Here is a 57,671-nt window from a genome sequence, read left to right as displayed (position 1 = left end):
GCGTGCTTCGGTTGCAGATTATTCCCGGAGAGAAAACAAGTTTCCCATATAAACAGCTGAATTGCCCCTTCCACGTCTCTTCGATTTGCTGGCATACCAAACTGGCAAGCGCTTTGCATTCCTAAAGGGAAAGTAAATTTCCTGCTCAGAATATATTCTCGGCGGGTAGTGAAACAACGCTCCTTCCCTGAAACGTTTTGCCATGCCAGGAGACACGTCCCATGTTGCCACCCGAAACACAGCGCCTGATCGAACAGCACGGCATCAAGTACGTGCTGGCTCAGTTCGTGGATATTCATGGTTCGGCCAAGACCAAGTCGGTTCCTGTGACGGGCCTGGAAATGGTTGCAGAGGACGGTGCCGGGTTCGCCGGTTTCGCTATCTGCGGCATGGGCATGGAACCCCACGGCCCGGACTTCATGGCCAGGGGCGACCTGTCGTCGCTGACCCCGGTGCCCTGGCAGCCGGGGTATGGGCGGGTGGTGTGCATCGGTCATGTGGATGGCAAGCCGTGGCCCTATGACAGCCGTTATGTGTTGCAGCAGCAGGTCGAACGCCTCAGCCAGCGTGGCTGGACCCTCAATACCGGGCTGGAGCCCGAGTTCAGCCTGTTCAAGCGCGATGCTGCGGGCAGCCTGCAAATGGTCGATGCCAGCGATAACCTCGACAAGCCTTGCTATGACTACAAGGGGCTGTCGCGTTCACGTGAGTTTCTCGAGCGTTTGACCGAGGCGCTACAGCCGGTGGGCTTCGACATTTATCAGATCGATCACGAAGACGCCAACGGCCAGTTCGAGATCAATTACACCTACAGCGAGGCCATGGAGTCGGCGGACCGCTTCACTTTCTTCCGCATGGCGGCCGGGGAGATCGCCAACGACATGGGCATGATCTGCTCGTTCATGCCCAAACCCGATCCGAAGCGTGCGGGCAACGGCATGCACTTCCACCTGTCGATCGCCAGTGCCAGCAGCAAGAACCTGTTTCACGACGCCAGCGACCCCAGCGGCATGGGCCTGTCGAAGATGGCCTATCACTTTGCGGCTGGCCTGCTGGCTCACGGCCCCGCGCTGTGTGCCTTCGCGGCACCCACGGTCAACTCCTACAAACGCCTGGTGGTCGGCAACTCGCTGTCGGGGGCGACCTGGGCTCCAGCGTTCATCGCCTTCGGCGCCAACAACCGTTCGGCGATGGTGCGGGTGCCCTATGGCCGCCTCGAGTTTCGCCTGCCGGACGCCGGTTGCAACCCATATCTGGTCAGCGCCGCGATCATCGCCGCAGGGCTGGACGGTATCGACCGGCAGCTGGAGATCGATCACGTCTGCAACGAGAACCTTTACACATTGAGCCTGGAAGAAATCGCCGCACGGGGCATCAAGACCCTGCCGCAGTCGCTCAAGGAAGCCTGCGATGCACTCGAAGCCGACCCTTTGTTCGCCGAGGTGCTGGGCAACGAGATCGTTGGTGAGTTCCTCCGCCTCAAACGCATGGAATGGGTGGAGTACAGCCGCCACGTGAGTGACTGGGAAGTGAAGCGTTATATCGAGTTTTTCTAGCTGCACGTTTCAAGCTTCAGGCTGCAATAAGAAGCTGGATTGCGGCGTATTGAATTTTTCTGTCTATGCGGTTGGCTTGCAGCTTGTAGCTAAAAGCTTGCCGCTTCCGAACAAGGTGAGGCTTATGTGCGGAATCGTTGGTTTGTATCTGAAGAACCCGGCGCTGGAATCACAACTCGGCAGGTTGTTCGAACCGATGCTCGAGGCTATGACGGACCGCGGGCCGGACAGCGCCGGGTTTGCCATTTATGGCGATGAAGTGGCGCAGGGCTGGGTCAAGCTGACCTTGCAGGCCACCACCGAACAGTATGATTTCAAGGCGCTGATCGCGGCGCTGCAAAGCAGACTGGATGCACCACTGGACTGGTTTCAGAACGCCAGCGCCGTGGTATTGAAGATTCAGGCAGAAGAAGCCCCGGTGCGTGCTGCACTGGCGCAGCTGGCGCCCACCGTGCGCATCATGAGCGCCGGACAGAGTATCGAGATCCTCAAGGGCATGGGGTTGCCGAGGGAGATTTCCGAGCGCTTCGGTCTGGCGTCCATGAAGGGCAGCCACATCATCGGCCATACGCGCATGGCCACTGAAAGTGCGGTGACCATGGAAGGCAGTCATCCGTTTTCCACGGGTTCGGACCTGTGTCTGGTGCACAACGGTTCGCTGTCCAATCACTTTCGCCTGCGTCAGAACCTGCGGCGTGAAGGCATTCACTTCGAGACCGACAACGACACCGAGGTGGCCGCCGGTTATCTGGCCTGGCGCCTGCAACAGGGCGACAGCCTCAAGCAGGCGCTCGACAAATCGCTGGAGGACCTCGATGGCTTTTTTACCTTCGCCATCGGCACGCGCAATGGTTTTGCGGTGATTCGCGATCCGATTGCCTGCAAACCGGCCATTCTCGCCGAAACCGACGATTACGTCGCCATGGCCTCGGAATACCAGGCGCTGTCCAGCCTGCCGGGTATCGAAAACGCCAGGGTCTGGGAACCGGTCCCTGCCACTATGTACATCTGGGAACGCGAGCCAGCCGAGGGAGCACGCTCATGAAAACCGTCGATCTTTCCAGCGCCACCGTGCGTGATCTCAACCAGGCTCTGCACGATCAGGTCAAGGCATTGCAAGAGCGCGAATGGCTGGTCACCCATCCTGACGGCGCGCATAACCTGGCGGTCGGCGTCAACGAGGCCATCTCCATCGATATTCAGGGCCATGCCGGCTATTACTGCGCGGGTATGAACCAGAAAGCTTCGATCACCGTGCACGGCAATGTGGGTGTTGGTTGCGCCGAGAACATGATGTCCGGCGCAGTCCGGGTCAAGGGCAGCGCCTCGCAGGCGGCAGGTGCCACGGCGCACGGCGGTTTGCTGGTGATTGAAGGCGATGCCGGAGCGCGCTGTGGCATTTCCATGAAAGGCATCGACATTGTGGTCGGCGGCAGCATCGGCCACATGAGCTGCTTCATGGGCCAGGCCGGTCGGCTGGTGGTCTGCGGCGACGCGGGCGATGCGCTGGGTGACTCGTTGTACGAAACGCGGATCTACGTCAAAGGCAAGGTCGAGTCGCTGGGCTCTGACTGCATCGCCAAGGAGATGCGCGAAGAGCATCTGCAGGAGTTGCAGGAGCTGCTCAATCGCGCGGGCTTCAACGAGAAGGCCGCGGATTTCAAACGCTATGGCTCGGCCCGTCAGCTTTACAACTTCAAAGTCGATAACGCCTCCGCGTACTGATTCAGGAGCATTACCATGAGCGACCCTATCAGCAACAAACCTGCTCCAGTCCTGCGCGAGTCGGCCACCTTTGATCGCCTGACCATTCAGGAAATCCAGCGTGCTGCGGAAACCGGCATCTACGACATTCGCGGTGGCGGCACCAAGCGCAAGCTGCCGCACTTCGACGACCTGCTGCTGCTTGGCGCAAGCGTCTCGCGCTACCCGCTGGAAGGCTATCGCGAGAAGTGCGGCACCGACGTGGTGCTGGGTAATCGTTTCGCCAAAAAGCCGCTGTACCTGAAAATTCCGGTGACTATCGCAGGCATGAGCTTCGGCGCATTGTCGGCCAACGCCAAGGAAGCGCTGGGCCGCGGCGCAACCATTGCCGGCACCAGTACCACCACCGGCGATGGCGGCATGACCCCGGAAGAGCGCGGTCAGTCGCAGCATCTGGTCTACCAGTACCTGCCATCGCGTTACGGCATGAATCCCGACGATCTGCGCAAGGCCGATGCCATCGAAATCGTCCTGGGGCAGGGCGCCAAACCCGGTGGCGGCGGCATGTTGCTGGGCATGAAAGTGACCGAGCGCGTGGCTGGCATGCGCACCTTGCCGGTCGGCGTCGATCAGCGTTCTGCGTGCCGACACCCGGACTGGACCGGCCCCGACGATCTGGCAATCAAGATTGCCGAGATCCGCGAGATCACCGACTGGGAAAAGCCGATCTACGTGAAGATAGGTGCCAGCCGCCCGTACTACGACGTCAAGCTGGCGGTGAAGGCTGGTGCTGACGTGATTGTGCTCGACGGCATGCAGGGCGGTACTGCGGCCACTCAGGAAGTGTTCATCGAGCACGTCGGCATTCCGATTCTGCCTGCCATCCCGCAAGCCGTGCAGGCGCTGCAGGAGATGGGCATGCACCGCAAGGTGCAGTTGATCGTCTCCGGCGGCATCCGCAACGGCGCCGACGTGGCCAAGGCCATGGCTCTGGGCGCTGATGCAGTGGCAATTGGTACAGCCGCTTTGATAGCCCTGGGCGACAACCATCCGCGTCTCGACGAAGAACTGAGAAAGATCGGCTCGGCAGCGGGTTACTACGACGACTGGCAGAACGGCCGCGACCCTGCGGGCATCACCACCCAGGACCCGGAACTGTCCAAACGTCTCGACCCGGTCGAAGGCGGTCGGCGTCTGGCCAACTACCTGCGCGTGCTGGTGCTGGAGGCTCAGACCATGGCCCGCGCCTGCGGCAAGTCGCACCTGCACAACCTCGACCCGGAAGACCTGGTGGCGCTGACCGTCGAGTCTGCGGCGATGGCCCGAGTGCCCTTGGCCGGGACGTCGTGGATTCCGGGTTCTGGTTACTGATTCGATAACGTGCTTATCGACCGCGATGGCACAGACGACGCAGAGTGCGACGTTAGTGACGGCTGAGTCCTGGCGCTGATCCGGGGGTAGCCTGGCAGGACGCCAGGCTAGCCGCACCGGACCATGGATGGTCCGTTGCGGCGACCCCCGGATCAGTGACAGGGCGAAGGAACCCGACGAAGTCGGGCCGGAAACAGGAGCGAAGGGATTTGCCTACTTTGGCCCCATTAAAGTAGGTCGCCGAGGGGCGAAAAGGTGACTCAAGTCGAGCCTGAATCTCACTGAGTCGCAGAACTGTGTGACGCGGAGCGTCACGACTGCATTACCACGCGGAGCGTGGGAACGAGAACCTTGGTGGTTTAAGCCCCGCTTTCGGGCTCATCGGACTTATATAACGCCATTCGCGCCACGAGAACTTGACCCCCAAGAGGCCGAAGAGCCTCGCCTGTCTCGATGACCTTTCTTGCTGCCAGACACGCGGGAGCTTTGAACATGGTCAATCGTCTACACGGCAAATCCCTTACAGCTTTACTCGCGCCAGGCGCCTTCGCTCCGATTGCGCAGGCAGCTGACGCCCCCGTTTTGAACACCGGCAGCACGGCGTGGATGATCACCGCAGCAGTGCTGGTGCTGTTCATGTGCCTTCCGGGGCTGGCGCTGTTTTACGGCGGGCTGGTACGGGCCAAGAACATGTTGTCGCTGTTCACTCAGTGCTTCGGCATTGCCGGAGTGGTCGGCGTGCTGTGGGTCATCTACGGGTACAGCATGGTAGTGGATACCAGCAACATGGTCGAAGGGCAGGTGAGCTTCAACAGCTTTGTCGGCGGACTGAGCCGCGCGTTTCTGGCCGGCATGACCCCCGACAGTCTGGTCGGTGACATTCCGGAAGGCGTGTTTGTGACCTTCCAGATGACCTTCGCCATTATCACGCCTGCGCTGATTGCCGGAGCCTTTGCCGCACGCATGAAATTCTCGGCCGCGCTGCTGTTCATGGCGCTCTGGTTTACGCTGGTGTATGCGCCGGTCGCGCATATGGTCTGGGGCGGGGCAGGTGCACTGATGCATAACTGGGGCGTGCTGGACTTTGCTGGTGGCACCGCTGTGCACATCAATGCCGGTGTCGCGGCACTGGCGGCGTGTCTGGTGCTGGGCAAACGCAAGGGCTATCAGAATACCCCGATGCCTGCGCACAACCTGAGCCTGACCATGGCTGGCGCGGCGATGCTCTGGGTCGGCTGGTTTGGTTTCAATATCGGCTCTGGTGGCGGCCTGAACGGCACTTCCGGCATCGTCATGCTCAACACGCAAGTGGGGGCCTGCGCCGGGATACTCGGCTGGATGTTCACCGAGTGGTTCAAGGTCGGCAAACCCAGCGCGCTGGGTCTGGCAAGCGGCGCGCTGGCGGGGCTGGTCGGCATTACGCCTGCCTGTGCCTATGTCGGCGTCGGCGGGGCACTGGCGATTGGCGTGCTGTGCGGGGTGTTCTGCTACCTGAGCGTGACCGTGCTGAAAAAACGCCTGGGTTATGACGACAGCCTCGACGTGTTCGGCCTGCACGGCATCGGCGGCATGATCGGCGCAGTGCTGACCGGCGTGTTCTGCGTGCCCTCACTGGGCGGGCTGGTGCCGGATGTCAGCATGGGAGCTCAGGTAATTGCCCAGATCAAAGGCGTGCTGTTCACCACGGTATATTGCTTCGCAGTCAGCTGGATCATCCTCAAGGCCGTGCAGGCACTGATCGGCCTGCGTGCGCATGAATCAGTGGAAGAGATGGGGCTGGATCTGGCCGAGCATAACGAGCGGGCTTATAACCATTGAAGGTTGGCCTTAACTGAGTGGAGCGAGAGTAAAGTCCAGACACCTCTCGTTCCGCACGCTCCAGCGTGGGAATGCATTTCGCGACGCTCTGCGTCGCAAGGGGCGCGGAGCGTCCTGAACTGCACGCCAACGCGGAGTATTGGCAAGCGAGCTGTCGTTCTCGTTCAGCTCAACGAAACACCGGCACCACGTGCTTGATAAACAGCTCAAGTGATTTTTTCTTCTCCGCGTGCGGCAAGCTGTTGTCGCACCAGAAACTGAACTCGTCGACTCCCAGCTCCTGGTAATGGCGGATGCGCGGGATGATCTCTTCCGGCGTGCCGATCATGGTGTTCTTGCGGATATTCTCCAGCTCGAACTCCGGACGCTCCTTGAATTTCTCTTCCGGGCTGGGTGCCAGAAAACCATTCACCGGCGTCTGCTTGTTGCCGAACCAGGCGTCGAAGGTGCGGTAGAACTTCGCGATGGCGGCAGCACCGGTTTTCCAGCCCTCAGGATTGTCCGCAGCATGCACATGCGTGTGGCGCAAAACCATCAGTTGTGGACGAGGTACGTCGGGGTTATTGGCCAGCGCTGCTTCGAACTTGTTCTTCAGGTCGACGACTTCTTCGTCGCCTTTCATCAATGGCGTGACCATCACGTTGCAGCCGTTCTGCACGGCGAAGTTATGCGAATCAGGGTCGCGAGCAGCGATCCACATGGGTGGCGTGTTGATTGGCTTGGGTACGGAGGTCGAAGTCGGGAATTTCCAGATATCGCCGTCGTGGGCATAGTCACCCTGCCACAGCGCACGGACTACCGGCACCATTTCGCGCAACGCCTTGCCGCCTTCGGAGGCCGGCATGCCGCCCGCCATGCGGTCGAACTCCACTTGATAGGCACCGCGCGCCAGGCCGACTTCCATGCGCCCGTTGCTGATCACATCCAGCAGCGCGCATTCTCCTGCCACCCGCAACGGATGCCAGAACGGCGCAATGATGGTACCCGCCCCCAGATGAATGCGCGTTGTTCTGGCGGCCAGATACGCCAGCAGCGGCATGGGGCTCGGCGATATTGTGTATTCCATCGCATGGTGTTCGCCGATCCACACGGTGCTGAAACCGCCTTGCTCGGCCATCAGCGTCAGCTCGGTCAGGTCTTCAAAAAGCTGGCGATGACTGACACTTTCATCCCAGCGTTCCATGTGCACGAACAACGAAAACTTCATGACACTTACCTCGCTTAAATCCTGCTGCCTGCACGGGCATGGTGAGTTATTTCTGTCTGATGGTATACCGTAATACTTTGCATGCAAGCGTTTTTTGCGTCCGACGTGTTGGCTGAATGGCGAGGTAGCCGAAACGAAAAAAGCGCCTCATGAGAGGCGCTTTCGGGCGTAGTGAATTCAGCCGGGGAGGTGCTTGATCAGTGCGACATCAACTGCAGGCTTCGGACTCGATGTAGTCGGCTGTGGAATCGCGTATCACCGGACCCATGCCGCTGACGGCGCGAGCCTGTTGCATGATTTCCAGAGTAGAGCCGGTGCCCACCAGGTTCACTGTGTGATTGGCGCAGTTGTAGACGCGCTTGGAGTAGATCACGCCCAGCAGACCTTCACGTCGAGTGACGACGACGCGCGCTTGGGGACTGCCGCTTTTCTCCACCAGCGCGTGCTGCCCGGTCGGGTCATGAGGGACGTTTATGGTTTTGGCTTCGGCATGCGCCGACAGTGCGGGGATCATCAAGGCCAGTAAAAAGGCATGCAGTTTCATCGGTGCTCCTGCGGATGAACGCGGTTTCATTGGATCCAAAAATACCCTAGCCATTTGATTCTGGATAGCTGCGCGATCAGCCTTCCGTCGGTTTGTTTCCGCTAAATTAAACACTGCATGAATGCGCAACCCGGCCAGACGCTGTTGCCCTGGCAACAGTGTTTCGACAGCTTGCCGAAGTGCAAACAGTTGACGCTGTCCTCCAGGCATTGCAACTCTTTGATCTGTAATTCATTTAACTGTCTGGCACGGTTGCTGCTCTGTGGTTCTGCAAGCCCGTTCGACTAATGCGCTCGGGAAGCCTGCAGTCAGAGGAGTGCCGATATGAGCCAATCTTCCATAAAATTTGCGTACTGGGTGCCGAACGTCAGCGGTGGTCTGGTCGTCAGCAAGATCGAACAGCGTACCAGTTGGACCATCGACTACAACCGCAAGCTGGCGCAGATCGCCGAACAATCCGGTTTCGAATATGCGCTGACGCAAATTCGCTTCACTGCCGGTTACGGTGCGGAATTCCAGCATGAGTCCGTAGCGTTCAGCCATGCTCTGTTGGCGGCCACCGAAAAGCTCAAAGTCATTGCAGCAATATTGCCAGGTCCATGGACGCCCTCTGTTGCGGCCAAGCAACTGGCAACCATTGATCAGCTCACCGCCGGGCGCGTGGCGGTCAATATTGTCAGCGGCTGGTTCAAGGGCGAGTTTCAGGCCATTGGCGAACCCTGGTTGGAGCACGACGAGCGCTATCGCCGTTCCGAAGAGTTCATTAGGGCCCTCAAGGGTATCTGGACCACCGACAATTTTACCTTCAAGGGCGACTTCTATCGCTTCCACGATTACACCCTCAAACCCAAGCCGATCCAGCGTCCTCATCCCGAGATCTTTCAGGGCGGCAGCTCACGTGCTGCACGGGATATGGCGGCCCGGGTGTCAGACTGGTATTTCACCAACGGCAATACTATCGAAGGCATCAAGGCTCAGGTTGATGACATTCGAGCCAAGGCTGCCGCGAACGGCCATTCAGTGAAGATCGGCGTCAATGCCTTCATCATTGCCCGGGACACCGAAGAAGAGGCGCGAGCGGTGCTGGCTGAAATTGTCGACAAGGCAGATCCGGAAGCCGTCAATGCGTTTGGTGATGCCGCGAAACAGGCCGGCAAGGCCAGCCCGGAAGGCGAGGGCAATTGGGCCAAATCCACCTTTCAGGATCTGGTGCAGTACAACGATGGCTTCAAGACCAATTTGATCGGCACGCCGCGTCAGATTGCCGAGCGCATCGTCGAGCTCAAGTCCGTTGGTGTCGATCTGGTACTTTCCGCATTTCTGCATTTCCAGGAAGAAGTCGCCTATTTCGGCGAGCACGTGCTGCCTTTAGTGCGCGAGCTGGAAGCAGCGGCACTGCGCAGACCTGTCGCCGAAACAGCATGAAGCCCGGCAAATACGTGCGTCCTGCCTTGCCCCTGTAAGCGAGCTTCGCTTCCAGCCCCTTCAGAAAACAGCCCTCCAGAAAATCAGGCACCACTGTGATCCAGTGCGTGCCTGTCTGCGTATGTTGAACCCCGATCAACCAATAGACCGCTGTACGTGGCATTATGATGCCACTCTCTGGCATGCTTCATTAATGCCAGGCCTTCAGGTACGGCCGAACGCTTGCCGACAATGGCAGTTGATAGCGAAAGGATTGTCGATGGCCCCTGAGCAATCAGGTCCGGTTTTCAGAAAAACCAGATGCACTGGTTCTCACCTGTTGTGGAGGCAAGTTTTGAAACGCGACCTTCGGCTTGCGTCATGGCTGATCTTCGTAGTGTGCGCCTGCGTGGTGATGTTGATGGCCTGGCAAGCATGGACCGCGCGCCGCAACACGCTGGAGAACATCCAGACCAGCACGATTAATCTGGCTGGGGCGCTGAGCACTTACACCGATGGCATTTTCAAACAAAGCGAGCTGATGCTGATCGGCCTGACGGAGCGTGTCGAAAGAGACGGTGCCGGGCCCGAGCAGATGGAGCGTCTCAGATGGGTCATTGCCCGTGAAATGGGCGCGTTGCCGCAAATCGACACGGTTTCGCTGTACAACGCTGACGGCATTTGCACCTTTTCAACCAATCCCAAGGCCATTGGCGTCAACAGCGCCCAGCGCGAGTTCTTTCAGCACCACCTGCAGACGCCTGGCAAAGCACCTTTCATCGGCCCGACGATCCGCAGTCGTGCCTCCGGCGAATGGGTCATATCGGTCAGCAGGCGCATCAACCACCCTGACTCGAGTTTTGCCGGGCTGATGGTCGTGACCATTGGTGTCGATCATCTGTTGAAGTTCTATTCGGATATTCAGGTCGGCAAAACCGGCATCATCAGCCTCACGTCGGCGGCCGGGCAGTTGCGTGTGCGCTATCCGCACCTGGAAGTGGAAATCGGGCGTGACCTCTCATCGACGCCGATCTTTACTTCTGAGCGCAATCGACCCTCTGGCACCACTCAGTTTGTCTCCAGAATCGACGGTGTCGCGCGTTTTTATGCGTTCAAGCGCAGCGCCGTGTACCCGATTGTCACTGTGGTCGCGCTGGGCCAGAAAGAGGCCATGCTCGACTGGTTGGGCCAGACCAAGCAGTCGATTCTGGTCATGCTGGTGCTGCTCGGGCTGGTGGTCGGCCTTGGCATCCGCCTGATCGGGCACATTCACAGCCGCATCCGCGCGGAAGATCAGTTACTCGATTCTCAGGCAGCCCTCATCCAGTTGAATCAGCACCTGGAGTTCATAGCCTCGGAAGACAAGCTCACCGGGCTGGCCAATCGCAGACGGTTCGATCAGTTTCTGGAGGTTGAATTCAAGCGTGCCAGACGCGAGCGCAGCCTTCTGTCACTGATTCTGATAGATGCCGATCATTTCAAGCGCTACAACGATCACTACGGCCATCTGGCCGGTGACGAGTGCCTGGTGGCACTGGCCCGTGTGGTCGAACAATGCATCCGCCGCCCCGGTGATGTCGCTGCTCGTTATGGCGGTGAAGAGATCGCGGTGGTGCTGCCCGGCACTGACGAGTCGAGTGCTCGTCAGGTGGCCGAGAACATCCTGCAGGCTATTCGCGACGAGCAGATCGAGCATCCCGCCAGCCCGTTTGGCATCGTGACGGTCAGCCTCGGTGTCGCCACATTCGTCGGCACGGATCGGCAGCTCGACCAGCGCAGCCTGATCGAACTTGCCGACCGTGCGCTGTATGCTGCCAAGTCGCAAGGTCGCAACCGTGTGAATGTGGCGTCGGAAATCGCTACCAGCACACTGCCGGCCTGGACCCGCGTCAAGGCATCGGCGGACGCGCAAGCCGGCAGCAGACCAACGGCGGAGTGACGGGATTGAAGCCCGCCAGCCCGCTGGCCGCTTACTGTTTATTGTTTCTCGGGCAGGTGTTTATCGTCATCAACCTGCTGTACATGCGGCTTACGGCGCAACACTGACAGCACCCAGACAAAAAATATCGGCACCAGAATCACGCCCAGCAGTGTAGCGCTGAGCATGCCGCCTATGACGCCGGTGCCGATCGCGCGCTGGCTCGCAGCGCCTGCGCCGGTCGCCAGCGTGAGGGGCACGACGCCAAGGATGAAGGCCAGCGATGTCATGACAATCGGCCGCAAGCGCAGTCGCGCAGCCTGAAGTGCCGCGTCACGCAGCGAATGGCCTTGATCCCACAGCTCCTTGGCGAATTCGACGATGAGAATCGCGTTTTTTGCTGCCAGCCCGATGATGGTGATCAACCCGACCTTGAAATACACATCGTTAGGCATGCCGACCGCAGTCACTGCCAGCACGGAGCCCAGCGCACCGACGGGTACGATCAGCATGACCACCAGCGGAATCGCCCAGCTTTCATACAGCGCAACCAGCAGCAGGAACACCACCAGCAGCGCCAGGCCGAACAGGCTGGCTGCCTGGCCGCTGGCGACTCTTTCCTGATAGGAGAGGCCGGTCCATTCATAGCCGATGCCTTGCGGCAGCTCGGAAACGATCCGTTCGATTTCCGCCATCGCTTCACCTGTACTCACACCCGGTGCTGCATCGCCGGAAATCCTGAACGCGGGGTAGCCGTTGTAGCGGGCGATCTGCACCGGGCCTTGTTCCCATTGCGTCGAAACGAATGCGCCCAGCGGCACCAGCGTGCCGCTGCTGTTGGGCACGTAGAGCTTGAGTACGCTTTCCGGAGTCATTCGCGAACTTTGTTCTGCCTGCACGACCACACGCTGCTGACGTCCGGCATTGGCGAAATCGCTGATCACCGAGGAGCCGAAGGCGGTGGACAGCGCATTGCTGATCGATTCGAAACTCACGCCAAGCGCACGGGCTTTTTCGCGGTCGATATTCAGGCGCAATTGCGGCGCTTCGGCCAGACCTTCCATCATCGCGTAGAGAATCTTCGGGTTGCCGTTGGCCTCGCCGAGCAGCTTGTCGCGTGCCGCCAGCAGGGCTTCGCGGCCCAGGCCTGCACGGTCCTGCAGGCGCAGCGAGAAGCCGCCCGAGGTGCCCAGGCCGTCAATGGGCGGAGGCGTCACCGCCATCACCGTACCGTCGGCGAGCCCGGAAAAATGCTGGTTGAACGCCGCCGCTTCTTCAGCTGCCGACTGGCCCTTGCCGCGCTCCGACCAGTCCTTCAGGGTCGGGAACGCAAGACCGGCGTTTTCACCCATGCCCGAGAAGCTGAAGCCCAGCAGCATGGTCACCGCACCTGTGGCTTCGCGGGACAACATGTAGTTCTCGAGCAATTGCGCGGTGAGGTCGGTACGCGACCGGGTCGCGCCGGGCGGCAGTTGCACGTCGATGATCAGGTAGCCCTGATCTTCCACGGGCACAAAGGATTCCGGCAGACGCAGGTAGAAAAAACCCAGCAGACCGACGATACCGACGTACAACAGCATGTAGCGGCCAGCGCGTTTGATCATGCTGGAACTGACCCGCTCGTAACGGTCGGTGAATCTACCGAACAGCCGATTGAAGCCGCCGAAGAACCCGCGCTTCTCACTGTGCCCGGCCGGAATCGGCTTGAGCAACGTGGCACACAGTGCCGGGGTAAAGGTCAGGGCCAGGAAACCCGAGAACAGAATCGACACGGCCAGCGACAGCGAGAACTGCTGGTAGATGACCCCGACCGAACCCCCCATGAACGCCAGCGGCAGAAACACTGCGGCCAGTACCAGCGTGATACCGAAAATCGCGCCGGAGACCTGCTGCATCGCCTTGACTGTTGCGGCTGCCGGAGAAAGGCCTTCTTCGGCCATGATCCGCTCGACGTTTTCCACCACCACAATGGCGTCGTCGACCAGAATGCCGATGGCCAGCACCATGCCGAACATGGTCATCATGTTCACCGAGAAGCCCATCAGGTACATGATCGCCAGGGTCCCGGCCAGGCACACCGGCACCACGATGGTCGGGATAAGCGTGTAGCGAATGTTCTGCAGAAACAGAAACATCACCAGAAACACCAGCACCATGGCCTCGATCAGGGTGTAGATCACCTTGTCGATGGCCACGTCGACGAAGCGCGAGGTGTCGTACGGTATCGAAAACTCGACGCCTTCCGGGAAATTGACCGACAGCTCGGTGAGGCGCTGATTGACTGCCCGGGCAGTCTGGATCGCATTGGCACCTGGCGACAGTTGCACGGCACCAGCCACTGCACGTTGCCCGTTCAGGCGCGATTCAAAACTGTAATCCTGACTGCCGATGGCCACGCGTGCCACATCGGACAAATGCACCGTGGAGCCGTCTTCGTTGGCATGCAATACGATGCGGCCGAACTCCTCCGGGTTGTCCAGCGTGCCCTTGACCGCCAGTGTTGCGGTCAATTCCTGCAGTGATGAGCCCGGGCTGCTGCCGAAGCTGCCTGCGGGAACCTGCACGTTCTGCGCACGAATGGCCGCATTCACGTCGTCGATGGACAGCCCATAGCCCACCAGCTTCTGCGGGTCGATCCAGACCCGCATTGCGGCTTCGGCGGCGAAAAACTGCAACCTGCCGACACCGTTCACCCGACTGATTTCGTTATTGACGTTGCGGGCCGCGTAGTCGGCCAGCGCGACCGTATCCTTGGTGGCCGAGCCGTCCTTGTAGTTCAGGGTAAAGATCAACAGGAAGCCGGAGCTGGCCTGTTCGACTTGCAGGCCCTGGCTGAGCACCGTCTGCGGCAGGCGCGCTTCAGCCTTCTTGATACGGTTCTGAACTTCAACCTGTGCCATGTCCGGGTTCGTGCCCGGTACGAATGTCACGTTGATTTCGGCGCTGCCGGTCGAGTTGCTGGTCGATTCGTAATACAGCATGCCCTTGGCACCGTTCAGCTCTTCCTCGATGACGCTGGTCACCGAGTCGACCAGCACTTTCGCGGATGCGCCGGGGTAAGTAGCGGTAATGGTGATCTGCGGCGGTGCCACATCAGGGTACTGCGCCACTGGCAAGGAGGGCAGGGCCATCAAGCCTGCCAGCAGAATGAACAGGGCCAGCACCCAGGCAAAGTTGGGTCGCTTGATAAAGAACAGAGACATGAACGGTGATCCTCGATCGCGCTGAAGGCGGCTTTATTGCGACTTGGATTGCGGCTGGGCGGAGGGCAATTTGGCGACGACCTTGTCACCGGAATTGAGCCCGGTCATGTTGCCGACGACAATCTGTTCACCTGCCTTCAGCCCCTCGGTGACCTGCCAGCGCGAATCCTGCATTGCGCCGGTTTTGACCGGACGCGCTTCGACCGTACCGTCCTGGCCAACCACAAGTACGCGGGCTGCGCCATCACTGGAGCGCTGAACGGCACGTTGCGGGACGAGGATGGCATTGGCATCGACCCGCTGCGGTGTGCGCACCCGCACATACATGCCCGGCAGCAACACGCCTTTGGGGTTGGCGAAGCGGGCGCGTAACGAAACCTGGCCGGTGGTCCGGTCTACTGCAACGTCGGTAAACAACAGGGTGCCAGTGCTTTGATAGTCAGTACCGTCGACGCTCAGCGACAGCGCGTCTTCGCCACCCTTGGGCAGGCGACCTTCCTGAATGGCCTCGCGCATTTGCAAGGCGTCGGCAACCGGCTGGGTGAAGTCGGCGTAGACCGGGTCGAGTTGCTGGATGGTTGCCAGCAGGGTGGTTTCGCCCTGACCGACCAGCGCGCCTTCAGTGACCATCTCGCGGCCGATGCGCCCTGAAATCGGTGCCTTGACTGTGGCGTATCCCAGGTTCAGTCGGGCCGTTTCGACATCTGCCTGAGCCGACTTTTTAGCGGCGATGGCGTTTTGCAGCGCAGAGCGGGCGGTGTCGAAGGTCTGGCGGCTGACCGCTTCGATTTCGACCAGCGAATCGTAGCGTTTGACCGTAGCCTGAGTTTCGAACAGTGTGGCTTCTGTGCGGGCCAGGTCGCCCTGAGCTTTGGACAGCGCGGCCTTGAACGGTGCCGGGTCGATCTGGAACAGCACCGCGCCCGCTTTCACATCGGCACCTTCCTCGAAGTTGCGCGTGAGCACGATACCGGCCACCCGGGCGCGTACCTGCGCCACACGGACCGGTTCGATACGGCCGGGCAGTTCATCAACGACCGTGAACGATTCGGCTTTGACCGCAATGGCCTCCACCTCTTTGGGCGCTGTCGATGCAGCGTGATCCTGCTGCTGTTTCTGCTCGCACCCGGCCAGACCCAAAACTGCCAGCAGCGCTACCGCAGGCATGACACGCCAATCGCTCAAACCACTCATCGCTCACCCGGGCGCAGCCCATCAGACACTAAAGCCGCGAATGATCTACTGTGTAAGAGAGTGAGTCAATATTGACTCATGTGAGACTTTAGTGACTAATTGTGTATAGGCTTTGAGAACGCGGTAAGGTTTCTGCACAATGCGCCGCCTGCCACTTAACACGAGTTGAAGACGTACCCGATGGAATTACCTGCCGCTGACGACAAATTTCTGAAAGCCCTGGCCGTTGCGCTGGTTGACCACTCCAACGGTACGCTCAAGGATATTGCTCAAGCGGCTGGCGTCAGCAAGGCGACGCTCAACCGTTTCTGCGGCACCCGCGCCAACCTCGTGGAACTGTTGCTCAATCACGCCTCGGACCTGATGAACCAGATGGTTGCCGACGCGGATCTGCAGCATGCTCCGCCGCTGGAAGCGCTTCAACGACTGGTCGACAACCACCTCATGCACCGCGAAATGCTGGTCTTTCTGGTGTTTCAGTGGCGCCCGGATTCGCTCGATGAAAGCAGCGGAGGGCGCCGCTGGTTGCCTTACTCCGACGCCCTCGATGCGTTTTTCCTGCGTGGGCAGCATGAAGGTCTGTTCCGGATCGACGTCAGTGCGGCCGTCCTTACCGAAATGTTCGCAGCGCTGCTCTCCGGGATGGTCGACGCCGAACGCCGCGGCCGTGTGGCACGCGCCGGTATGGGCGCATTGGTGACGCAGTTTTTCCTGCAGGGCGCGACGACTGGCAAGTGAAGAAGGCAGCATTCAGTCAGCCTCTGTGTTTTCAGCCCTGCCTGGCAGGCAGGGCTGTTTCACATCCACGCCGCATTATGGGGTAACTGTCCCAGAGCCTCCCTCATGGTTTGCATTTTCAAGTCGCTCTCGCGGTACTCGCTTTCCGGTTCGGAGCCGCTGACCAGTCCGCAGCCTGCGAACAGCGTGGCTCGCTGCCCGGTCAGCAGTGCCGAGCGCAAGGCGACGGCGAGTTCGCCGTTGCCCTGATCGTCCAGCCAGCCGATCGGTCCTGCGTACCAGCCCCTGTCGAGCTGTTCATTGCTGCGAATATAGTCCAGCGCCTCATTGCGCGGCAGGCCACCGACTGCCGGGGTCGGGTGCAGGCTTTGGACGATGCCCAGCAGGCTGGCGTTCGGGGCGAGGGTGGCTTGAACGGGGGTCAGCAGATGCTGGATATGCGGCAATTTGTGCAGTCGCGGTCGGCAGGCGATGTCCAGTTTCAGGCAATGCTCGACGAGGCCGTGTCTGATGCAGTCGATCACCATGGCGTGTTCGCTGTTGTCTTTCTCGCTGGCCAGCAGTTGCTCGCCCAGCCGTGCGTCCTCAGCGCTGTTTGTTCCGCGTGGCGCGGTTCCTGCCAGGGCCATGGTGTGCAACTGGTCGCCCTGCACGGTCAACAGGCATTCGGGCGATGCGCCCAGAAAACAACTGTTGCCACGAGCGAACGCAAACAGGTAGGCGTTGGGCTGTCTGAGCATCAGGTGCTGCATGACCTGCTGCAGCGGATTTACCACGGGAATATTCTGCGAGCGGGCCAGGACGACTTTTTTCAGCCCGCCGCGCTTGATCCGGTTGACCGCGTTAAACACGTCCTGTTTCCAGAGATGTGCCATCGACAAACGCACGAACCTATCGCTAGCCATCGACTCGCTGGGCACGGGCCGGCCTAGTATCTCAACCCATTCATCTACCAGCTTTCCGGCCAGTTGGTCGCATTGGCTGTGCTGATCGATCAACACGTTGACGATCAGTTGCGGCCGGCCATCAGATTCGCGAAGTTCGAAACGCGGAAGTGTCAACGCTGCGTCGGGAAAGTCGCGCCACAGCCGTGTGCTGGACTGCTGACGGTCGAAGGCAAACCCGCCGAACAGAGTCGGCCGGTGTTCGCCGTGCACCACCGCCGTGACTGCCATGTTCCGCCAGCGCTTTTCCAGCGTCTGCCAGCTGTCTGCAGGCCCGGCGTTGAACTCATGGGCCAGGCCAAGACCAATCCGGTATCGCCCCTGTGCCTGCACGCACCACAGGCAGGCCGGTTGAACCTGCTCGCGATTGGCGGTGAACAACCCGAGCGGTTCGACCTGAAGTGAAGGCGTGGAAAACGAGGCCAGTATCCAGGGGTGGTGCGCGCTGACTTGCGCCTGAGCAGCCTGCAGGCACGTCTGCAGACCGCTGAACGATGGTAGTCGGCTCACGACTCATCCTCCGGGTGCAGCATTCGCCAATGGGTGATCTGCTGGTTGATGAACCAGTGGATCAGGTCTTTGAAGAAGTCCTCCGTCTCATCGACAGGCAAGCCCGCATCGCCGGCCCACTGACGTCGCTCTTCAAGCATTGCGCGCACTCGCTCGGGTGCCGGAATGGCCTGTTGACTGACCTTGAAGCGGGTAGCAGCCTTCACATAGGTCAGGCGCCTGGCAAGAATTTGCACAATCTGCCGGTCGAGCTCATCAATGCCCTGGCGTATGTCGCCGAGGTTTTCACACTCAGGTGCAGATTTCACAACACTCATGGGTTACTCCCGGATTCACTGGGCCATAACGGCCAGTTGACGTTTGTCGATCTTGCCCACAGCGGTCAGTGGCCACGCAGCAACCCACTCGAACTGATCGGGCAGGCTGTCCTCGCCCAGCCCCTGCAGACGCAGTTGGTCGCGCACGTATTGAGCCGCGCCGGCAGGCTGTTCGCCCAGGATGAACGCGCAAATGCGCTCGCCCAGCAGCGCATCCGGCACGGCGACCACTACGGCAGAATCAATGTCGGGCAGGGCGGCAAGGTGGTTTTCTATGTGTGCTGCCGAGATCTTTTCACCGCTGCGCTGGATCTGTTCCTTGATACGTCCTTCGACGATCAGGTTGCCTTCGGGCGTCCAGCGCGCAAGGTCGCCGCTGCGGTAGTAACCGTCGTGGGTGAAGCTGCGCGCGTTGTGTTCTGCCGCCTGGTAATACCCGGTAATGGTGTACGGGCCGCGGGTCAGCAGTTCACCGGTCTGGCCGGGAGCGACGTCGTGCAGGTCGGCGTCCACCAGACGAACCTCGTCGAACGGTGACAGTGGACGACCCTGGGTGTTGAGCACGACCTCCAGCGGATCGTCCGGCCGGGTATAGCACAGCAGACCCTCGGCCATGCCGAACACCTGCTGCACTCGGCAATCCAGCGCATCAAGCACATCTGTAGCGAGCGCCGGGTCCAGTCGAGATCCACCCACCTGCAGCAGCTTCAGGCTGGACAGATCGCTGTCTTCCCAGTCGCGCCCCTGGGCCCAGAGTTGCGCCAGCGGAGGGACCAGCGCCACATGGGTGACACCTTCACGTTCGATCAGGGGCATGGCTGCATCGCAACTGGCGCTGTCACCCAGTACCACGGTTGCACCTGCGGCCAGGCTGCCCAGTACGCCGGGGCAGGCGAGGGTGAAATTGTGCGCGGTCGGCAACACCGCCAGGTACACGCTGTTGCTGTCCAGTTCGCAGAGCCTGGCTGAATGAGAAAAATTGTAGGCGTAGTCGGCGTGGCTGCGCGGAATCAGTTTCGGGGTGCCGGTGGTGCCACCTGAAAGCAGCAGCAAGGCCATACCGCGCGGGTCTGCCAGCGGGTCCGCCGGGCAGGGTGCATCCAGCGCCGACAGCGCTTTGAAAGGTCCGTGTTCGCCGTCGACAATGACATGCGCCAGTGAGGGCTGGTGCTCGATAATCCCGGCGGCCATCTCGCGAAAATCGAAGTCCCGAAGGCGATCGGGAATCAGGTAGGCCACGGGGTCTGCCAACCGGCAAAGTGCCGCGATGTCCTCTGCACGCTGAGTGGGCATGGCCAATACCGGCACCGCACCGATGCGCATTACGGCAAAGAATGCGCAGACAAAGCCGACGCCGTTGGGCAGTTGCAGCATCACCCTGTCACCGGCTTTTATGCCCAGCGCGCCAAGGCCGCCGGCCAGGCGGTCGACTCGCAGGTCCAGTTGCGCATAGCTCACGCGTACGGCACCTGCGACCAGCGCTGTGCGTGAGCCGTGCTGGCTTGCCCATCGACGCAAGCGTTGAGGGAGGGTCTGGTCGGCGAAGGGGTGTAGCGGGTCTTTGAAGGCAAGTTCGGTGTGCATGGTCGTTTCCCGTTATGGATGAAAAGGGCTGATGCTCTGCTCAATGAAGGTCAGGACCTGCGTGGCGAAGGCTCTGGGGCGTTGTGTCAGGTAAAAGTGGTCGCCGGCCATGACCTGTTGACGGGATTCGCCGCACAGCCATTGCCGCCAGGCGCCGACTTCCTCCTGGTCGGCTTCGGGGTCGTGACTGCCGTGCAGCAGCAGGGTGGGTGTCTGCAAGCGCCGACGGTCCGCGTGCAGCGGACGGTGATAGCTTTCCGTGGCTTGAAAATCGGCACGCAGCAAGGGCATGAACACCGCCAGCAGGTCCGGGTTGGCCAGCAGCGCTTCGCTGACACCGCCGATGGCAACCAGTTGCTCAATGAAGCGCCGGTCATCCAGATGGCTGAGCAGACGCCTGCCGCTCAGGTGGGGCGCATGGCATGCCGACAACACCAACCCTGCGGGTGATGTGCCCGCCTGTTCCAGCAACAGGCAGGTTTCGAAGGCAACCTGCGCCCCCATGCTGTGCCCGGCCAGTATCAGGGTGCGGCGTTGTTTGGCCGGCATTGTCTGAATTTCCGCGGCAAGGCTTTCGGCGAGCGGCTGGACCTGACGCAGGCAGGGCTCGTGCATGCGCTGGTCGCGACCCGGGTAGATCGCCAGCGTCAGATCCAGGCCCTGTTCGTCGAGCCCGCGCCAGTTGTGAAATGCGCCGCCGCTGGCCCCGGCGAACGGGCACAGCAGCACATGGTTCTGGCACTGATCGGCCTGCAGAAAGGGGCGTAACATACCCATGCGATCAACCCTCCGCCTGCAGTTGCCCGGCATCGATGACAGGCGGCGCACTGGCGGCGCGCTGCTCGGCAGGTCCGGCGCAGCGCAGGATGTCTTGCCATAGTCTGGCCAGGGCCAGCTGATAATCAGCCTGCAGGCCTTCGGTGCGGGGCTGACCCCGGAGGATTGTCAGCAGTTGTTGCAACAACCAGCCCACACCGGCAGGTCCTTCGATTTCATGGGCGCTACGCCAATGGATGGCTGCGGGGTGCAGCGGCATTGCGGTTGCTTGCTGCAGATAATCAGCCTTGCTGGTGTAGAGGGTCTGCCGATCATCGTCATGGGCCTCTGCGTACAGCGCGGGCGTCCAGTTGACCGGTCCATAGCTGGCGTCCAGCGACAGGTAGCCGCTGGGCCAGGCCAGACTCAGCTGGTGCATGACCAGACTGTGCAGGTCGGGATCATCGGTCGCCATCCAGCTTTGCAAGCGCAGCAGTACGCGGCTTTCCGGCAAGTTCAGCGACAGGGTATGAAAGTCATCGTCGCTGTCGAGCAGGCCGACGCTGGCCTGTGCGGCCAGATCACAGCCCAGTGCTTGAAACAGCAGGTCCAGGCCCGAGTAGAGCAACTGCCGACTGGTGGTCAGTTGCGCCAGATTGGTCCTGTGACCATCAAGCAGTTGCGATAGGCGTTGTGCCGCGCCTGTCCAGCAGCGACCCGCAGCGGTGTGCGGGTAGAAACTGTTGACGATGTACTGGCAGCCCATCTGTGTGGCCAGTTGCTGATGACGGAGTATTTCATCCGGGTGTACCGGGTGCTCTTGAATGATGTGCAGCCCGCGGCGCAGCAGGCTATCGGTCAATTGCCCACCGGCACCGCCGACCACCGTCGAGCGCACCACCACACAGGCAATGTCCAGATCGTCCGGCAATTGCTCGACATCGGTATACAGCGTTATGCCGAACGCATTGGCTAGCGCTTTGGCGCGCGGGCTGCCGTTGGCCAGCAGCCCGGCCAGCTGCAAGCCGGGCTGTTCGAGGAGAAAACTGTTGAGGTACAGCTCCCCGAACTTGGCTCCGACAACAAGAACCTTCAGTGGCATGTTCATGGATGACTCTCCTTGTTGGTGGCGGCCAGCCAGGCGCTGATCGCCGCGGCAGTACGTTGGACCTGATCCGTGTCTAGCAGCAGTTGCCAGTGATCGCAGGGCATCGATTCGCGATGTGCCCTCGCGGTCCACTCCTGCCAGTCCTGCTCGGCGGGCAGCCAATGCTGCGGACGGCCTTCGGCGCTCAGCCACAGGCAGGGCAGGTCCAGTTGTCGTGGTTGCGAGTGTCGCGTCAGCAGCGTCATCAGATGTTCGATGCGTTGCAGCCACTGTTCGGCCTGCTGTGGTCGGGGCGGGGTTTTCAGCACACCGGCCTGCGTGGCACTGCTCATGAACACGCTCAATTGTTCGGCAGGCGGCAACGCTTCCAGGTCGTCAGGCAGAGCGATGCGTTTCGCACCCTGAGCCATAAGGCGCAACAGCCCCGGACGATCATCGAACCGGAAGTCCGCGCGGCACACCGGATCAAGAAGTATCAAGCGAACCCGCTCACCCTGGCGCTGTAGCAGGCGCGCCGTTTCTTCTGCCAAAAAGCTGCCGTACGACCAGCCCAGCAGCACATAGGGCCCGTTGCGCTGTTGCCGACGAACTGCGTGCAGATACCGGGCGGCCAGCGCTTTCAGCGAATCAGTGCCCGACGTATTCGCGGCTTGCAGTCCGAACACCTGCATGTCCAGCGCCTTTGCCAGTGGCAGATAGGCGCTCACCTCGCCATCCGAGGCATGGAACACGAACAGCGATAGCTCGTTACGCCCTCTGGCCAGCGCCAGCGGGTTGTCATCGGTCTGCACGTTTTGATCAAGCAGGGTGGAGCAAAAATCACTCAACCGTGGGTTATCGAACAGGTTGCGCAGGCTGCTGCCGGAATGCCCCATACGGTTCAGACGGGCAATCATGCGCGTCGCAATCAGGCTGTCGCCGCCGCTGAGGAAAAAGTCGCTGTCGGCGTTGATGTCTTGCCCGAGCAGTTCCCGCCAGAGTTGCGAAACGGCATCCAGCAATGCCGGATCAACCTCCTTTAGCGGGGCGGATTCGCTGGTCTGTTGCGGGGTTTGTCTGGCCGCAGGCGCAGTAAACAATTGCTCCACCTGACGCAATGCCAGAGGCCATTGCGTCGAGTGTGGTTCCAGCTGTTCAGCCACTGCAGCCACGTCCAGGTGGCTGATACCTTCGGCCCGAGCGAGCATGAAGTGCTGACGCATGCTGTGGTCAGCTTCTTGCGGCCAGTTCATGACCCAACTGAAGCCCGACGCCTGCACGGCAGTGCGCCAGCGCGGCAGATCAAGCATGGCTTTGTCGTCTTCGCTGCGCTCGTCTTCAAAGTTGCTCAGCCCTTCGATGAAACCGATGCTCGCCAGTTGCAGCGCGCTGTCACGTTCGGTGGCCTCCAGCAGCAATAGATGGCCGCCGCTGCGCAACAAACGGTGCAGACGCTTCAGTGAACGTGTGACATGCGCGGCGTCGTGCATCACGTTGACCGCCACAATCAGGTCGTAGCCCTGCGCCGGGTGCTGTCTGAAATCCACCGGCTGGTTGACGTCGAGAATCGAGCAGGTCAGCTGCGGCCAGGCCACGAAGTTGTCTTGAGCCTGAGTGAGGAACAGGCTGGAAACATCCGTGAAGCGGTACTCACTCAGGTGGCCTTCAAGCATCGGCAACAGATGTCGGGTTGTCGCACCGGTGCCGGCACCGACCTCCAGCACTCGCAGGTCGCGCCGCGTGCCTGCCAGGGCTTTGGCAGTCTGTGCCAGTGCGCTGTTCAAGCAGTGCAGCACCGGGTTGTTGCTGTAGAGGGCCTTGACGACGGCGTCGCTATTGCCGAACAACAGGCTCAGCGGCGAACAATCACCGCGCAGCAGTTCTGCGTGCTGTTCGATACAGGCTTCCAGATACGTGCCCAGCGTCTGGCTCCACTCGGCGACAGGAAGCGTTTCGCCAGTGGCTTGAACAGGCTGAGCGGGCAGGGTCAGATAATGCTGGCCGTCCTGTTGTAAGTGGCCTTGCTGACAAAGCATCGCCAGCCACTGGCGCAGCAGGCCCGCAAATTGCGGCAACGCTCCCAGTCTTGTCATCACATGCGCCAGGTCATGGCGCTGCCCGGCTTCGCTGAACAACCCGTGTTTTTGCAGCGTGTTCAGAATGCCTTCGCGAGCAAGGCTTTCCAGCGCCTGCCAGGTCAGGTCGACTTCCTGACGTTGCGCGTCGCTCAGTTGCGGCAAATCGCTCAGGGGCAGGGGCAGGGGCAGGGGCTGAGCTGCGCAGGGGGTGTCATCGACGGCATTAGGCGGCTGGGCGACCAACTCGCCTAGCAGGGTGCGACTGTCGCAATCAACCCTGATACGTGCGGTCTGCACGCCCGGTGCACGACGTAGTTGCGCTTCAAGCCGTTGCGGGTCGAATTGCTCGCCGTCCAGATTCACCGTCCAGTCGTGGCGGGGCAACCCGGGACGACTGTCGAAGCCTTGCGGTTGGTCGGCCAGCGTTTGTAACAGGTCGCAATAGGTCTGAAACAGGCTGTCGATCAGGCCGTCGGCGAGCACGTCTTCCATGCAATACCAACTGAATACCAGCTCACCGTCGATTTCCATCACCTGATGGTCCAGCCAGACTTGCGGGGTTTGAGTGAAGACGTGAACCGGATCGCCGAGAGTGGAGGTCATAGCCTGATCGATGGCTTTGCCGTCCAGCGACATGCCGAGCATGCTGGTGAACACCACCGGCATGGCGGGTTGACGCGTCTGTCCCTGACGGCGACCGAGTTCGCGCATCAATTCCACGCCGTTCACGGCGGTGTGTGCCAGGCGTTGCCAGAGCCTCGCCTGTGTGCTGGTCATGACCTGCCCCGGGCTTTCACCGTGTCCCAGCTGGAAATCGATCAATAACACTGACGTGAAGTCACCGATCAGTTGCTGAACCTGCGGGTGCAGGGGCCGACGGTTGAAGTAGGTCAGGTTGAGGGTGAATTCCGGGGTACGGCTGACGCTTTCCAGCGTCTGTGCGAACAATGCCAGCAGCGCGGCAGAGGGTGTCACGGCCAGGCGCTGACAGTGCGCCTTAAAACGGTCCCATTGCGTCGCGCCGAGCTTGCCCTGAACGGTCCGGAAACGTGGCTGGCCCTTGGGCGGGCTGTCCGCCAGTGGCAACTGCGGGGCGCCAGGCAACTGTTCCAGCGTGTCCTGCCAGTAGCGCCAGGCTTGTCGCCATTGCAGGCTGTCGCGCTGCGCCAGGTCAGCCATCACGTAGTCGCGGAAGGTCAGCTCCAGCGGCTTGAGTGTCTGGCCGGCGTAGGCAGTGGCCAGATCGTCCATCATCACCTTGAAACTCTGCACGTCGAACAGCAGCAGGTCGAGGTTCATGTGCAGGCGGCAGTGCCCGGCGTCGAGCTCACTGACCGTCACTTCGAACAGCGGCCAGCAATCGGTGGGCAAGACGCGATAGGACATATCTTCACGAATGTCTTGCAAGCGTTGTTGCTGCTGATCCGGGGAGAGTTCGCGCAGGTCGTTGCGTGGCAGGCGATACCAGGGCGTGTCTTGCAGAATGCGTTGACGGCCGTCGCTGTCGATCACCATGCGCAGCATGTCATGGCGGGTGATCAGCGCGTTCCAGGCGTGCTCGAAACGGGTCAGGTCAAAATCGGCATACGCCTTGTCCCATTCGAACAGCACGTGGCAGGCCACGCCGCCGTAATCGATCAGGTCGGTACGGCCCAGCCAGTAGGCGTGCTGGATCGGCGTCAGCGGGAAAGGCTCGAAGCGGCCATCGGGCTGTGGCACGATCAGGTTGTCACTGGCGGCAACCGGCGTTTTACCTGCGCTGGACAATAACAGTGCGCTCAGGCCGCGAATGCTCAGGTCGCGATAGGCTTGCTCGGCATCCAGACGGATGCCCAATTGGCGCTGGATGTCGCTGCTCAGCTCAAGGAACAGTAACGAATCGAGGCCCAGTTGCATCAGGTCCTGATTCTGCGCGGGTGCAGCGTCAGGGCTCAGGCGCAACTGGCGGCAGATCGAAGCACTCAGCCACTGGCTGAGCGCCTGCTGATCGACCTGCTGATCACCGGTCATGGCGGGAGCGGGGAGGGCGCCGGTCCGGGAAGCGCTTTTTACGGGCGCACGGGTCTCGGGTTGCTGGATATGCTGCGTCAGCAGGCGACGGCTCGGGTCAATGCGCTCAGTGTCTACGCGCATCGCCAGATACCAAGGCGTACCGCGCATGACCGCTTGTTCCAGATGCCACAGGCCTTCGCCGGTGGCCAGCGTGCCCATGCCGCCTTGTGCCAATCGGGCATGCAATTGAGCGTCGGCGGCGCGTCCGGTTTCACCCCAGGCACCCCACGCAATACTGACCGTGTGCAGACGGGTGTCGACTCGCGATTCGGCCAGTCCATCCAGATAGGCACTGGCCAGCGCATGAGCCCCTTGACCCGCTGCGCCGAGACTGGCGGCGGCCGAGGAATACAGGAGCAGGTAGCGACCCTGATCAGCGAGCGCCGTTTGCAACTGGTGAGCTGCCGAGCATTTGACCTGCAGCAACGGTTGCATGCGCGCGGCGTCGAGATTGCTCAGCGGAGTGTCGTCCAGCAGCCCGGCGCAGTGAATCGCACCACTCAGGCCGCCATCGGCGCGCAGTGTGTCGAGGCAGGCCGCCAGCACCGCCTGATCGCTGATATCGCAGGCCATCCAGCGTATTTCACAACCATATTGCCGTTGCAGGGTATCGATCCATTGATCGCCCTCGGGCGGGCAGCGTGGTGCCATCAGGGCGATGCGCGACGCGCCCTGATCGGCCAGCCAATGGCTGCTCAGACGACCCAGACCGCCGAATGCGCCGGTTACGATATGCCAGCCGCTGTCCTTGAAGCGTTGTGCAGGCAGGCTGGCGCTGTGGTGAGGCTGCACGCTGAGCGTCTGTACCTGCGCTACGCCCTCGCGCACGGCAATCCAGCGTTCACCGCTTTGTGCAGCGCTCAAGCCCGCTAACAGGGCTTGCCAGTCAACGCTGGCGCCCTGCTTGCCGCCGTCAAGGTCAATGACTGCCAGGGCGCGTTGTGGCTGCTCGGCACAGGCAACCCGCAGCAACCCCCACAGTGCTCGATGCTCGGGACTTACAGCGTTATCGGCAACCAGTGACCAGGCGTTGCGGGTCACCACCAGCAGAGGCTGCCCGGTGTTGGCTTTCAATGCATCAAGCACCTGGCTGGCGACATCCGCCAGCGTGCCGTCTTGCACAATCAGCAGGCACGCCGAAGCCTGCGGGTCATGCTCCACGCCAACGGCGGCCAGCGCCGCCCGCACATTAGCCGGTTCGACGCGCAGCTTCGCCAAGGGTGCATCCTGCGCTTTCACAGCAGTCCATTGCCAATCGTAATGGGTGCCGGATGCAGTGCTCACTGCTGGCAATGTGGCGCGGCGCTCAGACCGGCTATCGGCACTGCCGAGCAGATGCCATTGTCCTTGAGCATCGCATTGTTTTAGCTCGACGCAGGCTATTCCAAATGGCTCGGCGCTCCAATGCAGGGCCAGACCGGTCAGGGTTTGAGGTAACGGCACATCGCGGGTGAACACGGGCGGGTGCCGAATATCTCCATGGCGCGCCGCCAGTTGCTCGCATGCTTGCTGCAAGCGCTTCTGCCAGCGCAGCGGCTGGCCTGCGCAATCTGTCCAGTCAGGTTGGTAAAGGTGCTCGCCCGGTTGCCTGCCCAATACCGCGCTGCCACTGTCGTGATCAATACTGAGCGGGGTTGGCGCAGCGTTAGCGGCCTGAGTGCGTGCCAGCAGGATGTGTTCGCTGATACCGGCGGTGGCGCTGCCATCGTCGGGCAGCCAGTCGAGGCGTTCAAACCCGCTTTCCAGGCATTGTCGCTGCCAGTGTTCGGTGGACAGGAATAGTTCACCACCACGCGCCTGCTCGTCATGCAGCGGCAACACCAACGGGCCGAAAACAAAATCGAACAGGCGCATCGGACGGGTGATTTCACGCATCAAAAGAGCGCCGCCCGGCTTGAGCAGCGGGCGCAGGTTTTGCAGGGTCTGGCCTACATGCTGGGTGGCATGGATCACGTTGGCGGCGACGATCAGGTCGTAGTGCCCGGTTTGAAAGCCTTGTTCGCTGGCTGGTTTTTGCAGGTCGAACTGCGCGTACTCGACAAAGTCGTACGCGCTGAACTTTTCTTCAGCGCGGCGGCTGAACAGCGCTGAAATATCCGTGAAGCAGTAACGTACATCGGTGACGTTGCTCAGTTCCGGCAGCAGCCAGGCGGTGGTGCCACCGGTCCCTCCACCGACTTCCAGAATCCGCAGCGGCCCGCGTCCGGCGTGCTGATGTTCGCGGATCAGACCATTGATCACGCCTGCTGCGATCTGATTGAAATAGCGCCCGAAGCTGAATTGCTGGTATAGCATCTCAACGCCGCTGGAGGCGCTTTCCGGGAAGATCACCGACACCGGCTCCACAGTGCCATTCATCATGGCGAAGAGTTGCTCGCCCGCCCGCTCGACGGTGTCGGCGATCACGTCCAGCCCTTCGCAGCAACTGCGCAGTTGCGCCAGCAACGCCGGGCGTTGCTCGTAGGGGATGGGCCGGGCGCTGCGGTAACGGCCGTGTTCAAGGGTGTAATAGCCATCCTCGACACAGGCATTGAGCAGGCGCACCAGCAGTTGCCGATGGCGCGGCAACAACCGGCCGCTACGCAGAATGCTCAGCGGCTCGACGCCTTGGTCGATGTTGTCTTGTACGCACTGGCGAACCATCTGGTCGACATAGATCGCATGCAGTTGGGTCACACATTGATACAGACGCTGCAGACGCGGCAGGTCCAGATGGGCGCCTTCCTGCAACGCGACCTTGCGACCGGCCTCGAGCAACAGATCCTGCGTCTGTGTGACTGGCTGCTGTGGGGCATCGCACCAGTAGCGCTGCTCGTCGAAAACATACAGCGGGGCATGGATGCGCTTGCCGACCGAGGGCAGCAGGGTCCGCCAGGGCAAGCTGGCACCGGCGGCAAACAGGCGCAGCAGGCTGTCCTGCAAGACGGCGGCTGCTGGCTTGTGGCGGCGGGCGCTGGCGATCCAGTGCACACCGGTCTGCTCCAGACGCGTGCCGATCCCGGTCAGTGGTGCATCGGCACCCAGTTCCAGCGCGATGTTCACGCCCGTTTGCAATGCGTGAGTCAGTGCCTGGTGATAGCGCACCGGCTTGCGCAGATGCCTGCGCCAGTAATCATCGTGTTCAAGTTCCGCCTGGCTCAGGGGGTGACCGGTCAGGGTCGAGATCAGCGGTATTTTCGGTGGCGCCGCACGCAGCGCCTTGCTGGCTTGCTGGAATTCATCGAGAATTGGCTCCAGCAAGCGTGAGTGCGCTGCACCGGCCACGCTCAGGCGATTGTGCCGCAGCTGTCGCTCTTGCAGCGCTTGCGCAAGTGTGTTGATTGCGTCACGGTCACCTGAGGCCACCAGATGCTGTTCGGCGTTGTACACGGCGATTTCCACGCCATGTTCAAACGCCAAAGGTTGCAGCGTTGCCGCATCGCAGAACACCGCCAGCATCGCACCTTGCGCTGCACACTGATTCATCAGCCGGCCACGGAGGATCACCAGCGGCAGGATGTCTTCCAGCCGATATATCCCGGCGATGACCACCGCGGCGAACTCACCCACCGAATGGCCGATCAACAGGTCAGGGGTGAGACCTGCCTCGCGCCAGTGAGCCGCCATGGCCACTTCGAAGGCAACGATGGCAGGCTGCGCGTAATCCATACGGTCGATCAGCCCTTCATGCTCGCCGAACATGACCGACTGCAGCGAGGGTTGCAGGTGGCCGGCGCAGGCTGCAAAGCTGCGGTCCAGACTTTCGCTGAAGGCTTTCGACTGACCGTAAAGGCTTTTACCCATTCCGGCCCACTGACTGCCTTGGCCACTACATAGCCATACCTGCGCGCCCTGGCTTGCCTGTCCTTCGTAAAGCAAGGCATCGCTGCCGCCTTGGGCGAACGCTTGCAGCGCCGGGGCGGTTTCTTCGTGCAACGGCACCGCCAGGCGAAACGGCAGGTCGAGTTGTCGGGCGTGCAGCGCCGTGTACGCAAGGTCGGCGCCAGTGTCTGTAATGTTTGCAGCGTGCAGGCGTTCGGCGTAAAGGCCCGCCAGTTGCCGCAATGAGTGCTGGCTGGCCGCGCTGATCAGCAGGGCACTCGCCTGCGCTGCCGGTCCTGGCGTGCGCAATGCGTCGGGCAGGGCTTCGACAATCATGTGGCAGTTGGTGCCACCAATGCCGAATGACGATACACCGGCGCGGCGCGGTCCTGCGGGCCACGGCTGATCTTGGGTCGGGACGTAAAACGGGCTGTGCTCCAGTTGCAGCGCCGGGTTGACTCGCTCGACATTTATGCTCGGCGGAATGCGCCCGTGGCTGACCGCCAGAACGGTCTTGATCAGGCTGGCGATGCCTGCGGCGGTATCCAGATGGCCAAGGTTGCCTTTCACCGAGCCCAGCGCACAGTCACCGATATCCGTGCGTTGCGCGAAGCTGGCGCGTAGTGCCTGAACCTCGATCGGGTCGCCCAGTGGCGTGCCCGTGCCATGCGCTTCGAGCATACCGATGCTGGTGCAATCAATGTCGGCCAGCAGCAGGGCGTCTTCAATGACTTCACGCTGACCGACCATCGAGGGCGCGGTATAGCCGACCTTGTGATGACCGTCGTTATTGATCGCGCTGCCACGCAACACGGCCAGCACCGGGTCGCCGTCGCGCAAGGCATCTTCCAGGCGCCGCAGGGTCACTGCACCGACGCCATTGCCGGCAAAAGTGCCCTGAGCACCGGCGTCAAACGGGCGACAGCGGCCGTCTGGCGAGAAAATCATCCCCGGTTGGTGCAGGTAACCAGCCTGTTGCGGGAACGACACAGCTACGCCGCCTGCCACGGCCATCTCGCATTCGCCGCTGCGCAGGCTTTCGCAGGCCATATGCACCGCCACCAGTGAACTGGAGCAGGCGGTCTGCACGCTCATGGCCGGGCCGCGCAGGTTGAGCTTGTAGGCGGCGCGGCTGGCCAGGTAATCCTTGTCGTTGCCCATCAGCGCTTGCAGGCCCTTGACCTGCGCCACTTCGGTGACGCGAATGTTATCCCGGCCCGGATAAGTGCTCATGCGTCCCGAGGCGAACACACCGGTTTTATGCGCTACCTCACGAGGCGCGAAACCGGCGTGTTCCAGTGCGTGCCAGACGGTTTGCAGGAACAGCCGCTGCTGCGGGTCGATGGATTCTGCCTCCTGACGCGAGTAACCGAACAGCGCAGCATCGAAGCGGTCCGGGTCGTCAACCACTGCGGCGATATTGACGAAATCCGGGTTATCGATCAGTTCCGCGGTCAGTCCTGCGGCCAGTAGTTCTTCGCGGCTGAAGTGGCGGCTGCACTCGCGACCGGCCAGCAAGTTTTGCCAGTACTGGGCGCTGTCGCGGGCCTCGGGAAAACGGCAAGCCAGGCCGATGACCGCGATGGGCTCGCTGGTGCCATAGGTTTCTTCAAGGGTGGGCATGGATGACCTCGTGTTCAGGTGTGGAAGACGGGCTGGCAGGCATGCTGCGCTCAAGGCGGCGACAGAGGCGCCAGGCTGGCCACAAACAGATGAAGGCGATGCTCGCGAGTACCGCGAGCAGCGGCGGATAGCCTAGGTAGTGAGCCGACTGCAGGGCCGCAATCGACGCCAGCATGGCAATTGCGGCATCGACCGACTGCAGCAGGGCGTAATCCGAGGCAGGCTGATGCGGGCGAACCACACCCATCAGCAGGTTGTAGAGGGTGACGAAACCAATCGCGGCGGCGATGTTGACCAGACCGAACAGCACCAGCCATGCGTCAAGGTCGTAGACGCGCGCGCCAAGCGCTGCCGCCAGAGCAATCAGCGCGTGCAGCAGCATGGCTGGCAGCAGACACCGCCAGGCACCGAAGCGCCGGGCCATCCAGCCGCCGAGCAGTACGCCGATGGCGCTGGCAACCGTGCTGTAAAGCGTCGAGGCCAGGCCCAGTTCGGCAAGGCCCAGGCCGCTGTCCATCAACAGCACGGTTTGTATCGCCATCAGGCCGCGCATCGCCAGGTAGTAAATGGCGGTCAGGCACAGGGCGGGCCACAGCGCGGTAAAGCTGCTGCGATCCAGTTTCGGCTTGACCGCCGGCTCGTCAATGCTGTTGCTGGCCGGTAGCAGCCCGACCGGCAGCAACAGCAGCAACGAGACCATCGACATACCTATGAAACCGGCGCGCCACCCCCAGTGTTCGGCCAGATACAGAAACACGAACGAGCCGAACACGATCCCGAGGTAGCTGCCACCCACCTGCGCGGTATTGGCAAACGGACGGCTGGCGGCGTCGCAGGTGGTGATCGTGATGCCGTCGGCGTAGATGTCATGGCTGGCGGACAGCAGTGCTAGCAGCATCAGCCCGACCATGATCGGATAGAGCGAGTGCTGCGGGGCCAGAAAGCTGATTACCAGCAGAGTCTGCGCCATGCCCAGTTGCAGCAGCACCAGGCTGCCCAGATAGTGATTACCGCGCAGTGCGAGGCTGTGACGCTCGCACCAGGGCGCCCAGAGAAACTTGCCTATCCAGGGCAGGAATGTCAGCGACAGCAGGCTGAGGCTGGCCAGGTCCAGCCCCTGATGGCGGAAATAGCCGACCACACCCTGCAACATCAGCGCGGTGAGCATGCCCTGATGCAGGTAGTAACACCAATACGGCAGGTAGCGGCTCATGAACCACCTCCGCTGCGCCGCAACCTTCTGGCGTTTCTCTGCACCAACCGGGTTTGCCGGGGTTGTTCCCGCGTATCGTTTGCCGGTTGCGTGTGGTTCAGGTGTTGCGCCAGCGCACGGGCATTCGGGTAGCCGAACAGATCGGTGGCCTGCAAATGACGATGGCCCTGCTGGGTCAGCTTCACATGCAGTTGCACCAGTTTCAGCGAGCTGGCGCCAGCGTCGAAAAAGTTCTGCCGACAGTCTTGCAGCTTCAGGCCGACGACCTCATGAAAGGCATGCCGGATCTGCTCGACGAGTTGTTCGTCGGCCGGTTGCCCAGGCTCGTGCTGCTGTGGCCTACTAGGCAGCGTTGCCACGCCAGCGTCAGGCTCTGCGGGGACAACCAACCGGGCCAAAGGCAAGACCCAGGCCTGGGGTTGCTCAGCCAGACGATTGAGCAGGGCAAGGTACTGATCGAACATGCTGCGCAAGACTTTAGGCTCAAACAGCGCCTCGACCGCATCCCAGTTCAGGCACAGGTCGCCTTCGGACTCGTACACTTGATGATCGAGCCAGACTTGCGGGGTTTGCGAGATTCCCCAGACCGGCTTGAGCCACGAGGACTGGGCCATGAAGCGGCCTTTGTCGAACCCCAGCGCACTGGTGAAGACCACCGGCATTTGCGCGGCAGCCATGCCGCGGCGGCTGGCCAGTTCTCGCATGACGCGGATTGCCGAGTGATCGCGCTGGGCCAGATCGCGCCATAGCCGCTGTTGCAAACGCTGGGCACTGCCGAGCCAGTCAGCAGAAGGTTGCCAGGCCAGAAGCAGTAATGAGGTGAAATCACCCAGTACCCGGTCGATATGCGGGTGCAGTGGCTGACGATCAAACAGAGTCAGGTTAAGGCTCAGCTCTTGCTCGCTGCTCCACGCCGACAGCACGGCGGAAAAAGCGCTGAGCAGCAGCCCCGACGGCGTCAACTGGTGCTGATGGGCCTGGGCTTTCAGGCTTTCCCAGCGCGCCGCCGGCAGGCGCTCGGCAAGGCGTACGAAGCGTGGCGTACCGGCGTCAGCCGGCTCGCAGCGCAGCGGCAGACGCGGCGCCGGCGGCAGGTCGTCGAGACGTCGCTGCCAGTACGCTTGAGCACCGGGCGAGGGCGGCTGGCTGGCGCGCAGGCATTGATAGTCACGGAAGCTGATATTGATCGGGTCCAGTACCTGTTCCGGGTGCAGGTACAGCGTTTCTAGCTCGGCCAGCAAAATCTGCATGCTCATGCCGTCGAGCAGCAAGTTGTCGAGGCTGACGAAAATCCGGCTGTGTGCGCTGCCGTCTTCGGCTATCTGTGCATCGAACAGCGGCCATTGCCCGGCATCGAGTACCTGATGAGAGAGCCGTTCGCGCAGTGCAAGTGCTTCCTTGCCATTCAGCGCGGACACCCGGTGGCGTCGAGGAATGAAAGCCGGGACCTGTTGCAGAACCTGCAACGCGCCGTCACGCACCACGGCACGCAGGATGTCGTGACGCTCGATGAGACGCTGCCAGGCATTTTGAAACAACTGAATATCAAGCCGTTCAACGCTGAACTCGACAAAAAAATGCGCGCCCACGCCGCCCAGCACGAAGCCGGGCTGACGTCCGACCAGATAAGCCTGCTGCACTTCGCTCAGGGCAAACGGTTGATAGCGGCCTGCCGGATCATGCTCAAGTCGTGCCGCTGGCGGCGCATCTTCCAGCAATGCTGCGGCAAAGGCATGTAGGCTCGGAAAGTTGAACAGATCATCGAGCCGGGCACGATAGCCGTGGCTGGCCAGTTCGCCGATCAGCCGGGTCGCCAGCAGGCTGTCGCCGCCAAGCTGGAAGAAGTGGCTGTGGCGATGCAATGCGCCGGTTTGCAGCAGCGCCTGCCAGAGTTGCGCAACCATCTGTTCGCGAGCGGTTTCAGGTGCCTGGCACTGCTCGGCATGTGCGCTGGACGGTTTGCACAACTGCGCCAGTGCCTGATGGTCGACCTTGCCGTTGGCGGTCAGCGGCAGCGCGTCGATAAAATACAGGCGCTGTGGAATCATGTAACCGGGCAATTCGTTGGCCAGCGCCTTTGTCAGTCGCGCAGGATCGGGGCGTTGCAGCACATCGGGGGCACGCAGGATAAGACGCTGCATGTCGCCCAGTCGATCCACTCCTTGGGCTGCCAAACCGGCCTGCGTCAGCAACGCCTGCCAATGCCCGCTGTCACGCAATTGTTCTGCAGCACTGTCGCCTTCGTTGAGCAGGTCGGCGCTGATCATGGCCAGCGCCGAGGCCTGTGCCAGTTCCAGCACACAGACCGCAGCACCGGGCGCGCATAGTTGTCTCCACTGCGTCAGTACCGCGTGCGGGGTTTCAAGGCGGTGCAGCTGGTTGTTGATCAGCAGCACGTCGGCGCTGTAGGCAAGCGCTTGGCGCTCGCTGTCGGTGTCGCGCCGCGCGCTGCCGTGCGCGAACCCGGCGAGGCGTTCGCGTGCCTTGAGGACCATTGCCTGTGAGGCATCCAGCGCGATGTATTGCAGCTGTGATGCATCTAGCCGTTCGAGTAAAAACAGTCCGGTCACGGCGCTGCGGGCGCTGGCTTCGATTAGACGCACCGGGCGTTGCAACAGACGACTCAGGTCGGCCAGCGACGTTGCCAGCGCGCTGAGGGTTTCTCGGCTGCCGCTAGCGTGCATCAACAACTGTTCTGGAGCCCAGTGCGGATGTTCGAGCAGAGTCTGAGGGCTGCGCTGACCGTGCAGTATTTCGCGCAGCGTGTCGTGGTGCGCATACAGGGCTTCTGTCAGCGCATACGCAGAATCGTGATGCGACGTTACCTTTGCGCTCGGGTGCTTGAGCTGCCATGTTCCCCTTGCATCGCGTTGCAGGCGGCCGTGCGTTGCGAGCCATGTCAACCAGCGGTCCAGCAGTGGTTGCCAGTGTGCCTGGCAGGCGTAGGTCTGCAGCACCGTTGCGGTGGTCACAGGGACGCTGAAATGTACGCCGTTGAATGCCAGATGCTGGAGCAGGAAATCGCCCAGCGAACTCTCCGCAGTATCTGTCGCTGCCGTTTCAGGCGTCAGCCAGTCGGCGTAGCTGGCCGGTGTACGGGGGTCGGCTTCGATGCTACTGCACAGGCTGGAACCCTGTGGCACGACAAAGGCCACCAGACTCTTTTCCCGTTCACCCGGCGCCATGCTGATGGCTGCCTTGACACCTTCCAGTCGGTTGAATGCCGCATCGATTTCACCCAGCTCGATACGATAGCCACCGACCTTGACCTGCTTGTCGCGGCGGCCGAGAAACTCAAGCGTACCGTCCGGCCAGTAACAGCCCATGTCGCCGGTGCGATACCAGCGTTCACCAGCCACTTCGACGAACTGCCGGGCACTGCGTTCGGGGTCATTGAAATAGCCTTGGGCAACACCTGTACCGCCGATCCACAGCTCACCGGCGACCCAGTCCGGGCAATCGCGCCCTGCTTCGTCGACCACGCGATAACGCTGGTTGGCCAGCGGCGTGCCATAGGGGATCGAGCGCCAGTGCGGCTCAACCCGGCTCACGGTGCAGATGTTGGACCAGATGGCCGCTTCCGTCGCACCGCCCATGGCGACAAACTGACCGTCGCTGCGGTACTGGTGATAGCGCTCCGGCAAGTCCAGCCCGATCCAGTCGCCGGACAGCATCACCAGCCTCAGGCCGGCCGGGCTATGCAGATCGAAGCCTTCGCTGTAGGTCAGCAGCATGTCCAGCAGGGCAGGCACGCTGTTCCACAGGGTGATGCCGTGTTCATCGATCAGCCTGCACCACAGCGCCGGGTCGCGCCGTTGCTGCTCGTTGACCAGCACCAGCGAAGCGCCTGCGCCGAGTACGCCGAAGATGTCATACACCGACAGGTCAAAATGCAGCGCAGATAGCGCCAGCACGCAGTCGTCGGGGCCGACGCCATGCCGCTGGCTGATGTCCATGCAGGTGTTCAGGGCGCTTTGATGGCTGATCACCACGCCCTTGGGTTCACCGGTCGAGCCTGAGGTGTAGATGATGTAGGCCGGTTGCTGTGCGCTGACCGCCACCTGATGCTGAAGCGGCTCGCTGCGGATTGCCTGCTGCCAGGTCAGGGCCTTGTCGATGTCGTGCTCGTCAGGCTCATCGGCGCTGGTCAGCACGCACTTCACCCCGGCACCTTTATAGATGCCGATACGCCGTGCCAAGGGCTGGTCCGGCGGTACTGGCACATAGATCGCGCCCGCCTTGAGAATGCCCAGCACGCTGACGATCTGGCCGATGTCCTTGGGCATGCTGACAGCAACCGTGTCGCCTGCTTCGACGCCCAGGGCCTGCAGGCAGCCGGCCAGCCGACTGGCTTGATCGGCCAGTTGGTCGAAGCTCAGACGCCGCTGATCCTGAATCACTGCGGTGGCCTGCGGGGCACGTTCGGCCTGGATGAAGATTGCATCGTGCAGCAAACCATCAGGAATGGCCTGCCCGGTAGCATTGACCTGTTCGCGAACGGCACGCTGGGCGAACGGCATCAGGTCCGACAAGGGGCTTGACCAGTGCGCAGGGTTTGCCACCAACGCCAGTACCTGTTCGAAATAGACGTCGAACAGCGTGTCGGTCAGCCCCTCGGGGAACAGCTGGTCATTGCTGTCCCATTGCAGATAAATCCGCCCCTGATGCTCGAAGGCCAGGTGGTCGATCCACACTTGCGGCGTCTGGGAAATGCCCCAGCCGGGTGCCCCCAACTTGTTCTCTGCCGCTTCGCCAAACAGCGGGCGGCCCAGGTTGCTGGTAAACACCAGTGGCGCACCGTGCGGGTGGCGCTGGCGTTTCTTCAGCTCGCGCAGCACCTCGACCCCCGACCACGCGCTGTGTTCGTGAACCTCGGCAAACGACTGCTGATTGGCCCTTGCCAGCTCGGCAAAGGATTGCCCATAGCAGATCACTGGCAGGGCCAGAATATTGGTGAAGTCGGCGATCATGCTGGCGACTGCCGGGTTCAAAGGCTGGCGGTCGAACAGGGTGAGGTTGAGCAAAAGCGCCTGTTGCCCGCTCCAGCGTCCCAGCACCGCACTGAACAGCGTTGCCAGCGCCATGGTCGGTGTTACACCGACCGCTCCCGCGTGCTCCTTGAAAGTCTGCCACTGTGCCGTGTCCAACTGGTCGCGACGGCGGCTGATACGAACCTTCTCGATGCGCTCAGGGTCCTGCGCCAGCGGCAGAATCGGTGCCAGGGGCAGGTCGTCCAGACGCGTCAGCCACCAGGCTCTGGCTTGCTCGATGCGCGCCTGATCATTGCGCTTCACCTGCGTTAGGTAACTGCAAAAATCGTAATCGATCGGTGAGGGCGGCAGCGGACGGTCTTCGATCAGCGCGATCAGTTCTTCAAACAACTGATTGAAGCTGGCGGCATCCGCGACCAGCAGGTCAATGTTGACAAACAGCCGGTTTTGCCCGTTTGGCAACAGGCAAAGCTGGAAATCGAAGGTTTCGCCATTTTCGACATCCAGGCGACGATGGCCCAGTTGATCGCGCAGATTCATCAGGCTTTGCTGGCGAAAGGCCTCATTAATGTCGCGCAGGTCATGAACCTTGAGGCCCGGCCATGCCGAGCGCGCTTGCCACTGCTGACGACCGTCGGCGAGAAAACGTGCCTTGAGCATCGGATGCCGTTCGATCAACCGATAGATCGCCGCTTCCAGCACTTGCGGTGTCAGGCCGTGGCCGTCGAATTCCTGATACAGATGACAGCCGACTCCACCCAACGGTTGTTCGCTGGAACGCCCCACCAGGTAGGCGTGCTGTACGCTGGTCAGAGCGAAGGGCTGGCCGTCAGTCATGAGCGGCAGCGTTTCATCTTTATCGACAGGCTCGACGATGTTGATCTGAACGGCTACGCTGCCAAGCAGTTGCTGCCAGCCCTGCAGCGTCGGCTGGTCATAGAGGTCTCTGAGGGTCACTTTGAAACCCATGCGGCGAAACCGGTTGAGCCAGGCCATCAGGTGCATCGAGTCCATGCCCAGTTTCAACAGGCTGGCGTTCTGTGTCAGTGACTCGGGGGGCAGACGCATTTGCCTGGCGATTTCCTCGCCCAGCAGGGCAGGGTCGAATGCTTCAGGTGGCGTACCGCGAGCAGTCGAGGCTTTTCTGGTCGATGTGTACATGGTGAGACTCCATCCAGACAAGTACTCGTGCCGCGCTCAACATGGCGCGGCGCAGGGGGGGTCAAGTGTGCAAGTGCCAGTTCCGTGCCTGGCTCTGCCGGTTCCACAGGCGGGCGTAGAGCCCTTGGCGCGCCAACAGCTCATCGTGGCGGCCCTGTTCTACGATGCGTCCGCGATCCATGACCAGAATCTGGTCGGCGTGCTGGATGTTGTGCAGACGATGGGCGATGACCAGTACCGTGCGATCACGCACCAGCGCATCCAGACCCCTTTGGATGGCGGCTTCCGAAGACGGATCGACGCTTGAGGTGGCTTCGTCGAGCAGCAGGATCGGGCTGTTCTTGAGCAGCGCCCGGGCGATGGAAAGGCGTTGCCGCTCACCTCCCGACAGCCAGCCGCCACCCTCGCCGATTCGCGTGGCATAGCCATCGGGCAGCGCCTCGATGAACGTGTGGGCGTGGGCTTGGCATGCTGCGTGAATGACCTCCTGCTCGCTTGCATCGGGCTTGCCGACCAGCAGGTTGTCGAGCACTGTGCCGGAGAACAGCGTGACGTCCTGAAAGACCATCGAGATGTGCTTTTGCAGGTAGTTGCTGTCGATATCGCGCGCCTCGATGCCGCCAATCCGTAACTGACCGCTGTCGATGTCCCAGAGTCGGGCGACCAGATGCGCCAGGGTACTTTTACCCGCGCCGCTGGGGCCGACCAGCGCTGTCAGGGTGCCAGCGGCAAGGTGACAGGAAAGCCCCTTGATAACCGGCGCTTCGCGTTCGGCGTAGCTGAAACGTACATTCCTGAGTTCGATATCGAAGTGCTCGGGGCTGCGCGGCCGGGCAGGCTCTGGCATCGGTTGCTGGTTCAGCAGCTGCTCGGTGCGCGATAGCGCGCGATGGCCGAAGCGCAACAGCAGAACCGAGAACCCCAGGTCGATGCTCTTGCGGTACAGCGGCCAGGCCAGCACGGTGAAGATAATCAGGTGCTGGATGCTCATCTGCCCGTTGAGCAGCAGGTCGCAACCCAGCAGAACCATAAGGATGAAGCCGGCCTCGATGACCAGGCCGAACAGACCGACCCATACTGCTGGTTTCAGTTCGATGCTGACCATGGCGCTGTGTTGCTCGTCCAGCGCTCGATTCAAGCGCTGCAAAGCGCTGCCGAAGCGGCCGAAGCTGCGGATCACCGCAATGCCCTGAATGTATTCCTGCAGCGCTGCCTGAGTGCGGTTGCTGGTGATCAGCATGTGATCGGCGTGCCGCAGCGTTTTGCGGATCGCCACATGGATCGCCAGCGCTGCCAGCGGCAGCATGACCAGCACCGTGCAGGCGAGGACGGGCTCCAGCCAGAACAGCAGCAGTAGAATAAACCCAAGCTCGGCCAGCGATAGGGCGAACACACCGAGAAAGTGCGACCACAGATGCTCGACCATGGCCAGATCGCTGGTCACCTGAGCGCTGATTTCGCCGCTGTTGGTGGTCGCGAACCAGCCGAGCGGAAGTTTCTGCAGATGGTCGACCAGACGCAGGCGGGCATTGGCCATCATCGCGTAGGCACCGGTGAATATCAGTGGTGTGCCAAGGGCTCCTACGGTGATTCGCGCTGCCAGACAGGCGAGCATGCCCAGCGCCAGCCAGACAACGCTCCAGCCCTGAAGCGTATCCTCGAACAGGCTTGCCAGCAGCCAGTACAGCAGCAGGTAAGGTGCAGCGCTGAGCAAACCTTCAAGTACCGCAAGGCGCAGCCCCTGATTCAGGCGTGGATCGCGTTGCCCTGCAAGGCGTTCGCCCGCGCGTATCAGACTGGAAATCATGCGGGTGCTCCACTGCTCAGTTGCCATTGGCGAATGCGGGTGTGGTCCTGCCAGAGTTGCCGGTACAGCTCGCAGCTTTCGAGCAATTGCTCATGGCGACCGATGCCGCGCACCCGGCCCTGATCGAGGACGACGATGCGCTGCGCCGCGATGACGGTGTGCAGGCGATGGGCGATCATCAGTACGGTTCGGCCCTGGCACAGGTTGGCCAGTGCTTGCTGAATCAGCACCTCGTTTTCACTGTCGGCGTAGGCAGTGGCTTCATCGAGAATCAGCACGGGAGCGTTCTTCAACAAGGCGCGGGCAATCGACAGGCGCTGGCGCTCGCCTCCGGACAGTTGCGCGCCGGCTTCGCCAATGGGTGTCTGGTAGCCCTGCGGCAGGCGTTCGATAAAGTCATGGGCGCACGCTGCACGTGCTGCGGCCTCGACACTTGCCAGATCGGCGTCGGGATTCGCCATACGCAGGTTGTCGAGCACCGACCCGTCAAACAGATGAACGTGCTGAAACACCGTCGCGACCCGGTCAAGCAGTGCATGCAGTGGCCAGTCGCGCAGTTCGGTGCCGCCCAGCGTGATGCTGCCACTGTCGGCATCGAACAAGCGGCTGACCAATTGCGCCAGCGTACTTTTGCCCGAACCGCTGGGGCCGACCAGCGCGGTCAACTGACCTGCCTGAGCGCTGAAACTGACCTGATCCAGAGCCTGTTTTGTGCCATAGGCGTGGCAGACGTTTTTCAGGCACAAGTCAAGCGGGGCGTCGGGGATCTGTGCATCGGTGTTGTCGCTCAGCGCCGGACTGAGCAGCACGTCGTTGATCCTCGCCAGAGCCGCGTTGCGCTGGACCTGATCACCGAGCATGTAGGTCAGGCGCAGCAGGGGCAACAGGGCAGCGGGTGCCAGCAGCAGAAACAGCAGCAGAGTATCCAGCGTGATGGTGCCATCCAGCAGCAACCAGGCCCCCAACGGCGCAATGATCATCAGGCTGGCACTCAGCAGCCCGGAAAATACCACCCAGAACAGCGAGCTCTTACGGGCAAAGCCGGCCACCCATTCTGCCGCGCCGTGTATATCGTTGCTCAGCGAGCCGAAGCGCAGGCTGGTCAGACCGAAGCTTTTGACCACCTGAATGCCTCGCAGGTACTCGCTGAAGCTCTGGGAAATGCGCTGTTGCATGCCTTGCCATTGCGTCATGCGTTCGGCCGAGCCTCTCACCATCAACATCTGCGCCAGAAACGCCAGCGGCAACGGGGCGACACAGGCCAGCGCCAGCCGCCAGTCGACGATGAACAGAACGATCAGCGTCAGCGGCGGCATGACCGCGGCACAAATCGAATCGGGCAGTGAATGAGCAAAGAACCCTTCAAGCGCGCCAACATCGTCACTCAATGTGCGCCGCAGATCGGTGCTGCTGTGCTGGCTGAAAAAACTCAGCGGCACTTCACCCAGATGGCGGGCAATCCGACTGCGCAACTGACGCAGCAGCTCGAATGCTGCCAGGTGTGCAGTCACATGGCTGAGGGTCATGGCCAACCAGCGCAGCAGCACCGCCGTCAATGCCCACAGCCCCCAGAGCAAAGCGGCATGTGCATCAGGCAAAGGGCTGAGCAATACCTGTGCGATCTTGTAGACGCACCATAGAGGTACAAGGCTCAGCAGTGTGGAAACCACAGCGCAACTGATCGCCAGGGCGAACATGCCCGGTGCCAGTTTCAACAACCCGGTGTGAGTCAGTGGTCGGGTTGTGGTCATGTCGACAGCATCATGATCGCGGGTCATTCAGCACTCCTTGGATATCCGTGCCTGTCATTTCGCCATGCAGCGGCTTAGGGGCGCCCTGAAGGACGACCGATGTTGTTGCCGATGAATGGAGCCACTGGCGTTCTTGAGGGCGGCTCATGCTGATGGCGCGAGCCGGCCGACGGGTTCAGGTCAAAAGGTGATTTTGGTACTCAGACCCAGTTCCCGGCCTTGTCCGGGCTGGCTGAACTGTGCGCCCCCGGAGAGGTAGGAATAGGTGCGGTAGTCCTTGTCGCCAAGGTTGTTGCCGTACAGCGCAAGCTCAAGATCATGTGTGGGCAGCCACGCCAGTCGGGCATCCACCAGGCTGTAGCCGCCCTGCGATACCTCGTTTTCGACGTCGAAATAGTGTTTGCCGGTGTAACTGATCCCGACACTGGGCCGCACTTCGCCTACTAACCCGTCAAAGTAAAAGCTGCGCTCGGCCGACGCGCGTAAGGTGCGTCCGGGCGTATACGTCAGCCTGTTGCCCTGGCGATCGGAGTCGAGCATGCGGTTACGGTTGACGGTGCCCGCCAGACGAATCAGGGTGGCTTCATCCGCATGCCAGTCCATCGACAGCTCTGCGCCTTCACTGCGGGCCTTGCCGATGTTACTCAGCGACTGCGTACCGGTGCCGGCGGCGCCGATGAATTGCTGCACGTCGTCGATGTCGATGCGGTACAGCGCGGCATTGAGCCACAGGTGCTGGTCCAGCAGGCTGGATTTGACGCCGATTTCCGTGTTCAGCGACTTCTCCGGGGAATACGCCACGGCATCGGGTGTGATGGCACCGATGCGGTTGTAACCACCGGCCTTGTAGCCCTTGCTGACCGATGCGTACAGGCGCGTGTCGGGGGTGGCCTGGAAGCCCAGCGCAACTTTGGGAGTGGTACTGGTGAACGTGTCGTTGCCGCTGTAGACAAACCCCGGCGTAAAGGCTGCGTCGACCTGGGTGTAATCGGTTTCGGCTTTCTCCACGCTGTGGCGTGCGCCTAGCGTCAGGTCCCAGCGCGGTGCAAGGTGCCAGGTAAACTCGCCGAACACGGCCTTCTCGGTGCTTTCAATACGGCTGTCGGCTGCGCCATAAACCCCGAACAGCGGTGCGCTGCGGTCAGGTTCGCGCTCTGAGTGGCTGCGGCTCTTTTGCCAGTACAGACCACCTACCGCATCCCACGCCCGGTCGTCCCCTTGGGTGGAAAGACGCAGCTCCTGGCTGACGGTGCGCTGGCTTTCGGGCCATTGAAAACCCAGATCGCCGTACACCCGCTCATGGCGATAGTTTTGCAAAGAGGTGATGGAGGTCAGTTTCAGTGCATCGTTGAGGTTCCAGTCCAGGATTGCACTGCTGGTTTCCACGCGCCGCACATAGACCGATTCCATCAGCGGCACGCTCGCCCGGCGCTTTTCATAGGTGGCGTCTGCCAGGTATTGCTCGTTATAGGAGGTCAGGCGATCCCGGGCATAAGCCAGCCTGAGGCTGAAGTCTTCATTGGGCTTGAAGGTCAGACCGACATTGCCGCCACCGTTGTCGCTGTCGCCGTGGTGTTCGCTACGGGTCAGCTCACCGTCGGTGTCGTCGTGATACACGGTGCCTTGAATGAACAATGTGTCGTTCGCCAGCGGTGTCGAGCCTGTCGCCGACACTTGTTGGTGCAGATTGCTGAAGCGGCTTTGCAGCGTGGCGGTCGGCGTGTTGTCCGGCTGACGGGTCAGTATATTCAGTGCCCCGGCATGGGCATTACGGCCGTAAAGCGTGCCTTGCGGGCCTTTGAGCAGTTCGATGTGTTCAATGTTGAGCAATTGCTGATTGAAGGTGCCCAGGTATTGCGGCACACCATCGACATAAATGCCTACGGGCGCGTTGTATGGGTCCGAAGACGAGACGCCGCGCAGGCTCAGGCTGGGAAATACGCCGGCACCCGTGTTGCGAATCATCAATTCCGGAAATACTCTCTCGAGATATCCGCTGTTATAGACATTGGCACGTTCCAGGTCCGCCTGATTTGCCACCGACAGCGCCAGGTCGGTCTGGTCCTGAGACTGCACACGCTTGCCAGCGGTAACCTGCATGTCCGGCAAGGTCATGACGTCGTCGGCCAGCGCCTGATGGGAGACTGCGAGCATGATTGCCAGGCTGAGTAGAGAACGTTGCATGAATAGACTCGGGTGAGAGGGAATGACCGCATTCTCTGGGCTTAACCGTCTCATTGCGCGTGCGATCAGGGTCGAAATGCGCGCAATCGGTACTTTAGTTGATAAGTGTTATCATTTGAGTCTGATTCCCAAACGAGTGCATCCCGATGAGCCTCAATCATTATTGCGCTGACTATGAGCTGCCCAAGGTCCTGACAGATGAACTGGGTGATGAGCTCGATATACGACTCATTGACTGGCAGGTCGACGAAGACCGGCATCTGGACGCCTTCTGCGAGGCGTCGCTGACAGTGTCGTACCACGCCAATTGCTCCGGCTGGCGCTATTTCGCCGACACCTCGCCCCTTAGCTGGCGTGAAGATCACTGCTGCCTGTTCCATTCGACGGTACCGGTCAGGGGCGAGGGTTTTGTACCCGCTGGCACGTGCTGGCGCGGCGTGAATATCAGCTTTGCCGCGCACCGGCTGGGCATGCTCGATCTGGCCGGGCAACTGTTCGATTACCATGGGCCTTGGGAGAACACCCGCTCCCAGGACCGCACGGCACGGCTCGTACAGTTCCCGGCACCGCAAGTGGTAAGGCGGATCGGCCAGGAAATGCTCGGTTGCAAGCTTGAAGGTGTCGCCAGGGATCTGCTGCTGCGTGGCAAAGCCTATGAAATGCTTGGCCAGTTGACGGCTCATATTCAAGACCTGGCGCATTTCACCGGACTCAACGCCGGAGGTCGTGACCTGATGCGCGTCGAGCGGGCACGCAAACTGCTCGAAGCGCACCCCGAGCAGGACTGGACTATAGAATCGCTGGCCCAGTCGGTGGAGCTCAACACCAAAAAGCTCAAGCAGGGGTTCCGTCAGAGTTATGACAGCGGCGTCTACGGCTATCTACAGAAAGTCCGCATCGAGCGGGCGGCGCAACTGTTGCGGCAGCAGGGAGCGGTCAGCGAAGTGGCGGCGGCTGTGGGTTACTCCAGCGCCAGCCACTTTGCCAAGGTGTTCCGCCGTTACTACGGCATCAACCCGCTGCATTTCAGCGCAATGGCCGCCGAAAATCTCCATGAGCTGGCGGTGGCTGCACCTGCAGGTCAGAAATCATAGGCAATCTTGCTGTACCAGAACCCTCCGCCCGGATAGAACGGTGAGTTGCCGTACAGGTTGAGTCCTACGGCGGAAGGAATTGCATTCTTGTCCGGGCGCACATCGAAGATATTGGTGCCGCCAACACTGAGGGTGATGTTGTCGTAGAGGGTGTAGGACACATCCAGGTCGGTGATCCACTTGGCCCCGAAGCTGCGATCACCGCTTTCCAGCTGCTGGAGGGTCTTGACCTTGCCGTAGCGGGTGGTTTGCAGGTTCACGCCCAGATCGCCCAGCGTCCATTTGCCGCCCAGTACCCATTTGGTTTTCGGTTGAGCATCGGTCAGGTCGCCTTCGCGGGCCCGACCGACCCAGGTCATGCTGCCGCCAGGGTTGCTGCCCAGGCCCTGCAAGGCTGCCGGTGCGTCCTTGACGTCGGTGATAATGGTCTTGTTGTAGTTGAACCCGGCGCTCCAGCGCACGTTGCCCCATGCACCGTACTGGCTGGAATGGTCGAGGACGATGTCCAGGCCGCGGGTGCGGGTGTCAAACGCGTTGGCGTAATACGAAGTCCAGGTGCTGGTGTCCACACTTTGAGCCGCCAGGATGGGCGCCAGCGCTGGGCCGTACAGGCTTTCGGTACGGGCGATGCGGTCGTCGATCTCGATCCAGTAGGCGTCTGCGGTCAGGCTGGTGCGCGGTGCCGGTTGCCAGGTCACGCCGAACCCCAGATTGCGCGATTTTTCCGGGTCCAGGGTGGTCGCACCGAGCGCCTGGGCCAGCGCCGAGTTGACCGGCGCGATGCGCGTCACGGCGGGCACGATGGTGCCATCCGGCGCAGCACCGACCCGGTTGTCCGAGATGCTGTAGCCGACCTGGGTCAGCGAGGGCGCACGAAAGCCCGTGCCGACGGTGCCGCGTACGGCGAAGGTGTCGGTAAATTCGTAACGCGAGTTGAGCTTGGCACTGACCGTGTTGCCCGAGTCATCGTCGAAATGCTCTGCACGCAGCGCAAGGTCGACAAACAACGGTTCTATCGGGGTGATACCGAAATCGACGTAAGCTGCGTAGTTGTTGCGTTGCAGGCTGGTGGCATCCTGCGGTGAGATGACCGCTGCGGCCTGGGCGGCAATCGACGCCAGCTGTCCGGCCAGCGGGTTGGCCTGACCATTGGGCAGAGTAGCCGGAAAGCGATAGCCGCCCACCTGATAGGCCTGCGCGTCGCCGGAAAACGTCCGGAACCGTTCCCAGCGATGCTCAAGCCCTGCGGACACTTGCAGCGGCACGCCAAACAGCCCGTCGAACGCACGGGTGATGTCGACGTTGTTGACCCATTGCTCGAATCGATAGGTTGCCAGGTCGTCGAACGACGTCGGCGAGGCCGGTCCCAGCGAGGGGTTGATGGTCAGATCGCTGTACTGATGGTTGTTGTTGCGCCCGTATGTAGTGCTCAGGTCCCAGTTCCAGCCCAGCGCCTCACCCTTGGCGCCAATCAGGTACTGATAGTCGGTGTCGTCCAGATTGTTCAGCGGGTAGTAACCGTCGGCAAACAGTTCGGGAATGTTGGCGTTGCTGTTGGGATAGCGGAAGTAGTTGTTGATGATGGCGTCACGCTGCCCATAGGTGCCGTAGGAATACAGTGTGGTCTGATCATCCAGCGGCAGTTCGGCGTTGTAGGCCAGGTTGAACGCCTTGATCTGCGGGTCGCCATTCTTCACGCCGACCCGGTCCCACGTCGCCTCTCGAGGGTCGCCGGGAAAGTAGGCGTTATTGGTGGCTTTTTCGTTCCAGCTGGCATCGCCACGCTTGCGTGCGTCGGCCGAAAGATGCAGAAAGCCGCCGTCACCCAGTTCGAAGCCGGTGTCCCCTTCGAATTTGCTCACTTCGCCTTCACCGCTGTACAGCTTGCCGTACGTCACCCCCAGATGGCCGCCCTCGGCGCTGGATTTGAGAATCACGTTGATCACCCCGGCAATCGCATCCGAGCCGTATTGCGCAGCGGCACTGTCCTTGAGCACCTCGATGCGCTCCACCGCGCTGATCGGGATCATGTCGATGTCTACCGAGTTCGCGCCGCTGCTGTCGGTCGAGCCATTGGCGGGCAGGGCGCTGTTATGGCGGCGTTTGCCATTGACCAGCACCAGCGTATAGGCCGGTGCAAGGCTGCGGTTGGACAACGGGCGGATGGTCGAGTTATAGCCTGCGACGTTGGTGCCATAGTTGAACGAAGGCAGCAGTTTGGCGATGGCTTCGGTCAGGTCGGCGCGACCGGTTTTCAGTAACTGATCGCTGGTTACGATATCAATCGGGGCCGGGCTTTCAGTCACGGTGCGCTGTGTACCGCGAACCCCGGTGGAAATCACCGTGACCTTCTCCAGCCGGGCCTCACGGTCGAGGGTTTCATCGGCGGCCTGAGCGGGGTTCATCAGGCCAAGGCCGACAAGCGCTATGCTTTTGATCAGCGGTTTGCGCAGGGCGTGGCGGGGAGCGTGAGCGGGTAAGGCCATGACGGAGTGATCCTTGGGCAATGCTGAGAAAGTTCTGGGCACCTCCACAAGGCAAGGGTCGGTTTGCTGGCGAATATAGGGTTATGAAACGAGTCTGTGAAAGGCCTTTTGGTTATATGTTAATTATAAAAATATTGAATTATTTTTATTTATTATATGTTTTATATGCATTTAAAGAGTTGCGCACGGGTGGTCGGTAACAGCACTTGAGGGTGGTAAAGCTGCCTGTGCTGTTTTGTCGCACGACGTATTGCAGCCCATAAGCCCGACGTTTGCACGCCTGCTCATGGTTTGAAACAGGATTGGCGGTATTCCCTGTTGCCTTGGGGTGGTAAATTCGCCGCCTTTGAATGTGTCAGAACCCACGCGCCTAACCCTCCAGGGGACGCAAGACATGACGTACCAACCGACCCGCCGCGAGGTGGTCACAGGCCTATCTTTGCTGAGCCTTGGCTTGCTGACTGGCTGCGGCAATTCCAATGCCTTGCCGTTCAAGCACGGCAAAGACATGAGCAACGAGATAGTTGGCCGCAACTTCCGACTCAAGGATGCACAAGGCAACGTCAAGACCCTGTCGAGTTTTCGTGGCCTGATGCCGATGATCTTCTTCGGCTTCACCCAATGCCCGGCCATTTGCCCGACGGCACTGGCGCGAGCTGCACAGATCAGAAAGCTGATGGGCGAAGAGGGCAAGACCCTCCAGGTAGTGTTCATTACCCTCGACCCGGAGCGTGATACGCCCGAGGTGATCGACGCCTACGTGAAGGCTTTCGATCCGACCTTCGTCGCCCTGTCCGGTACGCTTGAAGAAACGGCCGCAACGGCAAAGGAGTTCGGCGTATTCTTCGAAAAGGTCCCGCTGGGCGACACCTACACGATCTCGCATACCGCCACCAGTTATGTCTACGACACCCGCGGCGTGCTGCGCCTGGGCTTGTCGCACAGGCTGTCCGCCCAACAATGCACTGAAGATCTGCTCACTTTGATGGAAGTATGCTGATGACCGTTCTGATTCGTAACGTCGCAAAGCCGCTGTTGCTGACCCTTTCGCTGCTGGGCCTGAGCGCTCAGGCGCTGGCCGAAACCAAAGTCGATGACGCCTGGGTGCGTGCCACTGTGCCAGGCCAGTCCGCCACTGGTGCGTTCATGCGCATCACTTCGGACACGGACAGCAAGCTGGTCGACGTTGCTTCACCTGTTGCGAAAACCGTGCAGATCCATGAGATGAGCATGAAAGGCGACGTGATGAGCATGCAGCGCGTCAACTCGGTTGACCTGCCAGCCGGCAAACCGGTGATGCTCGATTCCGACGGCTACCACGTGATGTTCATGGGCCTTGCAGCGCAGGTCAAAGAGGGTGATCAGGTGCCTCTGACCCTGACCGTGGAAGACGCCAAGGGCGTGAAAGAGTCGATTCAGGTCACCGCAGTCGCCAAGTCGCTGACCAGCGACGAGCACAGCGGGCATGGTGATCACAGCGGTCATTGAGCCTGATCTACCTGACGACTATCGTTCCTCACGCTCCAGCGTGTGAATGCCTCTTGTGACGCTCGGCGTCACAACTCTGCGCCGCACTGCAATTCAAGAGAGGACGCAGAGCGTCCAGAACGGCATGCGACGCGGAGCGTCGCACGATAGTTGATCTACCTGACGACTATCGTTCCTCACGCTCCAGCGTGTGAATGCCTCTTGTGACGCTCGGCGTCACAACTCTGCGCCGCACTGCAATTCAAGAGAGGACGCAGAGCGTCCAGAACGGCATGCGACGCGGAGCGTCGCACGATAGTTGATCTACCTGACGACTATCGTTCCTCACGCTCCAGCGTGGGAATGCCTCTCGTGACGCTCCGCGTCACAACTCTGCGTCGCACGATAGTTGAGGTTATCGTTCCTCACGCTCTCGCATCACGGTCTGCGCCGGTTCATATATTCATTTAAAGTCTAACCGGCGAACCAAATATTCTTTTCAGGAACAAGCCTCTTTCAGCGATGATTGCCTTGCCACATCAACTTTGGAAAGGTGACTGATACCAACAGAACCTGGATTTTTATCATGAAAATGCAGGAGTGTATCAATGGGCAATGTCCAGACCGCAGCCAGCGCACATGATGTGCCCTGGCGCCAGACGCCGAGTGGCGACCTGGTCGATCTGGGGCGTCCTTTCCGTGCGCCTCTGGCGTTATCGCGGTTGCAAAGCACCCCCAAACCCATACTTGGACGACGCGAAGCCATTCTGCTGGGTGCACTGGCGCTGGTATTTCATGGCGCGGTCATCTACTGGTTGAGCCAGAACCCGACACCCGCATTGCCGGTCGTGCAGCCGGAAATTCCGCCGATGACCATCGAGTTCTCTCAACCCGCGCCACCGGTTGTGGAGACGCCGCCGCCACCGCCCGAGCCTGTCGTGCAGCCTGTGGTCGAGCCGCCGCCCCCGGTTGAAGATGAACTGGCCGTCAAGCCGCCGCCGCCCAAACCGATTCCAAAACCCAAGCCGCAGCCGCCCAAGCCGGTGGTCAAACCGGTCGTCAAGCCAGTGGCAAAACCGGTCGAGCAACCGGCCCCACCGGTGCCCGCGCCACCTGTCGCTGCACCTGCCGCTCCCGCACCGCCCGCGCCAAGACCGGTAACTCCGGCTTCTGCCAGCGCTGGCTATCTGCGCAACCCGGCACCGGAATACCCGTCGCTGGCAATGCGCCGTGGCTGGGAAGGCACCGTGCTGTTGCGCGTCCATGTATTGGCCAGCGGCAAGCCCGGCGAGATTCAGATACAGAAAAGCAGCGGCCGCGATCAATTGGATGACGCAGCGCTGGCAGCGGTGAAGCGCTGGAGTTTCGTGCCCGCCAAACAAGGCGACGTCGCCCAGGACGGCTGGGTCAGTGTGCCGATTGATTTCAAGATCAAATAACGTTTCAAGTTCCAATAACCACGACATTCGATTGACCCGGCGAGCTACCTGAACCAAAGGCGCATCGCGATACACCCAATGCCTTGTTCAGACTTCGTTCATAAAGAGAGCTGCGCCATGAACCTACTTGCTTCGCCTTTTGAATCCATCGAACACGCGGTCATCTGGCTGCTGGTCATTTTTTCCGTCGCCACCTGGGGCCTGGCCCTGCTCAAAGGTGTGCAGTTCTCGCGCCTGAAGTCCCAGGACCGCAAGTTCCACAAGCAATTCTGGGCTGCATCGAGCCTGGATTCGGCCGCGCAACTGGCCCAGGAACAGCCCGGCGCTGCTGCTCGTGTTGCGCTGGCCGGTTACGCCGCCATTCAGGTGCCGGACGGCGCGCAGGCTAACGACCTGAGTCAGTCCATCAACCATCAGGACCGCCTTGAACGTGCCCTGCGTCAGCAGATCGTTCGGGAGCGCCGCTCGCTGGAGACCGGTCTGGCGATTCTCGCCAGTATTGGCAGCACCTCGCCGTTTATCGGCCTGTTCGGTACGGTCTGGGGCATTATGTCGGCGCTCAAGGGTATCAGTGCTGCCGGTTCGGCAAGCCTGGAAACCGTTGCCGGTCCTATCGGCGCAGCGCTGGTGGCAACCGGTGTCGGCATCGCCGTCGCCGTGCCTGCGGTACTGGTTTACAACTACTTCCTGCGGCGCCTGAAACTGACCGCTGCCGACCTGGATGACTTCGCCCACGACTTCTATAGCCTGGCGCAGAAGAGTGCATTTCGCGTGCTGCTGCATCCGGTCCTGAAGTCTGGCGCTACAGGCGGGCAGGCCGGACAGAAAGTGAAGGAGGCGTCCTGAGATGGCTTTCTCCACACAAGATACCGATGAAGTGCTGAGCGAGATCAACGTTACGCCGCTGGTGGACGTGATGCTGGTGCTGCTGGTGGTGTTCATCGTGACCGCGCCGCTGCTGACCAACTCGATTCCGATCAACCTGCCCAAGACCGAATCGGTTGCGCCGGTGGAACAGAAAGACCCGCTAGTGGTGAGTATCGACGGGCAGGGCAAGCTGTTCATTAACAAGGATGAAATTCAACCAGATCTGTTGGAAACCAGCCTCAAGGCGGCCAAGGACAAGGCCCCTGACGTGCGCGTGCAGTTGCAGGCGGACAATGGCGTGAATTACGGCGAAGTGGCACGAGCCATGGCTTCCATCGAACGCGCAGGCATTACCAAACTGTCGGTGATCACCGCAAAGTAAGCAATTTTTCGTCCATCAGCTTCATCAGTTTTGGGCCGCATCCTCAGGCAGGTGCGGCCTTTTTTTGTCCGCGCTTCCGGCATTTTTCAGTCTGGACACAAATGTAGATGCTTATTCTTTATTGATATTTAAATATTTAAATCAATGTCATTAAGCTATAAAGCATCGGACCTCCGGAACACCAATCAGACACTGTAATGATCGCTACCGTCCGCCGCACGGATCGCTCGTTGTAACCAGAACAGAGTTTCTGGATCAAGGATTTTCAAGGGGTAGTGGTATGGGGAGTTTCAAACGGAGTGTATTGGCCACGGCGATTTTTTCAGCCAATTTGCTGAGCGTCGCAGGCATCAGTGCAAGCGCTCATGCTGCACAGGCAACAGATGAGCAAAACAGCCAGGGCGCATCCACCCTGAGCACGGTAATCGTTACCGGCACTCGGGCGCAGGAGCGCACCGCCAGTGCTTCGCTGTCGCCCATCGATGTGATTTCCGGCGACAGCCTGCGCAGTTCCGGCTCCAGCGAATTGGGCACGGTGCTGGCGCGCTTGATCCCTTCGATCAACTTTCCGCGGCCCAGCCTGGTGGACGGTGCCGAGCTGACCCGACCGGCGCAATTGCGCGGGCTGTCGCCGGATCAGGTGCTGGTGCTGGTCAATGGCAAACGCCGCCACACATCGGCCTTCGTCAACCTGGGTGGGGCGGTGGGACGCGGTTCGGCACCTGCCGACCTGAACGCCATTCCGCTGTCTGCCATTGACAACATCGAAGTGCTGCGCGACGGTGCTTCAGCGCGTTACGGTTCCGATGCGATTGCCGGGGTGATCAACATCATCCTCAAAAGCGCCGATCATGGCGGCTCGATTTCCAGCAAATACGGCCAATACAAGAAGGGCGACGGGATTTAGCGTCAGGTGTCCGGCAACACCGGTTTCGCGCTGGGCGACAACGGCACGTTGAACCTGTCGGGTGAAGGCTCCAACAACGACTACACCAACCGTGCCGGTGATGATTTTCGTACCTCCAGCATAGGTTCCACTACTTACGGTCAGCAGGTGTTCCGTCAGGGTGAGCCGCAAACCCACGAGGGCAAGCTGCAATACAACGCCGAGTACAGTTTCAATGATGCGGCGGAGTTCTACAGCTTCGGTGGCTACAGCAAGCGCCGTGGTGAAACGGCCGCGTTTTATCGGCCGAGCAACGCCTCCAACAACATCGCTGCGATTTACCCCAACGGTTATCTGCCACTGATTAACGGCACGCTGGAAGACACCTCGCTGGTAGCGGGATTACGCGGCGAGCTGGCGGATGACTGGCACTACGACGTGTCTGCCAACTACGGGAAAAACACCTATGAACTGCGCACCAAAACCATCAATACGTCACTTGGCCTGAACACGCCGCGCTCGTTCTATAACGGCACGCTGACCAACGATCAGAAGCAACTTGGCTTCGATCTGTCGCGGGAGTTCAGCGCGGCATGGCTGCCTTACCCGGTGTCGGTCGCGTTCGGCGCCGAATACCTGCACCAGGGTTATCAGATCGAGGCGGGGCAGGCCGAGTCGTATTTTCAGACCGGCAGTTCCGGGCTGGGCGGCTTCCGCGCCGCCGATGCAGGCAGCTACTCGCGACACAACTTCGCCCAGTATCTGGATGTGGAAACCAACCTGACCGAGAAGCTCGGTGTGTCGGCTGCCGTTCGCCACGAAGACTACAGCGATTTTGGCTCCAACGTCAGCGGCGCGCTCTCGGCGCGTTATGACTTCACCCCGCAGGTGGCTTTGCGAGGCAGCGTATCGACAGGCTTCCGCGCCCCTTCACTGGCGCAGCAGAATTTCACCTTTACCTCGTCACAACTGATTGGCAACACTATCCAGGAAGCGGGCACGTTTCCGGCCGGCAGTAACGTTGCGCAACTGTTAGGCGCCGAAGACCTCAAGCCCGAAAAATCGCGCAACTACAGCCTGGGCCTGGTGCTCCAGCCACTGGACAGCCTGACTGTGACCGCCGACGTCTATCGCATCGATATTCAGGATCGTATCTCGCTGTCCTCTAACCTGGTGCTCAACAACACGGCCATCAACTACCTGCGCAGCAATGGCGTGGGTGATATCAACTACACCAGCGCGCGCTATTTCACCAACGCCACAGACACCAGCACCGATGGTGTCGATCTGGTCGCCAATTACCGCTACCATTTCGATAACGGCGTCCGTTGGAACAGCACAGTGGGCTACAACTACAACCACACTAAAGTCACCGACGTGAAAGCCAACCCGGCGATTCTCGATCAGTTAGGGGTGAATCTGGTTCGGGTGGATCGCAGGGAGCGCATCGGTCTGCTGGGTGACACCACTCCGCAGCACAAACTGACGCTGGGCAATGATCTGACGTTCGGTAACTGGGCACTGCATTCCAACCTGGTTCGCTACGGCGAGTTCACCAGCTACCAGGCCGACAAGGTCAACGATCAGACCTTCAGCGCTGCGTGGCTGCTGGACCTCGCAGTAGACTACACACTCAAGAACTGGGTCTTCACCCTGGGCGGCGATAACGTCACCGACAAGTACCCCGAAAAGCTCAACGACTTCTCGTCCAGCGGCGGCAACCTGGCTTACAGCAAGTTCTCGCCTTACAGGTATAGCGGGGCGTTTTACTACGGCAAGGTGACGTACAACTGGTAATTTGACTTGTCGCTGATTGTCGTCCCAATGCTTCGCGTGATACACAAGTCCGCTCTTGATTCTGGCCGAGGGCCGTGGGAGCGGACCGGGCGACGCTCCCACGCCCTCCGGGCAGAAGCCCGTCATCCGGACTTGTCTATACGCCGAGCGACTGTTGCGTATAAGGATCAGTGCGAGAACTCAACTGCCCTGCAACGGTGTGGCATCCTGAAAGAAGTAATCCTTCCACGACGCCGGCTTGTTCTTGATCGCGCCGACACGGTACAAAAACTCGGCCAGCGGGTAGGTGTTCTTCGGCGTGATGGTGAACTGAAACTCCGGCTGATCAATGATCTTCAACAGTTCGGCACGGTCGATCTTCGCCTTGGTGACGCGCAGGTAGATGTCGGCGGCAGCACCAATGTCTTTACTGACGAAAGCTTCTGCCTCGGCCAGCGCTTCAATGAAGGCCTTGTAGGTTTTCGGGTTTTCGTTGCGAAATTTCTCGGTGGCGAACAGTACGGTGGGAGAGTTAGGTCCCAGCAGGTCATAAGTGTTGAGCACTACATGCATGTTGGGGTTTTTCAGTTCCTGATCCTGATAAGGCGGGTTGGAAAAGTGCCCGGTCAATTCGGTGCCACCCGCGATCAGGCTGGCGGCGGCGTCCGGGTGCGGCAGGCTCAGGGTGTACTTGTCCAGGCGTGCGTATTCCTTATCACCCCAAAGTTTTGCGGCGGCGAATTGCAGGTAGCGTGACTGCACTGAAACACTGACTGCCGGCACCGCGATGCGGTCCTTTTCAGTGAAGTCGGCGATGGTTTTGACGTTGGGGTTATTGCTCACCAGGTAATAGGGGAAGTTGCCCAGCGATGCGACCGCCTTGACGTTCTGCCTGTCCTTGGTGCGGTCCCAGATGGTCAGCAACGGGCCAACCCCTGCACCGGCAACATCGATGGAGCCCGACAGCAGCGCATCGTTGACCGCCGAACCTCCGGACAGTTGGGTCCAGTCCACCTTGATCTCCAGGCCGTCTTCCTTGCCGTGTTTCTCGATCAATTGTTGATCGCGCACCACGTTGAGCAGCAGGTAGACGATGCCGAACTGCTCGGCGATGCGAATTTCGCCTTCAGCCTGTGCGCTGGCGGGCGCAATCAGCGTTCCGGTCAGTAGCGCGGCACTAAGCCCGATGGCCGCTGCCAGACGGCTGAAACGGGGTAGAAAGGGGGCAGGTTTTGACATGCATGGCTCCAAAATGGAAACGGAATTTTCTGGAGCATATCGCTATATAAAAATTTATTTAAATAACCTTAACGAATATGAATAGACCGCCTGATGCGCTTGGGAAGCCTGTACACCAGTCGTTCTTAATATTCTTATTTTTTATAATTAGCTTAGAAGTAAATGTGATTTTCAATTGATTTGTAATGCGCCTAGTCTGGCTGGCCAGTCAGCAGTCACCAAGGAGCAACATTATGAGCAACGTCAGCGCTTTGCCACTCCAGCCAGGTACTACGCCGTCGGGTGGCGGCAGTGTGCGTGACAGGGTTTCGCCGCAGGAATGGGAAGTCCGGGTCAAGTTGGCAGCGGCCTATCGGCTGGCCGCGCTCAAGCGCTGGACCGACCATATCTATACACACTTCTCGGCGCGGGTACCGGGGCCGGACGAGCACTTTCTGATCAACGCGTTTGGCCTGTTGTTCGATGAAATCACCGCATCCAATCTGGTCAAGGTCGACATCGACGGCACGATTGTCGATGACCCGACAGGGCTGGGTATCAACTACGCCGGTTACGTGATTCACAGTGCCATTCACGCTGCGCGCCATGACCTGCAAGCGGTGCTGCACACCCACACCCGTGACGGTATCGCAGTGTCGGCGCAAAAGGACGGGCTGCTGCCGATTTCCCAGCACTCCATTGCCTTCTCCGGGCGTGTGGCCTATCACGGTTACGAAGGCATTGCGCTGGACCTGAGCGAGCGTGAACGACTGGTCGCGGACCTGGGTGACAAGAGCGTGATGATCCTGCGCAATCACGGCTTGCTCACCGGTGGGGTGAGTGTAGAGCACGCAATCCAGCAGCTGCATGCCCTCGAGTACGCCTGCAATATCCAGATTGCAGCGCAGTCTGCCGGCAACGCAGAGCTGGTGTTTCCGCCCCGGGAGGTCATCGCCAAAGTGGAAGAGCAGGCCAAGGCCATTAAGGACGGTAATGGTCCGGGTGTCGCCCGACACTGGAATGCGCTGATCCGCGAGCTGGAGCGTAGCGGCACCGATTACCGGGACTGAGCCTGCAACACAGTGATGCGAGGCGCCTGGGGTTGGTGTAGTGTGCGCAGCCAAAACATGGGGCGCACACATGCAAGACCTGCTGAACGAAATCCTCGATGAAGTAAGACCCTTGCTTGGTCAGGGCAAGGTGGCCGATTACATTCCGGCGCTGGGCGGGGTGCGGCCTGATCAACTGGGCATTGCGGTGTACGGCAACGACGGCCAGGTGTTCAGCGCCGGTGATGCCGAAACGCAGTTTTCGATACAGAGTATTTCCAAGGTGTTCAGCCTGGTGCAGGCCATCGGGCACTCCGGTGAGGACATCTGGCAGCGCCTGGGGCACGAGCCCTCCGGCCAGCCGTTCAACTCGCTGGTGCAGCTGGAATTCGAACGGGGCAGGCCGCGCAACCCGTTCATCAACGCCGGCGCGCTGGTGATCTGCGACATCAATCAGGCACGGTTTGCGGCACCGTCGCTGTCAATGCGTG

The 57,671-nt window shown here is 60.8% G+C and carries 33 protein-coding genes and 1 pseudogene (1 of these 34 running past the window's edge); 17 read left to right on the top strand and 17 right to left on the bottom strand.

Annotated elements, in window-relative coordinates; all coding sequences use genetic code 11:
• The first annotated feature begins 221 nt into the window (after window positions 1–221).
• The 5 genes from glnT (at window position 222) to FFH21_RS15480 (ending at window position 6,449) form a co-directional block, all read left to right on the top strand.
• Window positions 222–1,556, top strand: a complete 1,335-nt coding sequence (gene glnT / locus FFH21_RS15505) for a type III glutamate--ammonia ligase (RefSeq protein WP_004665567.1) — start codon at window positions 222–224, stop codon at window positions 1,554–1,556.
• A 124-nt stretch (window positions 1,557–1,680) separates the two neighbouring features.
• A complete protein-coding gene (locus FFH21_RS15500) occupies window positions 1,681–2,601 on the top strand; it encodes a glutamine amidotransferase family protein (RefSeq protein ID WP_004665566.1) in 921 nt (306 codons plus the stop codon).
• Window positions 2,598–3,281 carry a protein glxC gene (locus tag FFH21_RS15495; RefSeq protein ID WP_004665565.1) on the top strand — a complete coding sequence of 228 codons (684 nt, stop codon included), beginning with the start codon at window positions 2,598–2,600 and terminating at the stop codon, window positions 3,279–3,281. The genes FFH21_RS15500 and FFH21_RS15495 overlap by 4 nt, the downstream gene beginning before the upstream one ends.
• 15 nt (window positions 3,282–3,296) lie before the next feature.
• On the top strand, window positions 3,297–4,631 hold the full coding sequence (locus FFH21_RS15490; RefSeq protein WP_004660555.1) for an FMN-binding glutamate synthase family protein: 1,335 nt from the start codon (window positions 3,297–3,299) through the stop codon (window positions 4,629–4,631).
• A 492-nt stretch (window positions 4,632–5,123) separates the two neighbouring features.
• A complete protein-coding gene (locus tag FFH21_RS15480; RefSeq protein ID WP_004660553.1) occupies window positions 5,124–6,449 on the top strand; it encodes an ammonium transporter in 1,326 nt (441 codons plus the stop codon).
• A 169-nt stretch (window positions 6,450–6,618) separates the two neighbouring features.
• Here FFH21_RS15480 and FFH21_RS15470 read toward each other — a convergent pair whose 3' ends face one another.
• Both FFH21_RS15470 and FFH21_RS15465 read right to left on the bottom strand, forming a co-directional pair.
• Window positions 6,619–7,656: an LLM class flavin-dependent oxidoreductase gene (locus tag FFH21_RS15470; RefSeq protein ID WP_004660551.1), complete on the bottom strand. Its 1,038-nt coding sequence runs from the start codon at window positions 7,654–7,656 to the stop codon at window positions 6,619–6,621.
• 208 nt (window positions 7,657–7,864) lie between these two features.
• Window positions 7,865–8,200 carry a hypothetical protein gene (locus tag FFH21_RS15465; RefSeq protein WP_004665564.1) on the bottom strand — a complete coding sequence of 112 codons (336 nt, stop codon included), beginning with the start codon at window positions 8,198–8,200 and terminating at the stop codon, window positions 7,865–7,867.
• A gap of 324 nt (window positions 8,201–8,524) precedes the next feature.
• Here FFH21_RS15465 and sfnG point away from each other — a divergent pair, with 324 nt between their 5' ends.
• Both sfnG and FFH21_RS15455 read left to right on the top strand, forming a co-directional pair.
• Window positions 8,525–9,625, top strand: a complete 1,101-nt coding sequence (sfnG, locus tag FFH21_RS15460) for a dimethylsulfone monooxygenase SfnG (protein ID WP_004660549.1) — start codon at window positions 8,525–8,527, stop codon at window positions 9,623–9,625.
• Window positions 9,626–9,959: 334 nt separating this feature from the next.
• Window positions 9,960–11,543, top strand: coding sequence for a sensor domain-containing diguanylate cyclase (locus FFH21_RS15455; protein WP_004660547.1), 1,584 nt, complete (start codon window positions 9,960–9,962; stop codon window positions 11,541–11,543).
• Between the two features lie 38 nt (window positions 11,544–11,581).
• Here the strand turns inward: FFH21_RS15455 and FFH21_RS15450 are convergent, their stop codons facing one another.
• Window positions 11,582–14,725, bottom strand: a complete 3,144-nt coding sequence (locus tag FFH21_RS15450) for an efflux RND transporter permease subunit (protein ID WP_011168860.1) — start codon at window positions 14,723–14,725, stop codon at window positions 11,582–11,584.
• Between the two features lie 33 nt (window positions 14,726–14,758).
• A complete protein-coding gene (locus FFH21_RS15445; RefSeq protein WP_011168859.1) occupies window positions 14,759–15,919 on the bottom strand; it encodes an efflux RND transporter periplasmic adaptor subunit in 1,161 nt (386 codons plus the stop codon).
• Window positions 15,920–16,099: 180 nt separating this feature from the next.
• On the opposite strand from FFH21_RS15445, the gene FFH21_RS15440 reads away from it, so the two are divergent.
• Window positions 16,100–16,657 carry a TetR/AcrR family transcriptional regulator gene (locus FFH21_RS15440; RefSeq protein ID WP_004665563.1) on the top strand — a complete coding sequence of 186 codons (558 nt, stop codon included), beginning with the start codon at window positions 16,100–16,102 and terminating at the stop codon, window positions 16,655–16,657.
• Between the two features lie 59 nt (window positions 16,658–16,716).
• Here the strand turns inward: FFH21_RS15440 and FFH21_RS15435 are convergent, their stop codons facing one another.
• From FFH21_RS15435 to FFH21_RS15385, 11 genes are all read right to left on the bottom strand, one after another.
• The gene (locus FFH21_RS15435; RefSeq protein ID WP_011168857.1) at window positions 16,717–18,111 is read right to left on the bottom strand and encodes an isochorismate synthase; all 1,395 of its coding nucleotides are present in this window, start codon (window positions 18,109–18,111) and stop codon (window positions 16,717–16,719) included.
• Complete coding sequence (locus tag FFH21_RS15430; protein WP_004660533.1) at window positions 18,108–18,428, bottom strand: isochorismate lyase; 321 nt, start codon at window positions 18,426–18,428, stop codon at window positions 18,108–18,110. Before FFH21_RS15430 ends, FFH21_RS15435 begins: the two co-directional genes overlap by 4 nt.
• 15 nt (window positions 18,429–18,443) lie before the next feature.
• Window positions 18,444–20,012, bottom strand: a complete 1,569-nt coding sequence (gene ybtE / locus FFH21_RS15425; protein WP_011168856.1) for a yersiniabactin biosynthesis salycil-AMP ligase YbtE — start codon at window positions 20,010–20,012, stop codon at window positions 18,444–18,446.
• 12 nt (window positions 20,013–20,024) lie between these two features.
• Window positions 20,025–20,789, bottom strand: coding sequence for a thioesterase II family protein (locus tag FFH21_RS15420; protein ID WP_004665560.1), 765 nt, complete (start codon window positions 20,787–20,789; stop codon window positions 20,025–20,027).
• 4 nt (window positions 20,790–20,793) lie between these two features.
• Complete coding sequence (locus FFH21_RS15415) at window positions 20,794–21,876, bottom strand: thiazolinyl imide reductase (protein WP_004665559.1); 1,083 nt, start codon at window positions 21,874–21,876, stop codon at window positions 20,794–20,796.
• Entirely contained in the window at window positions 21,873–31,409 is a 9,537-nt protein-coding gene (locus FFH21_RS15410) for a type I polyketide synthase (protein ID WP_011168854.1), read from the bottom strand. The genes FFH21_RS15415 and FFH21_RS15410 overlap by 4 nt, the downstream gene beginning before the upstream one ends.
• Entirely contained in the window at window positions 31,396–32,622 is a 1,227-nt protein-coding gene (locus tag FFH21_RS15405) for an MFS transporter (RefSeq protein ID WP_011168853.1), read from the bottom strand. The genes FFH21_RS15410 and FFH21_RS15405 overlap by 14 nt, the downstream gene beginning before the upstream one ends.
• A complete protein-coding gene (locus tag FFH21_RS15400; protein ID WP_011168852.1) occupies window positions 32,619–38,774 on the bottom strand; it encodes a non-ribosomal peptide synthetase in 6,156 nt (2,051 codons plus the stop codon). The genes FFH21_RS15405 and FFH21_RS15400 overlap by 4 nt, the downstream gene beginning before the upstream one ends.
• A gap of 61 nt (window positions 38,775–38,835) precedes the next feature.
• Window positions 38,836–40,581, bottom strand: coding sequence for an ABC transporter ATP-binding protein (locus FFH21_RS15395; RefSeq protein WP_011168851.1), 1,746 nt, complete (start codon window positions 40,579–40,581; stop codon window positions 38,836–38,838).
• Window positions 40,578–42,359 carry an ABC transporter ATP-binding protein gene (locus FFH21_RS15390; RefSeq protein ID WP_011168850.1) on the bottom strand — a complete coding sequence of 594 codons (1,782 nt, stop codon included), beginning with the start codon at window positions 42,357–42,359 and terminating at the stop codon, window positions 40,578–40,580. The genes FFH21_RS15395 and FFH21_RS15390 overlap by 4 nt, the downstream gene beginning before the upstream one ends.
• 153 nt (window positions 42,360–42,512) lie before the next feature.
• Entirely contained in the window at window positions 42,513–44,516 is a 2,004-nt protein-coding gene (locus FFH21_RS15385) for a TonB-dependent receptor (protein WP_041924575.1), read from the bottom strand.
• 146 nt (window positions 44,517–44,662) lie between these two features.
• Between FFH21_RS15385 and FFH21_RS15380 the strand changes: the two genes are divergently transcribed.
• A complete protein-coding gene (locus FFH21_RS15380) occupies window positions 44,663–45,610 on the top strand; it encodes an AraC family transcriptional regulator (RefSeq protein ID WP_004665553.1) in 948 nt (315 codons plus the stop codon).
• Here FFH21_RS15380 and FFH21_RS15375 read toward each other — a convergent pair.
• Window positions 45,598–48,096 (bottom strand): TonB-dependent siderophore receptor, encoded by a 2,499-nt coding sequence (locus FFH21_RS15375; RefSeq protein ID WP_011168848.1) that lies wholly within the window; start codon window positions 48,094–48,096, stop codon window positions 45,598–45,600. The two genes, FFH21_RS15380 and FFH21_RS15375, sit on opposite strands and share 13 nt — an antisense overlap.
• Before the next feature lie 394 nt (window positions 48,097–48,490).
• Between FFH21_RS15375 and FFH21_RS15370 the strand changes: the two genes are divergently transcribed.
• The 6 genes and pseudogenes from FFH21_RS15370 (at window position 48,491) to FFH21_RS15330 (ending at window position 54,934) form a co-directional block, all read left to right on the top strand.
• Window positions 48,491–49,096, top strand: coding sequence for an SCO family protein (locus FFH21_RS15370; protein WP_004658527.1), 606 nt, complete (start codon window positions 48,491–48,493; stop codon window positions 49,094–49,096).
• Entirely contained in the window at window positions 49,090–49,584 is a 495-nt protein-coding gene (locus FFH21_RS15365; RefSeq protein WP_004658526.1) for a copper chaperone PCu(A)C, read from the top strand. Before FFH21_RS15370 ends, FFH21_RS15365 begins: the two co-directional genes overlap by 7 nt.
• A 587-nt stretch (window positions 49,585–50,171) precedes the next feature.
• Complete coding sequence (locus FFH21_RS15345; RefSeq protein WP_011168847.1) at window positions 50,172–51,002, top strand: energy transducer TonB; 831 nt, start codon at window positions 50,172–50,174, stop codon at window positions 51,000–51,002.
• Between the two features lie 117 nt (window positions 51,003–51,119).
• Window positions 51,120–51,848, top strand: coding sequence for a MotA/TolQ/ExbB proton channel family protein (locus FFH21_RS15340; RefSeq protein ID WP_002553832.1), 729 nt, complete (start codon window positions 51,120–51,122; stop codon window positions 51,846–51,848).
• Window position 51,849: 1 nt separating this feature from the next.
• Entirely contained in the window at window positions 51,850–52,251 is a 402-nt protein-coding gene (locus FFH21_RS15335) for a biopolymer transporter ExbD (RefSeq protein ID WP_002553831.1), read from the top strand.
• Between the two features lie 280 nt (window positions 52,252–52,531).
• Window positions 52,532–54,934 (top strand): annotated as a pseudogene (locus tag FFH21_RS15330) (TonB-dependent receptor plug domain-containing protein).
• Window positions 54,935–55,114: 180 nt separating this feature from the next.
• Here FFH21_RS15330 and FFH21_RS15325 read toward each other — a convergent pair.
• Complete coding sequence (locus FFH21_RS15325; protein WP_011168846.1) at window positions 55,115–56,152, bottom strand: ABC transporter substrate-binding protein; 1,038 nt, start codon at window positions 56,150–56,152, stop codon at window positions 55,115–55,117.
• A gap of 233 nt (window positions 56,153–56,385) precedes the next feature.
• On the opposite strand from FFH21_RS15325, the gene FFH21_RS15320 reads away from it, so the two are divergent.
• Window positions 56,386–57,201 carry a class II aldolase/adducin family protein gene (locus FFH21_RS15320; RefSeq protein ID WP_011168845.1) on the top strand — a complete coding sequence of 272 codons (816 nt, stop codon included), beginning with the start codon at window positions 56,386–56,388 and terminating at the stop codon, window positions 57,199–57,201.
• A gap of 70 nt (window positions 57,202–57,271) precedes the next feature.
• Window positions 57,272–57,671, top strand: the beginning of a protein-coding gene (glsB, locus tag FFH21_RS15315; RefSeq protein WP_002553827.1) for a glutaminase B. The gene runs 509 nt beyond the window's last position; only the first 400 of its 909 coding nucleotides appear in the window; its start codon is at window positions 57,272–57,274; its stop codon lies beyond the right edge, outside the window.

It is taken from the genome of Pseudomonas sp. KBS0707 (assembly GCF_005937945.2).
In the GTDB taxonomy this organism is placed as follows: domain Bacteria; phylum Pseudomonadota; class Gammaproteobacteria; order Pseudomonadales; family Pseudomonadaceae; genus Aquipseudomonas; species Aquipseudomonas amygdali.
This window is presented reverse-complemented; position numbering and strand designations above follow the sequence as displayed.

Excerpts from the sequence above, each read along its gene's own strand:
- FFH21_RS15490 (WP_004660555.1), top strand. The coding sequence starts at position 3,297 with ATGAGCGACCCTATCAGCAACAAACCTGCTCCAGTCCTGCGCGAGTCG.
- FFH21_RS15375 (WP_011168848.1), bottom strand. The coding sequence starts at position 48,096 with ATGGCCTTACCCGCTCACGCTCCCCGCCACGCCCTGCGCAAACCGCTG.
- FFH21_RS15380 (WP_004665553.1), top strand. The coding sequence starts at position 44,663 with ATGAGCCTCAATCATTATTGCGCTGACTATGAGCTGCCCAAGGTCCTG.
- FFH21_RS15335 (WP_002553831.1), top strand. The coding sequence starts at position 51,850 with ATGGCTTTCTCCACACAAGATACCGATGAAGTGCTGAGCGAGATCAAC.
- FFH21_RS15340 (WP_002553832.1), top strand. The coding sequence starts at position 51,120 with ATGAACCTACTTGCTTCGCCTTTTGAATCCATCGAACACGCGGTCATC.
- FFH21_RS15495 (WP_004665565.1), top strand. The coding sequence starts at position 2,598 with ATGAAAACCGTCGATCTTTCCAGCGCCACCGTGCGTGATCTCAACCAG.
- FFH21_RS15415 (WP_004665559.1), bottom strand. The coding sequence starts at position 21,876 with ATGAACATGCCACTGAAGGTTCTTGTTGTCGGAGCCAAGTTCGGGGAG.
- FFH21_RS15400 (WP_011168852.1), bottom strand. The coding sequence starts at position 38,774 with ATGTACACATCGACCAGAAAAGCCTCGACTGCTCGCGGTACGCCACCT.
- FFH21_RS15385 (WP_041924575.1), bottom strand. The coding sequence starts at position 44,516 with ATGCAACGTTCTCTACTCAGCCTGGCAATCATGCTCGCAGTCTCCCAT.
- FFH21_RS15445 (WP_011168859.1), bottom strand. The coding sequence starts at position 15,919 with ATGAGTGGTTTGAGCGATTGGCGTGTCATGCCTGCGGTAGCGCTGCTG.
- FFH21_RS15390 (WP_011168850.1), bottom strand. The coding sequence starts at position 42,359 with ATGACCCGCGATCATGATGCTGTCGACATGACCACAACCCGACCACTG.
- FFH21_RS15370 (WP_004658527.1), top strand. The coding sequence starts at position 48,491 with ATGACGTACCAACCGACCCGCCGCGAGGTGGTCACAGGCCTATCTTTG.
- FFH21_RS15430 (WP_004660533.1), bottom strand. The coding sequence starts at position 18,428 with ATGAGTGTTGTGAAATCTGCACCTGAGTGTGAAAACCTCGGCGACATA.
- FFH21_RS15450 (WP_011168860.1), bottom strand. The coding sequence starts at position 14,725 with ATGTCTCTGTTCTTTATCAAGCGACCCAACTTTGCCTGGGTGCTGGCC.
- FFH21_RS15420 (WP_004665560.1), bottom strand. The coding sequence starts at position 20,789 with ATGGGTATGTTACGCCCCTTTCTGCAGGCCGATCAGTGCCAGAACCAT.
- FFH21_RS15465 (WP_004665564.1), bottom strand. The coding sequence starts at position 8,200 with ATGAAACTGCATGCCTTTTTACTGGCCTTGATGATCCCCGCACTGTCG.
- FFH21_RS15325 (WP_011168846.1), bottom strand. The coding sequence starts at position 56,152 with ATGTCAAAACCTGCCCCCTTTCTACCCCGTTTCAGCCGTCTGGCAGCG.
- FFH21_RS15480 (WP_004660553.1), top strand. The coding sequence starts at position 5,124 with ATGGTCAATCGTCTACACGGCAAATCCCTTACAGCTTTACTCGCGCCA.
- FFH21_RS15395 (WP_011168851.1), bottom strand. The coding sequence starts at position 40,581 with ATGATTTCCAGTCTGATACGCGCGGGCGAACGCCTTGCAGGGCAACGC.
- FFH21_RS15345 (WP_011168847.1), top strand. The coding sequence starts at position 50,172 with ATGGGCAATGTCCAGACCGCAGCCAGCGCACATGATGTGCCCTGGCGC.
- FFH21_RS15365 (WP_004658526.1), top strand. The coding sequence starts at position 49,090 with ATGCTGATGACCGTTCTGATTCGTAACGTCGCAAAGCCGCTGTTGCTG.
- FFH21_RS15440 (WP_004665563.1), top strand. The coding sequence starts at position 16,100 with ATGGAATTACCTGCCGCTGACGACAAATTTCTGAAAGCCCTGGCCGTT.
- ybtE (WP_011168856.1), bottom strand. The coding sequence starts at position 20,012 with ATGCACACCGAACTTGCCTTCAAAGACCCGCTACACCCCTTCGCCGAC.
- FFH21_RS15320 (WP_011168845.1), top strand. The coding sequence starts at position 56,386 with ATGAGCAACGTCAGCGCTTTGCCACTCCAGCCAGGTACTACGCCGTCG.
- FFH21_RS15470 (WP_004660551.1), bottom strand. The coding sequence starts at position 7,656 with ATGAAGTTTTCGTTGTTCGTGCACATGGAACGCTGGGATGAAAGTGTC.
- sfnG (WP_004660549.1), top strand. The coding sequence starts at position 8,525 with ATGAGCCAATCTTCCATAAAATTTGCGTACTGGGTGCCGAACGTCAGC.
- FFH21_RS15410 (WP_011168854.1), bottom strand. The coding sequence starts at position 31,409 with ATGCCCACCCTTGAAGAAACCTATGGCACCAGCGAGCCCATCGCGGTC.
- glnT (WP_004665567.1), top strand. The coding sequence starts at position 222 with ATGTTGCCACCCGAAACACAGCGCCTGATCGAACAGCACGGCATCAAG.
- FFH21_RS15405 (WP_011168853.1), bottom strand. The coding sequence starts at position 32,622 with ATGAGCCGCTACCTGCCGTATTGGTGTTACTACCTGCATCAGGGCATG.
- FFH21_RS15500 (WP_004665566.1), top strand. The coding sequence starts at position 1,681 with ATGTGCGGAATCGTTGGTTTGTATCTGAAGAACCCGGCGCTGGAATCA.